This is a genomic window from Actinomadura sp. NPDC048394, from assembly GCF_040651755.1.
In the GTDB taxonomy this organism is placed as follows: Bacteria; Actinomycetota; Actinomycetes; order Streptosporangiales; family Streptosporangiaceae; genus Spirillospora; species Spirillospora montaniterrae.
In genome coordinates this window covers 1-55,062 of sequence record NZ_JBEZJL010000069.1, presented here as the reverse complement: position 1 = coordinate 55,062, position 55,062 = coordinate 1, and the positions used below count along the sequence as shown (strand labels likewise).

General features: G+C 71.3%; 53 protein-coding genes and 1 pseudogene (1 of these 54 only partly in view). 29 read left to right on the top strand and 25 right to left on the bottom strand.

Features of this window, described 5'->3' with window-relative positions:
- From AB0C78_RS37825 to AB0C78_RS37815, 3 genes are all read left to right on the top strand, one after another.
- Positions 1-409, top strand: partial view of a MarR family transcriptional regulator gene (locus AB0C78_RS37825; protein WP_360757789.1) — the 3' portion only. It extends 65 nt beyond the left edge of the window; only the last 409 of its 474 coding nucleotides appear in the window; the start codon falls outside the window, past its left edge; its stop codon occupies positions 407-409.
- A gap of 260 nt (positions 410-669) precedes the next feature.
- Complete coding sequence (locus AB0C78_RS37820; RefSeq protein WP_360757787.1) at positions 670-1,563, top strand: NmrA family NAD(P)-binding protein; 894 nt, start codon at positions 670-672, stop codon at positions 1,561-1,563.
- A 146-nt stretch (positions 1,564-1,709) separates the two neighbouring features.
- Positions 1,710-2,411, top strand: coding sequence for a flavin reductase family protein (locus AB0C78_RS37815; protein WP_360757784.1), 702 nt, complete (start codon positions 1,710-1,712; stop codon positions 2,409-2,411).
- Positions 2,412-2,459: 48 nt separating this feature from the next.
- On the opposite strand, the gene AB0C78_RS37810 is transcribed toward AB0C78_RS37815, so the two are convergent.
- A complete protein-coding gene (locus AB0C78_RS37810) occupies positions 2,460-3,215 on the bottom strand; it encodes an NAD(P)-binding domain-containing protein (RefSeq protein WP_360757782.1) in 756 nt (251 codons plus the stop codon).
- Positions 3,216-3,340: 125 nt separating this feature from the next.
- Here AB0C78_RS37810 and AB0C78_RS37805 point away from each other — a divergent pair, with 125 nt between their 5' ends.
- From AB0C78_RS37805 to AB0C78_RS37795, 3 genes are all read left to right on the top strand, one after another.
- Positions 3,341-4,171 carry a helix-turn-helix transcriptional regulator gene (locus AB0C78_RS37805; RefSeq protein ID WP_360757779.1) on the top strand — a complete coding sequence of 277 codons (831 nt, stop codon included), beginning with the start codon at positions 3,341-3,343 and terminating at the stop codon, positions 4,169-4,171.
- Positions 4,172-4,284: 113 nt separating this feature from the next.
- The gene (locus AB0C78_RS37800) at positions 4,285-5,022 is read left to right on the top strand and encodes an ABC transporter ATP-binding protein (RefSeq protein ID WP_360757777.1); all 738 of its coding nucleotides are present in this window, start codon (positions 4,285-4,287) and stop codon (positions 5,020-5,022) included.
- The gene (locus AB0C78_RS37795) at positions 5,019-7,487 is read left to right on the top strand and encodes an ABC transporter permease (RefSeq protein WP_360757775.1); all 2,469 of its coding nucleotides are present in this window, start codon (positions 5,019-5,021) and stop codon (positions 7,485-7,487) included. The genes AB0C78_RS37800 and AB0C78_RS37795 overlap by 4 nt, the downstream gene beginning before the upstream one ends.
- Before the next feature lie 27 nt (positions 7,488-7,514).
- Here AB0C78_RS37795 and AB0C78_RS37790 read toward each other — a convergent pair whose 3' ends face one another.
- From AB0C78_RS37790 to AB0C78_RS37775, 4 genes are read right to left on the bottom strand one after another with little or no spacing between them, the layout of a single operon-like run.
- Positions 7,515-8,291 (bottom strand): DUF4097 family beta strand repeat-containing protein, encoded by a 777-nt coding sequence (locus AB0C78_RS37790; protein ID WP_360757772.1) that lies wholly within the window; start codon positions 8,289-8,291, stop codon positions 7,515-7,517.
- A gap of 3 nt (positions 8,292-8,294) precedes the next feature.
- Positions 8,295-8,936 carry a response regulator transcription factor gene (locus AB0C78_RS37785; protein WP_360757769.1) on the bottom strand — a complete coding sequence of 214 codons (642 nt, stop codon included), beginning with the start codon at positions 8,934-8,936 and terminating at the stop codon, positions 8,295-8,297.
- Positions 8,924-10,207, bottom strand: a complete 1,284-nt coding sequence (locus tag AB0C78_RS37780; RefSeq protein ID WP_360757804.1) for a histidine kinase — start codon at positions 10,205-10,207, stop codon at positions 8,924-8,926. The genes AB0C78_RS37785 and AB0C78_RS37780 overlap by 13 nt, the downstream gene beginning before the upstream one ends.
- A 19-nt stretch (positions 10,208-10,226) precedes the next feature.
- Positions 10,227-11,123: a helix-turn-helix transcriptional regulator gene (locus AB0C78_RS37775; protein ID WP_360757766.1), complete on the bottom strand. Its 897-nt coding sequence runs from the start codon at positions 11,121-11,123 to the stop codon at positions 10,227-10,229.
- 174 nt (positions 11,124-11,297) lie between these two features.
- Between AB0C78_RS37775 and AB0C78_RS37770 the strand changes: the two genes are divergently transcribed.
- Complete coding sequence (locus tag AB0C78_RS37770) at positions 11,298-12,047, top strand: dienelactone hydrolase family protein (RefSeq protein WP_360757763.1); 750 nt, start codon at positions 11,298-11,300, stop codon at positions 12,045-12,047.
- 78 nt (positions 12,048-12,125) lie between these two features.
- Here AB0C78_RS37770 and AB0C78_RS37765 read toward each other — a convergent pair whose 3' ends face one another.
- On the bottom strand, positions 12,126-13,592 hold the full coding sequence (locus AB0C78_RS37765; RefSeq protein ID WP_360757760.1) for an MFS transporter: 1,467 nt from the start codon (positions 13,590-13,592) through the stop codon (positions 12,126-12,128).
- Positions 13,593-13,739: 147 nt separating this feature from the next.
- Between AB0C78_RS37765 and AB0C78_RS37760 the strand changes: the two genes are divergently transcribed.
- Entirely contained in the window at positions 13,740-14,066 is a 327-nt protein-coding gene (locus tag AB0C78_RS37760; RefSeq protein ID WP_151542093.1) for a helix-turn-helix transcriptional regulator, read from the top strand.
- Between the two features lie 74 nt (positions 14,067-14,140).
- On the opposite strand, the gene AB0C78_RS37755 is transcribed toward AB0C78_RS37760, so the two are convergent.
- Together AB0C78_RS37755 and AB0C78_RS37750 are read right to left on the bottom strand one after the other, a co-directional pair.
- Complete coding sequence (locus tag AB0C78_RS37755; protein WP_360757756.1) at positions 14,141-14,935, bottom strand: endonuclease/exonuclease/phosphatase family protein; 795 nt, start codon at positions 14,933-14,935, stop codon at positions 14,141-14,143.
- Between the two features lie 59 nt (positions 14,936-14,994).
- On the bottom strand, positions 14,995-16,218 hold the full coding sequence (locus AB0C78_RS37750) for an ROK family protein (protein WP_360757753.1): 1,224 nt from the start codon (positions 16,216-16,218) through the stop codon (positions 14,995-14,997).
- Between the two features lie 111 nt (positions 16,219-16,329).
- Here AB0C78_RS37750 and AB0C78_RS37745 point away from each other — a divergent pair, with 111 nt between their 5' ends.
- Positions 16,330-17,490: an epoxide hydrolase family protein gene (locus AB0C78_RS37745; protein ID WP_360757750.1), complete on the top strand. Its 1,161-nt coding sequence runs from the start codon at positions 16,330-16,332 to the stop codon at positions 17,488-17,490.
- Positions 17,491-17,512: 22 nt separating this feature from the next.
- Here AB0C78_RS37745 and AB0C78_RS37740 read toward each other — a convergent pair whose 3' ends face one another.
- A complete protein-coding gene (locus AB0C78_RS37740; protein WP_360757747.1) occupies positions 17,513-18,538 on the bottom strand; it encodes a hypothetical protein in 1,026 nt (341 codons plus the stop codon).
- 159 nt (positions 18,539-18,697) lie between these two features.
- On the opposite strand from AB0C78_RS37740, the gene AB0C78_RS37735 reads away from it, so the two are divergent.
- Positions 18,698-19,243: a hypothetical protein gene (locus AB0C78_RS37735; protein WP_360757745.1), complete on the top strand. Its 546-nt coding sequence runs from the start codon at positions 18,698-18,700 to the stop codon at positions 19,241-19,243.
- A 15-nt stretch (positions 19,244-19,258) separates the two neighbouring features.
- On the opposite strand, the gene AB0C78_RS37730 is transcribed toward AB0C78_RS37735, so the two are convergent.
- A complete protein-coding gene (locus tag AB0C78_RS37730; RefSeq protein WP_360757743.1) occupies positions 19,259-20,035 on the bottom strand; it encodes an NAD(P)-binding domain-containing protein in 777 nt (258 codons plus the stop codon).
- 369 nt (positions 20,036-20,404) lie between these two features.
- Between AB0C78_RS37730 and AB0C78_RS37725 the strand changes: the two genes are divergently transcribed.
- A complete protein-coding gene (locus AB0C78_RS37725) occupies positions 20,405-20,692 on the top strand; it encodes a hypothetical protein (RefSeq protein WP_151542098.1) in 288 nt (95 codons plus the stop codon).
- 264 nt (positions 20,693-20,956) lie between these two features.
- Here AB0C78_RS37725 and AB0C78_RS37720 read toward each other — a convergent pair whose 3' ends face one another.
- Positions 20,957-21,592, bottom strand: coding sequence for a helix-turn-helix domain-containing protein (locus AB0C78_RS37720; protein ID WP_360757741.1), 636 nt, complete (start codon positions 21,590-21,592; stop codon positions 20,957-20,959).
- A 100-nt stretch (positions 21,593-21,692) separates the two neighbouring features.
- Here AB0C78_RS37720 and AB0C78_RS37715 point away from each other — a divergent pair, with 100 nt between their 5' ends.
- The 3 genes from AB0C78_RS37715 to AB0C78_RS37705 all read left to right on the top strand — a co-directional run bounded on the left by AB0C78_RS37715 (position 21,693) and on the right by AB0C78_RS37705 (position 24,689).
- Positions 21,693-22,559 carry an alpha/beta hydrolase gene (locus tag AB0C78_RS37715; RefSeq protein WP_360757738.1) on the top strand — a complete coding sequence of 289 codons (867 nt, stop codon included), beginning with the start codon at positions 21,693-21,695 and terminating at the stop codon, positions 22,557-22,559.
- Positions 22,560-22,752: 193 nt separating this feature from the next.
- A complete protein-coding gene (locus tag AB0C78_RS37710; RefSeq protein WP_360757735.1) occupies positions 22,753-22,893 on the top strand; it encodes a hypothetical protein in 141 nt (46 codons plus the stop codon).
- 5 nt (positions 22,894-22,898) lie between these two features.
- Positions 22,899-24,689, top strand: coding sequence for an FtsX-like permease family protein (locus AB0C78_RS37705; RefSeq protein ID WP_360757733.1), 1,791 nt, complete (start codon positions 22,899-22,901; stop codon positions 24,687-24,689).
- Between the two features lie 125 nt (positions 24,690-24,814).
- On the opposite strand, the gene AB0C78_RS37700 is transcribed toward AB0C78_RS37705, so the two are convergent.
- Positions 24,815-26,056 carry a hypothetical protein gene (locus AB0C78_RS37700; RefSeq protein ID WP_360757731.1) on the bottom strand — a complete coding sequence of 414 codons (1,242 nt, stop codon included), beginning with the start codon at positions 26,054-26,056 and terminating at the stop codon, positions 24,815-24,817.
- Positions 26,057-26,323: 267 nt separating this feature from the next.
- On the opposite strand from AB0C78_RS37700, the gene AB0C78_RS37695 reads away from it, so the two are divergent.
- A complete protein-coding gene (locus AB0C78_RS37695) occupies positions 26,324-26,806 on the top strand; it encodes a protease complex subunit PrcB family protein (protein WP_360757728.1) in 483 nt (160 codons plus the stop codon).
- 58 nt (positions 26,807-26,864) lie between these two features.
- Here AB0C78_RS37695 and AB0C78_RS37690 read toward each other — a convergent pair whose 3' ends face one another.
- Complete coding sequence (locus AB0C78_RS37690) at positions 26,865-27,257, bottom strand: tautomerase family protein (RefSeq protein WP_360757725.1); 393 nt, start codon at positions 27,255-27,257, stop codon at positions 26,865-26,867.
- Between the two features lie 96 nt (positions 27,258-27,353).
- Here AB0C78_RS37690 and AB0C78_RS37685 point away from each other — a divergent pair, with 96 nt between their 5' ends.
- A complete protein-coding gene (locus AB0C78_RS37685) occupies positions 27,354-28,223 on the top strand; it encodes a LysR substrate-binding domain-containing protein (protein ID WP_360757722.1) in 870 nt (289 codons plus the stop codon).
- Positions 28,224-28,264: 41 nt separating this feature from the next.
- Here AB0C78_RS37685 and AB0C78_RS37680 read toward each other — a convergent pair whose 3' ends face one another.
- Together AB0C78_RS37680 and AB0C78_RS37675 are read right to left on the bottom strand one after the other, a co-directional pair.
- On the bottom strand, positions 28,265-28,960 hold the full coding sequence (locus AB0C78_RS37680; RefSeq protein ID WP_360757719.1) for a hypothetical protein: 696 nt from the start codon (positions 28,958-28,960) through the stop codon (positions 28,265-28,267).
- Positions 28,961-29,283: 323 nt separating this feature from the next.
- Positions 29,284-29,883, bottom strand: a complete 600-nt coding sequence (locus AB0C78_RS37675) for a TetR/AcrR family transcriptional regulator (RefSeq protein ID WP_360757717.1) — start codon at positions 29,881-29,883, stop codon at positions 29,284-29,286.
- 129 nt (positions 29,884-30,012) lie between these two features.
- Between AB0C78_RS37675 and AB0C78_RS37670 the strand changes: the two genes are divergently transcribed.
- Positions 30,013-30,762, top strand: coding sequence for an SDR family oxidoreductase (locus AB0C78_RS37670; protein ID WP_360757715.1), 750 nt, complete (start codon positions 30,013-30,015; stop codon positions 30,760-30,762).
- Positions 30,763-30,845: 83 nt separating this feature from the next.
- The gene (locus AB0C78_RS37665) at positions 30,846-31,595 is read left to right on the top strand and encodes an SDR family oxidoreductase (protein ID WP_360757713.1); all 750 of its coding nucleotides are present in this window, start codon (positions 30,846-30,848) and stop codon (positions 31,593-31,595) included.
- Positions 31,596-31,659: 64 nt separating this feature from the next.
- Here AB0C78_RS37665 and AB0C78_RS37660 read toward each other — a convergent pair whose 3' ends face one another.
- The 4 genes from AB0C78_RS37660 to AB0C78_RS37645 form a co-directional block, all read right to left on the bottom strand.
- Entirely contained in the window at positions 31,660-33,042 is a 1,383-nt protein-coding gene (locus AB0C78_RS37660) for a Fic family protein (protein ID WP_360757710.1), read from the bottom strand.
- A 138-nt stretch (positions 33,043-33,180) separates the two neighbouring features.
- Entirely contained in the window at positions 33,181-34,245 is a 1,065-nt protein-coding gene (locus tag AB0C78_RS37655; protein WP_360757707.1) for a CU044_5270 family protein, read from the bottom strand.
- Positions 34,245-34,718 carry a sigma-70 family RNA polymerase sigma factor gene (locus tag AB0C78_RS37650; RefSeq protein ID WP_360757705.1) on the bottom strand — a complete coding sequence of 158 codons (474 nt, stop codon included), beginning with the start codon at positions 34,716-34,718 and terminating at the stop codon, positions 34,245-34,247. Before AB0C78_RS37650 ends, AB0C78_RS37655 begins: the two co-directional genes overlap by 1 nt.
- 381 nt (positions 34,719-35,099) lie before the next feature.
- Positions 35,100-35,852 carry a DeoR/GlpR family DNA-binding transcription regulator gene (locus tag AB0C78_RS37645; protein WP_360757702.1) on the bottom strand — a complete coding sequence of 251 codons (753 nt, stop codon included), beginning with the start codon at positions 35,850-35,852 and terminating at the stop codon, positions 35,100-35,102.
- Positions 35,853-36,134: 282 nt separating this feature from the next.
- Between AB0C78_RS37645 and AB0C78_RS37640 the strand changes: the two genes are divergently transcribed.
- Together AB0C78_RS37640 and AB0C78_RS37635 are read left to right on the top strand one after the other, a co-directional pair.
- Positions 36,135-37,265: a glycoside hydrolase family 76 protein gene (locus tag AB0C78_RS37640; RefSeq protein ID WP_360757700.1), complete on the top strand. Its 1,131-nt coding sequence runs from the start codon at positions 36,135-36,137 to the stop codon at positions 37,263-37,265.
- A 356-nt stretch (positions 37,266-37,621) separates the two neighbouring features.
- On the top strand, positions 37,622-38,533 hold the full coding sequence (locus tag AB0C78_RS37635; RefSeq protein WP_360757697.1) for an alpha/beta hydrolase: 912 nt from the start codon (positions 37,622-37,624) through the stop codon (positions 38,531-38,533).
- 227 nt (positions 38,534-38,760) lie between these two features.
- On the opposite strand, the gene AB0C78_RS37630 is transcribed toward AB0C78_RS37635, so the two are convergent.
- The gene (locus AB0C78_RS37630; RefSeq protein ID WP_360757694.1) at positions 38,761-39,222 is read right to left on the bottom strand and encodes an SgcJ/EcaC family oxidoreductase; all 462 of its coding nucleotides are present in this window, start codon (positions 39,220-39,222) and stop codon (positions 38,761-38,763) included.
- A 94-nt stretch (positions 39,223-39,316) separates the two neighbouring features.
- On the opposite strand from AB0C78_RS37630, the gene AB0C78_RS37625 reads away from it, so the two are divergent.
- The 7 genes from AB0C78_RS37625 to AB0C78_RS37595 all read left to right on the top strand — a co-directional run bounded on the left by AB0C78_RS37625 (position 39,317) and on the right by AB0C78_RS37595 (position 49,200).
- Positions 39,317-40,048, top strand: coding sequence for a YciI family protein (locus tag AB0C78_RS37625; protein WP_360757691.1), 732 nt, complete (start codon positions 39,317-39,319; stop codon positions 40,046-40,048).
- On the top strand, positions 40,041-41,291 hold the full coding sequence (locus tag AB0C78_RS37620) for an RNA polymerase sigma factor (protein WP_360757688.1): 1,251 nt from the start codon (positions 40,041-40,043) through the stop codon (positions 41,289-41,291). The genes AB0C78_RS37625 and AB0C78_RS37620 overlap by 8 nt, the downstream gene beginning before the upstream one ends.
- 225 nt (positions 41,292-41,516) lie before the next feature.
- Positions 41,517-41,936 (top strand): nuclear transport factor 2 family protein, encoded by a 420-nt coding sequence (locus tag AB0C78_RS37615; protein WP_360757686.1) that lies wholly within the window; start codon positions 41,517-41,519, stop codon positions 41,934-41,936.
- A gap of 514 nt (positions 41,937-42,450) precedes the next feature.
- Positions 42,451-43,974, top strand: a complete 1,524-nt coding sequence (locus AB0C78_RS37610; protein ID WP_360757682.1) for a DUF3375 domain-containing protein — start codon at positions 42,451-42,453, stop codon at positions 43,972-43,974.
- Positions 43,971-44,642 carry a DUF4194 domain-containing protein gene (locus AB0C78_RS37605; protein WP_111830460.1) on the top strand — a complete coding sequence of 224 codons (672 nt, stop codon included), beginning with the start codon at positions 43,971-43,973 and terminating at the stop codon, positions 44,640-44,642. Before AB0C78_RS37610 ends, AB0C78_RS37605 begins: the two co-directional genes overlap by 4 nt.
- The gene (locus AB0C78_RS37600; RefSeq protein WP_360757680.1) at positions 44,639-47,983 is read left to right on the top strand and encodes an SbcC/MukB-like Walker B domain-containing protein; all 3,345 of its coding nucleotides are present in this window, start codon (positions 44,639-44,641) and stop codon (positions 47,981-47,983) included. Before AB0C78_RS37605 ends, AB0C78_RS37600 begins: the two co-directional genes overlap by 4 nt.
- On the top strand, positions 47,947-49,200 hold the full coding sequence (locus tag AB0C78_RS37595; protein ID WP_360757677.1) for a Wadjet anti-phage system protein JetD domain-containing protein: 1,254 nt from the start codon (positions 47,947-47,949) through the stop codon (positions 49,198-49,200). The genes AB0C78_RS37600 and AB0C78_RS37595 overlap by 37 nt, the downstream gene beginning before the upstream one ends.
- 794 nt (positions 49,201-49,994) lie before the next feature.
- On the opposite strand, the gene AB0C78_RS37590 is transcribed toward AB0C78_RS37595, so the two are convergent.
- The 4 genes from AB0C78_RS37590 to AB0C78_RS37575 form a co-directional block, all read right to left on the bottom strand.
- Positions 49,995-50,327 carry a MazG nucleotide pyrophosphohydrolase domain-containing protein gene (locus AB0C78_RS37590; protein WP_360757674.1) on the bottom strand — a complete coding sequence of 111 codons (333 nt, stop codon included), beginning with the start codon at positions 50,325-50,327 and terminating at the stop codon, positions 49,995-49,997.
- Positions 50,328-50,424: 97 nt separating this feature from the next.
- Positions 50,425-51,462: a radical SAM protein gene (locus AB0C78_RS37585; protein ID WP_360757671.1), complete on the bottom strand. Its 1,038-nt coding sequence runs from the start codon at positions 51,460-51,462 to the stop codon at positions 50,425-50,427.
- 29 nt (positions 51,463-51,491) lie between these two features.
- Positions 51,492-51,986: a hypothetical protein gene (locus tag AB0C78_RS37580; RefSeq protein WP_360757668.1), complete on the bottom strand. Its 495-nt coding sequence runs from the start codon at positions 51,984-51,986 to the stop codon at positions 51,492-51,494.
- On the bottom strand, positions 51,983-52,576 hold the full coding sequence (locus AB0C78_RS37575; RefSeq protein WP_360757666.1) for an AAA family ATPase: 594 nt from the start codon (positions 52,574-52,576) through the stop codon (positions 51,983-51,985). The genes AB0C78_RS37580 and AB0C78_RS37575 overlap by 4 nt, the downstream gene beginning before the upstream one ends.
- Positions 52,577-53,064: 488 nt before the next feature.
- Between AB0C78_RS37575 and AB0C78_RS37570 the strand changes: the two are divergent.
- A pseudogene (locus tag AB0C78_RS37570) lies at positions 53,065-53,280 on the top strand (Arm DNA-binding domain-containing protein); the annotation flags it as partial.
- Complete coding sequence (locus tag AB0C78_RS37565; protein ID WP_360757802.1) at positions 53,281-54,420, top strand: site-specific integrase; 1,140 nt, start codon at positions 53,281-53,283, stop codon at positions 54,418-54,420. It abuts the pseudogene before it with no gap.
- Positions 54,421-54,870: 450 nt separating this feature from the next.
- Here AB0C78_RS37565 and AB0C78_RS37560 read toward each other — a convergent pair.
- Positions 54,871-55,062 (bottom strand): penicillin-binding transpeptidase domain-containing protein (locus AB0C78_RS37560; RefSeq protein ID WP_360757663.1); only part of this gene is annotated, 192 nt, incomplete at its 5' end.

Below are 55,062 nucleotides of genomic sequence, written 5' to 3'. Positions count from 1 at the left end.
CGCGACGGTCGGCAACTGGATGTTCGCCCCGGCCACCCGGCGGCGGATCATGGCGGCCTCGGGGCTCGAGATGTCGCTGGGGGACTACACCCTGCTCGCGCAGGTCTCGCTGCACGGGCCGGTGCGGCTGTCGGTGCTGGCCGGGCTGATGGAGGTGGACAAGTCCACGCTCTCGCCGCCCGCCAAGCGCCTGGAGACGCGCGGGTTCATCGAGCGGCGGCCCGACCCGGCCGACGCCAGGGCGCAGCTGGTGAGCGTCACCCGGGAGGGCAGGCTCGCCATCCGCGAACTCTGGAAAGCGCGCGCGGAGGCCGTCGCCGCGCTCATGTCCGACTGGGAACCGGCCGACATCGAGCACTTGGCCGAAGGGCTCGGTGCGTTCGCGGAAGCCATCAAGAAGAACTCGTAGCGGATCCCTGATCGCGCGCTGACCGCCGTCAGCGCGCCCTGCCTCCCTGCCCTCCTCGCGCCGCGCCCTGCCCTCTCCGCGCCGCGCCCTGTCCTCCTCGCGCCGCGCGCTGCCGGCCTGCGATGACCCGTGCCCGGTCACGGGTGGGTTCCTCCTGCCCGTCCGAGCCCGAACGGTCGTGGGCTCTGGCCCGCATCCCCTGCTCATCCCTTGAACGCCTGGAAACAGGTTTCGATCAATCCCCATCTAGGAGAAACGGCATGTCAGAGAAGATCTTCGTGGCCGGAGCGACCGGGCTGCTGGGCGGACGGATCGTCAGCGCCCTCCTCGACCAGGGCGCGTCCGTCCGGGCCCTGGTGCGGCCAGGCGTGGACGGCGAGAAGAAGGCGGCGATCGATGCGCTCCAGGCCCGCGGCCTGGAGGTGGTCGAGGGCGACATCACCGGCCCGGTGGCGGCGCTGGCCGACGCGGTCGGGGACGCCACGACGGTGGTCTCGGCCGTGCAGGGCGGCCCCGAAGTGATCGTGGACGGCCAGGTCAACCTCGTGCGCGCCGCCGAGAAGGCGGGCGCGGGACGCTTCATTCCGTCCGACTTCGCCGTCGACGTGACCAAGCTGGAGGACGGCGACAACTTCATGATCGACTGGCGCCGCCGGGCCGCCGCCGCGTACGGCGACGCCGGCATCGCCGTGGCCTCCGTGCTCAACGGGGCGTTCTACGAGGTCATGCTCGGTTTCATGGGGATCGTGGACTGGGAGCGCGGCACGCTGTCGCACTGGGGCGACCCCGACCAGCCGCTCGACCTGACGTCGGTGGACGACACGGCCGCCTACACCGCCGCCGTCGCGCTCGATCCCGCCGCCACCGGCACGCTCCGGTTCGCGGGGGAGGTCGTCTCGTTCCGCGGGTTCCGCGAGGCGGTCCAGCGGGGTTCCGGCCGGCGGCTGGAGCTGCGCACCCTCGGCACCGCCGACGAGCTGCGCGCCGAGATCGAGCGGCAGGCCGGGCTCACCGAGAACCCGTTCGACTACGTGGCGCTCCAGTACCAGTGGTGCATGGCGAGCGGGAAGGCCAAGTTCGACACCTTGGACAACGCCAGGTACCCGCAGGTCACGCCCACGCCGGTGGCGGACTTCGTGCGCGCCTCGCGCTGATCCCGTCGCCCGTGCCGGCGGCCGCGTTCCGAGGGGGCGGCCGCCGGCGCGGGCGCGTCCCGGGGCCCGCCGGACCGGGCCCCGCCCGACCGGAACCTGACGTCGCATTCCCGCCAGCGGAGCCCGCCTGGCTCGCGGGAGAGTCGGTGAAGGCTCGCCCTCAGGTCGCGGGCCGCCCCCTCCTCGGCTCTCTGCGAAAGGCGCTGTGCATGCACGTCGTCCCCGGACTCAAGGTGCTGTACTTCGGAACTCCGGTGGTGCTGATCAGCTCGGTGAACGCGGACGGCACGGCGAACCTCGCGCCGATGTCGTCCGCGTGGTGGCTGAACCAGTCGTGCATGCTGGGCCTCGGCAACAGCGCCCGGACCACGGCGAACCTGCTGCGGGACGGCGACTGCGTGCTCAACCTGCCGTCGTCGGCGCTGGTGGACGCCGTCGACCGGCTCGCGCTCACCACCGGGCGGCCGGACGTGCCGGACCACAAGGCCGCGCAGGGCTACCGGTACGAGCCGGACAAGTTCGCGGCCGCCGGGCTGACCGAGCAGGCGTCGGACCTGGTCCGGGCGCCGCGGGTCGCGGAGTGCCCGATCCAGCTGGAGTGCCGGGTCGTCTCGGCGCACCCCGTCGGCCGGCCCTCCCCGCAGGCCACCGCCTTCCAGGTCGAGGTCCTGCGCGCCCACGTCGAGGAGGACCTGGTCATCCCGGGGACGAGCCACGTGGACCCGCTCGGCTGGGACCCGCTGATCATGAAGTTCTGCGAGTTCTTCGGCGGGGGCGGGAACGTCCACCCGTCCCGGCTCGCGGAAGGCTGGAACATGCCGCACGACCTCCGGACGGCGGCCGGCTGAGCCGGGGGACCGCCGCCCGGTGGACTCCGCGCCCGCCGCCTGACCCGGCTAGCCCGCGAGGTCGTCGTTGGGGAGCCTGGCCTCGCCCGCGGGCCGGCGGACCGCGATCTCGACGAGCTTCCGCACGTCCGCCGCGGGGACGGCGACGCCGGGCGTCTCGAACGTCCAGCGCAGGAACTCCTCGACGCTCATGGCGGGCACCTCGCCGAGATAGGGACGGACGTACACCGGCGTGTCCGGTTCGCTGCGCCAGCTGTCGGCGAGCGCGCCGATGTCGACCGCGTCGAAACCGAGGACGTCCAGCAGCCGGGTGGCCTCCGCCTTCGCCCCGGCGTCGTCGCCGGCGACGGGCAGGGCGCTCCGGTCCGCGGCGCCAGCGGGCCGCGCGAGGGAGACGATCTGGTGCGGGGTGATGGTGTTGAACGCCTTGACCACCCGCGCGCCCGCGAGGTGGCGCTGCAGCAGGGCGCTGGACGTCAGCTCGCCCGCGTCGAGTTCGGGCAGGTGGCCGTCCCGTTCGGGGTAGTAGTTCGCGGTGTCCAGGACCGTCTTGCCCGCCAGGGCCTCGGCGGGGAGGCGGTCGTAGGCGCTGAAGGGGACGGCCGCCACCACCAGGTCCGCGGCGCGCGCCGCCTCCGCCGGCGCGGCGGCGCGGGCCCGGCCGCCGAGGTCGGCGACGAGGCCGGCGAGGGTCTCGGGGCCGCGCGAGTTGCTGAGGACGACCTCCAGTCCCGCGGCGACGGCCAGGCGGGCCACGGCCGAGCCGATCATTCCGCTGCCGATGAGTCCGAGCGTTCGGGGCACGGCTGTCTCCATTTCGTCGGGAATCGCTCACCGGCCAGCGTGGAGCGGGCACGGCCGCCCGGCCAGCACCACCGCGTGCCTACGCACGGCGTGATCACCCGCCGCGCCGCGCGTAGAGTGATCGCGTGGACGACCGCGCGGAACTGAGCGGGTTCCTCCGATCGCGCCGGGCCCGGCTGCGTCCCGAGGACGTCGGGCTGCGCGACTACGGGGGCGCGCGCCGGGTCGCGGGCCTGCGGCGCGAGGAGCTGGCCCGGCTCGCCGGGGTGAGCGTCGCCCACTACACCCGGCTCGAACAGGGCAGGGCCGGCAGCGTCTCGGACGAGATCCTCGACGCCGTCGGCGCGGCGCTGCGCCTGGACGCCGACGAGCGGAGCTACCTGCACCGGATCGCCCGGCGCCCGCGGCCGTGCGCCGTGCCCGAGGGCGGGCCGGAGGTGCCCCCGGGCCTGCGCCACCTGCTGCGGTCGTTCGAGATGACGCCCGCCCTGGCGATCGGCCGGCACACCCAGATCGTCGGCTGGAACCGGCTCGCCGCCGCGGTGTTCGGCGACTTCGCCGCGCTGCCGGCGCCCCGCCGCACCCTCACCCACCTGCTGTTCGCCGAGCCCTACCTGCGCGAGCTGCACGAGGCCGACTGGGAGCGGACGGCGCGCGAGCACGTGGCGCACCTGCGCGTCCTGCTCGGGCGGTTCCGCGGGGACCCCGCCCTGACCGCGCACGTCGACGGCATGCGCGAGCTGAGCCCCGACTTCGCCCGGATGTGGGCGGAGCACTCGGTGGCCCAGGTCCGGTCCCGCTCGTACCGGCTGCACCACCCGGTCGTGGGCCGCCTCACCCTGCACGGCGAGCGCGTCGCCCTCCCGGACGAGCCGTCCTGCGTCGGCCTGGACCTGTTCGCCGCGGAGCCGGATTCACCGTCCGAACGGGCCCTGCGCGAGCTCGCGAACCGGTAGGACGGCGCCGCCGTCTGGTGCCCGGACCAGAGGCGGCCTGGTGCTGGATACAGGGTCGAATCGGGTCCGCGCGTCATGGTCCCGGCAGGGTCCCGGAACCTACCGTCGAGATCATGAACACCGACGTCATGGTGCGGATCAGCCAGGTCAGCAAGACCTACGGCCGCCGCGACAACCGGGTGGCCGCGCTCGACGGCGTCTCGGTCGCGTTCCCGGCCGGGCGGTTCACCGCCGTCATGGGCCCTTCGGGGTCGGGGAAGTCCACCCTCCTCCAGTGCGCCGCCGGGATCGACCGTGTCGACGCCGGTGAGGTGGAGCTGGCCGGGACCGCGCTGAACCGGCTCAGCGAAAGCGCGCTGACGAAACTGCGCCGTGACCGCATCGGGTTCGTCTTCCAGGCGTTCAACCTCGTGCCGTCGCTGACGGCCCGGCAGAACGTCGCGCTGCCGCTGATGCTGGCGGGCAGGCGTCCGAAGCGCCGCGACGTGGACGCCGCGCTGGACCGGCTGGGCCTGGCGGAGCGGCGGCGGCACCGGCCCGGTGAGATGTCGGGCGGCCAGCAGCAGCGGGTCGCGATCGCCCGCGCGCTGGTGACGCGCCCCCAGGTGCTGTTCGCCGACGAGCCCACCGGCGCGCTGGACTCCCGCTCCTCGCGGGAGGTGATGACGCTGCTCCGGGAGCTGGTGGACCGCGAAGGGCAGACGATCGTGATGGTCACCCACGACCCCGTCGCGGCGTCGTTCGCCGACGAGGTGCTGTTCCTCGCCGACGGCCGGATCGCCGGGAGCCTGGAGGCCCCGACGCCGGACCTGGTCGCCGCGCGGATCACGAAGCTCGAGGGGGAGCGATGATCCGGATCGCGCTGGCCACGCTGCGCAGCCGCGCGGCGAGCTACGCCGGGGCCTTCCTGGCGCTGACCCTGGGCACCGCCATCATCGCGATGACGGCCCTCACCCTGGCGGCGGTGTCCTCCGCCGGGTTCCACGGACCGCAGCGGTACGCGCAGGCCCCGGCGGTCGTCACCGCGCCGGTCACGCTGACGCTGAAGGACGACGACGGCGACCCGCGCGAGTTCCCGCTGAGCCGGCCGAAGCCGGTGTCCCGGCAGGCCGTCCAGGCCCTGTCCGGCACGGGCCGGACGGTGCCGGACCGGACGTTCTCCGCCCGGCTCGCCGGCGGCCCGGACGACCAGGTCGGCCACCCCTGGAGCACCGCCGCGTTCACCCCGTACCGGCTGGTGAAGGGGCACGCGCCCGCGTCGTCCCGCGAGATCGTCGTCGGCGGCGGGGACCCGGAACTGGTCGGCGGGACGGTCCGGGTCGCGACCGGCACCGGCTTCGGCGAGTACACGGTCGCCGGGGTCACCGCCCCGGTGTGGTTCGAGCACGCCGTGTTCTTCGCCGACGCGGAGGCGGCACGGCTGTCGCCGCAGGTCAACGCGGTCGTCGCATACGGCCCGACGGCGTCGGTGCGCGCCGCCGTCCAGGGGACCGGCGCGCGGGTGCTCACGGGCGAGGACCGGCTGCTGGCCGAACGCGACCAGAACGGCGGCCGCGACCAGCTCCGCGACGCCGAAGGGATGGCCGGTACGTCGATGATGCTGGTCGCGTTCGTCGTGGTCTTCGTCGTCATCGCCACGTTCGCCTTCGTGGTCGAGCAGAGGCGCCGGGAGATGGCGCTGCTGCGGACCGTGGGCGCGACGCCGGGGCAGGTGCGCCGCATGGTGCTCGCCGAGGCGTTCCTGCTGGCCGTCCTCGCCTCGGCCCTCGGGTGCGCGGCCGGCGTCCGGCTGACCGGGGTGCTGCGCGGCTGGATGGTGGACCACGGGGTCGCGCCGTCCTGGCTCCAGGTGGACGCCCGTCCCGTCCCGCTGGTGATCTCGTTCTTCCTGGGGCTGCTGGCGGCGGTGATCGGCACGGCGGTGGTGTCGTGGCGGGCCGGACGCGTCCGTCCGGCGGAGGCGCTGCGCGAGGCCGCCGGACGGCGCCGGGCGGCCACGCCGGTGCGGCTGGTCCTCGGCGGCGTGCTGCTCGCGCTCGGCGTCCAGAAGAGCGCCGCCGTCGCCGGCGGCGACCAGGTCTCGGCGCTCAGCATGCAGAACTACCTGTTCGTCCCGGTCCTGCTGGTGGGCGGCTGCGCGCTGCTGACCCCGCTGCTGGTCCGTCCCGTCCTGGCCGCGCTGGCCTGGCCGCTGCGCCGGCTCGGCGCGGGCGCGATGGTCGTCCGCGAGGGCGCGCTGTTCGCCGGGCGGCGCACCGCCGCGGTCGCCACCCCGGTCGTGCTGGCCGTCGGCCTCGGCGCGGCGCTGTTCACGGCGCAGGACGCGGCGAACGCGGCCAACGTCGCCGGGCTGCGCGCCGGAAGCAGCGCCGACTACATCCTGTCCGCCCAGGGCGGCGGCGAGATCGGCCCGGCCGTCGTCGACCGGGTGCGCGCCGTCAAGGGCGCCACGGTCGCCGTCTACACGCCCGCCGAAGTACGGCTGAGCGGCGACGGCGACCGCTACCTGGGCACGCTGTCGGCCTTCGCCGTCGATCCGGGGGCGCTGACCGCGACGCGGCGTCCCACGGTCGCGGACGGGTCCATGGCACGGCTCGGCGGCGACTTCCTGGTCCTGGACCGCGACAGCGCGCGGGCGTTCGGCGTCCGCACCGGCGACCGGGTCCGGGCCGGGCTGCCGGACGGCACGTCCGTGCCGCTGCGCGTCGCCGCCCAGACCCGCACCACGGTCACCGGTGAGATCGGCTACCTCCCCGCCGCCTTCACGGGCGGGGCCCGCCCGACGCAGATCGAGGTGAAGGTGGCGGCGGGCGGCGACGCTTCCGCGGTGGCCGCGGCGCTGCGTTCGGCGGTCCGCGATCAGCCGGTGCGGCTGTCCACGCGGGCGTCGCTGCTCGACGCGGAGCAGGCCGAGCAGCAGCGCAAGACCAGGCTCGCCACCGGGAACGTGTTCGGGATCGCGCTCGCCTTCGCCCTGCTCGCGATCGCGAACACCCTGGTGATGGCGGCCCCGGACCGCCGCCGCGAGCTGTCGGCCCTCACCCTGGCGGGTGCCACCCGGCGCACGACGCTGACGTTCGTGGCCGCCGAGACCGTCGTCGCGACGGTCGCCGGGGTCGTCCTCGCCGGCGCGGCGGCGGCCGCCGTCGTGGCGGGCCAGCGGGCGGCGCTGACCAGCCTGGTGGGCGGCTTCCCGATGACCGTCCCGTGGACGTCGGTCCTCGCGGTCACGGCCCTGTGCGCGGTGACCGCCGTGGGCACCTCCGTCGTCGCGACCCGCCTCCTCGTCGGCGGGCCCGCCCCGCGCGGCGAATGAACCGTGCGGCGAATGAACCGCGAGGTGTCAGCCGGCCCGCAGCCGCACGTCACCGCTGTTGCTGCGGGCCTCCAGGGCGGACGGGGAGGCGGCGTCCGCCGGGATGGTGACGTCCCGCCGGCCGGAGACGGTGTCGGCGCCGATCCGGTACCGGCCCTGGGGAACCGTCACCACGATGTCGCCCGTGTTGGTCGTGACGGCCGCCCGGCCCGGCGCGGCAGCGAACCCCAGCCGGACGTCTCCGGTGTCGGTCCGCGCGTCGACGGCGGGCGAACGCAGCGCCATGGCCGTCACCTCGCCCGAGACGGTCGTCGCGCGGACGCGCCCGCCGACGTCCCGCAGGTCGAGATCGCCGCTGCCGGACGTCCACGACACCGCGCCGGTGAGCCCGGCCACCGTCACGTCGCCGGTGTCGGCGCGCACCTCGACTCCGGCCGCCGCCGGAACGCGCAGGACGACCTCGGCCCCGCACCGCGTGACCCGCTCGCCGTCCCCGTCGCGGCAGCCGCCGGCGAGCCGGAGCCGGTCCCCGTCCCAGGTCTCCCTCAGGTCGAGGGTCCGCCCGTCCCGGGTCCGCCGCTCGACGTCGACGCGCCCGTTCGCGCCCGCGCCGACCAGCACGTGACCGCTGTCGAACTCCACGACCACCTCGGTCACCGCGTGGACGCGCGAGTACCGGACGGTTTGCGGCGCGGGCTCGTCCGGACCGCTCAGCCACATCCGCCCGCCGGCGGTCCCGGCGCCCAGCAGCGCGACGGTGACGGCTCCGCCGAACGCGATCCAGGCCGCGCGCAGGGCCTTCACCGCTCACGCACCGCTGAGGAACTTCAGCACGGCCAGGACGCGGCGGTGGTCCTGCGCCGTGCCGGGCAGCTCGAACTTGGCGAAGATGTTCGCGACGTGCTTGGCGACGGCGCTCTCGCTCACCACCAGCTCCTCGGCGATCCCGCCGTTGGACCGGCCCTCCGCCATCAGCCGCAGCACGTCGTGCTCGCGGGGCGTCAGCCGGTCGAGCGGGCCGTCGCTGCGGCTGAGCAGCTGCGACACCACCTCCGGGTCGATCACCGTCCCGCCCCCGGCGACGCGGCGCACCGCGGCCAGGAACTCCTCCATGTCCGCGACCCGGTCCTTCAGCAGGTATCCGAAGCCGCTGGTGTCGCCCCTGAGCAGTTGCGCGGCGTGCCGTTCCTCGACGTACTGCGACAGCACCAGCACGCTCGGCCGGGGCCCCTGCCCCCGCAGTTTCAGCGCGGCGCGCAGGCCCTCGTCGGTGTGGGTGGGCGGCATCCGCACGTCCACGACGACCAGGTCGGGGTCGTGCTCCCCGACGGCCGCGAGCAGCGCGTCGGCGTCCTCCACCGCCGCGGCGACGGTCAGGCCGCCGAGCTCCAGCAGCCGGACCAGGCCCTCGCGCAGCAGGAACGAGTCTTCGGCGATCACAATGCGCATGGCAGTTCCACGGTCAGGCGGGTCGGGCCGCCGGTCGGACTGGACAGGGTCAGGGTGCCGTCGACCGACGCGACCCGCCGGGACAGCCCGGCCAGGCCGCTGCCGCCGGCGGTGCCGCTGCCGCCGGCGGTGCCGGCGCCGCCGTGGCCGTCGTCGGCGACCGTCAGCACGATCCGGTCGCCGCGGCGCGCGAGGACGACCTCGGCACCGGACGCGCCGGAATGCTTGACCACGTTGGTGAGCGCCTCGGAGACGACGAAGTAGGCGACCGACTCCAGCGCCGGGGGGAGCCGTTCGGGCAGGTCGACCCGGACGTCCACGGGGATCGGCGTGCGGCCCGCGAGCCCGGACAGCGCCGCGTCGAGCCCCAGCTCGTCGAGCACGGCGGGATGCAGGCCGCGGATGAAGTCGCGCAGCTCGGTCAGCGCGAGCTTGGCCTCCTCGTGGGAGCCGGCGATGACGTCGCGGGCGGGTTCGGGCAGGTCCTTGAGCATCGCGCGGGCGATGCCGAGGTTCATCGCCAGCGACACCAGCCGCTGCTGGGCGCCGTCGTGCAGGTCCCGCTCGATCCGGCGGCGTTCGGCGTCGGCGGCCTCGACCGCCGCGGCCCGGCTCGCGGCGAGCCCGGACATCCGGCGGGCCGCCGCGGCGCGCTCCTGCCGCCGGGTCGGCCCGAGGAACGCGCGCGCCACCGCCAGGTCGGCGCGCGCGAGGGCGGTGGCCAGCGCGGGACCGAGCAGGAGGAGGAGCAGTCCGGCGACGGTCATCGCGGCGACGGCGAGGGGCGCGCCCGGATCCCAGCCGAGCGGGCCGTCCGGCGGCAGCGTCCAGGCGTGCAGGGGCGCGGTCGCGAGCAGCAGCCCGCCGCTCCAGGCCGCGCCGGCCAGCGCCGCCATGGCGACCGCGACCGGCCCGGCCACGAAGTGGTAGGCGACCTGGCGCCAGGCCGTGGCGGTGACGGGCCAGCGCCGCCAGGACGGGCCCGGCCGGTCCCCGGCGGGATCGGCGCCGGTGAAGACGGTGATGCGGGAGCGCTGCAGCACGGTGCAGACGCGCACGACCGCCAGGATGACGGCGAGCACCAGCACCGGGGCGACGACCGATCGCGCGAGCTCGATGCCGACCGCGACCGGGAACGCGACGGCGGCGAGGCCCGCCAGCGCCACCGCGCCGCCCGCCGCGAGCTGCGCCGTGGCCAGCCACGGAGCGGCCCGGAACGGCGATCCGCACCACGCCCGGAGCCCCCCGCGCGCCGGGAACCGGCGCGGCATCAAGATCACAGGCGTCACGCTATCCGACGCTCGACGGTGCTCGCGGCGCCCGCGGGGCGGGGGCGGCCGGCTGCGCGTTCGCCCAGGTCGACAGCAGCTGGACGGCGGCCTCGGTGGCGCTGCCGGCCACCGGTACGAGCACGACCAGCCGCTGCCGCGCGTCGTCGACGGGGACGAAGTGCTCGAACGCGAACGTGACGGTGCCGAGGGCCGGGTGCCGCAGGTTCTTCGCCCCGTGGGCGCGGATGTCGACGTCCCCGGCGCTCCACAGCGCGCGGAACGTCTCGCTGCCGTCGCCGAGTTCGCGGATCAGTTCGGTCAGGGCGGTGTCGGTGGGGTACCGCGCGCGCGTCACCCGCAACTGCCCGGCGGTCACGGCGGCGGCCTGGTCGTAGTCGACGTAGAAGTCGCGGCTGCCCGGGTTCAGGAACAGGTGCCTGGCGAGGTTCGCCCGCGCGGGCGAGACGACGGCGCCGGGCGCGATGTCGAGCGTGAACAGGCGGACGGCCACCGCGTTGGCCACCAGGACGTCGAACCGGTCGTTCAGCACCATCGCCGGTGTGCTGACGAGGTTCAGCATCGCCACCAGTTCCGGCCGTACGGTCTCGGTGCGCGGGGCCGGGGTGCGGGAGCGTTCCCGTCCCGGCTGGGCGAGGGTGCGCAGGTGGTCGCGTTCCACCTCGTCGAGGCGGAGCGCGCGGGCGAGGGCGTCGAGCACCTCGGGGGAGGGACGCCCGGCCCGCCCCTGCTCCAGCCGCTGGTAGTACTCGACGCTGATCCCGGCCAGCCGGGCGACCTCGTCCCGGCGGAGCCCCGCCACCCGGCGCCGCGTCCCGCCGGGGATCCCCGCGCTCTCCGGGGTGATCCGGGCCCTGCGGGACCGCAGGAACCCGGCGAGCTCGCTCCGATCTTGCACGGTTCCCAGTATGTCCGCCTCGTCCGGGACGGTCGACGGTGGAGGGTGGCCCTCCCGGTACCGGTAACGGCCGGGGCTGGGACCCCGGCTCCGCGCTCGGCAGGCTTGCGGCTCACCGGACCTATCACCGGACATCTCACCGGACCTCTCGCCGAGTGCAAGGAGACGATCAGCATGTGCCACGACGTCGACAGCCGGCCCCCCGCGGCGCCCGTCGTCACCGGACGGGTGGCCGAGCACGGGCCGCTGGAGATCGGCGCAGCCGACGGCAACCGCTTCCGCGCCTACCGGGCGGCCCCGGACGCGCCCAACGGCCTCAACGTGCTGTTGCTGCCGGACGTGCGCGGGATCCACCCGTTCTATGCCAGCCTTGCGCAGCGGTTCGCCGAGGCCGGTTTCCACACCCTGGTGATGGACTACTACGGGCGCAGCGCCGGCACCGCGCCCCGGGACGACGCGTTCGACGGCTACGCCCACATGGGCCTGCTGGAACCGCACCATGTCGAGACCGACGCCGACGCTGCCGCCGAGGCGCTCCGCGCCTGGCATCCCGGCCCGCTGTTCAGCGTCGGGTTCTGCCTGGGCGGCGGCTACTCGTGGCGGCTGGGCGCCGCCGGGCTCGGCCTGTCCGGCGCCGCCGGGTTCTACGGGCCGCCGCGCTTCGTCGGCGACCGCGCGGACCAGCCGTCCGCGCCGCTGCTCATGCTCCTGGCGGGCGACGACGTGGCCACGACGCCGCAGGAGTTCGCCGAGCTGACCGCCACGTTCGACCGCGCGGGCAAGCAGTACGAGGCCCACACCTACGAGGGCGCCCCGCACTCGTTCTTCGACGACTCCTACGACCAGTGGCAGGACGCGTGCACCGACGCATGGCATCGCATCCTCGCCTTCACCGCGCGCCACGGCGGGGACCCCGTCGCCTGAACGAGCCGCGCCCCCGTCCGTTTCGCCGGACGGGGGCCGGACGGGGGACGAGCAGGGGCCGGACGGGGACGGGCGCGGTCAGCGTGCGGTGGCGTGCGCGGGGTCGGGGGTCTCCGGGGTTTCGGCGGCAGCCCGCGGCGGTGTCGCGGCGCGCGGCAGGACGAGGCTGACCAGCAGCCCGACGACCATCCCGGCCGCGGTCAGCAGCACCACGACGAGTTCGCCGTGGGCGGTGGCGGAGCGCAGGGCCTCGCCGGTCCTGCCCTCGGTGCCGATGTCGGCGAGCGCGGTGAACACCGCGAGGCCGATGGCGTTGCCGATGTTGAGGGCCGTGGACGCGATGCCGTTCGCGACGCCCTGCTCGTGGGCGGCGGTGCCGGTCGCGGCGGCGATCCACATCGCCGTCCAGACGATGCCCTGGCCGACGCCGGAGACGACCAGGCCGGGCACCAGCAGGCCGTAACCGGCGCCGGCGTCGAAGCCGAGCACCATGACCGCGGTGCCGGCGGCGCCGACCGCGAAGCCGATCAGCAGGGTCGTGCGCAGGCCGATCCGGGTCGTCAGCCGCTCGCCGAGCTGCGTGCCGGTGGCGATCGCCAGCGAGGGGACGAGGAACGCCATCCCCGTCTGCAAGGCGCTGTAGCCGTGCACGCTCTGCATGAGCACGGTCAGGAAGTAGGGCAGCACGCCGAAGGTCGCCATGTAGATGAACGTGACGCTCATGCCGATGGTCAGGCTGCGGTTGCGGAACAGCCGGAACGGCATGAGCGGGTCGGCGCTGCGCCGCTCGATGGCCGCGAACGCCGCCAGCAGCACCGCGGCGAGCACGAACGCGCCGATCACCAGCGGGCTGCCCCAGCCCTCCTCCGGGCCTTCCACCAGCGCGAACACCAGCAGCGTCGCGCCCGCGGTGACGGTCAGGGAGCCGGGCAGGTCGAAGCGCCGCCGCGGCCCGCGGGACGGGTCGGGCGGGATCACCGCGAGCGCGGCCACGGCCACGAGGGCGGCCAGCGGGACGTTGACGTAGAAGACGGCCGGCCAGCCGAAGTTCTCCGTGAGCACGCCGCCGAGCAGCGCGCCGATGGTCAGGCCGCTGGCGCCCGCGCCGCCCCAGACGGCGAGGGCCCGGTTGCGCTGCGGACCCTCGGCGAACAGCGTGTTGATCAGCGACAGCGTGGACGGCAACAGCAGCGCGCCGCCGATCCCCTGCACCGCCCGCGCCACGATGATGGCGGCGGGCGACGGCGCGAGGCCGCCGGCCAGCGACGACACCGCGTAGAGGGCGAGCGCGAACACGAAGACGCGGCGGCGGCCCAGCAGGTCGGCGGCGCGCCCGCCGAACAGCAGGAACCCGCCGGCGAACACGACGTAGGCGCTCACCACGAGCTGCTGGGTCTGGCCGGGGAAGCCGAGCTCCGCGCCGATCTCGGGGAGCGCGACGAACACGATGTTGAGGTCCAGCGCGTAGATCAGCTGCGCGATCGCCAGCAGGGCGAGGGTCCAGCCCAGCCGCCGTCCGGCGGGCCTTCGTGCGAGAGCGGACATGCCAGAGGACACCCTTCGGGGTTCGGACGGGTCCGGGCGGGCCGGCTGGGCCGCCCGGGATACGACTGTACGAATACTTACGTACGATCGAACTATCCGGCAAGGGGGATTCCCGCGATTGTTCGACTATCGCGGTACAGTCGGACCATGAGGTACCGTCACCCGGACCGCGACCAGATCCGCGTCGACGGGGTGCTGTCGGCGCTCGGCCACCCGGTGCGGCTGGCCGCCGTCCGCGTCCTGGACGCCGGCGGGGAGCACAACTGCAGCAGCGTGCTGGTCGAACTGGGCATCGCCGCCAAGTCGACGATGACCCACCACTGGCGCGTCCTCCGCGAGAGCGGCGTCATCTTCCAGGAGCCGTCCGGCCGGGAGAACCTGCTGACCCTGCGCCGCGACGACCTGGACGCCCGCTACCCCGGCCTCCTGGACGCCGTCCTCGCCGGCGCCCGCACCGACGAAGCCGGCTCCTGACCCGGCCGCCCGCCTCGTCCGCGAGCCTCGTCCGCGAGCCGATGGCGCGAGGTGCACGCGCCCGGGGGAGCGCGTTACAGGTCGAGCAGCAGAGCGCGGTGGTCGGAGACCTCGGGCGCGGCCACGACCTCGAACCGCTTCACCCCGGCGGGGTCCGAGACCAGCAGGTAGCTGGCGTGCCGGAGCGGCTTGGGGTAGCGGGACGTCCTCGTGTCGGCGTCGCCGACCAGGTCGGTCAGCCCGAGGTCACCGAGGATCTGGAACGTCTTGCTGTCCGGGAGCAGGTTGAAGTCGCCGCACACCACGGTCATGTCGCCGTCCCGGCGCGCGTCCTCGACGAGGGCTGCGAGCCGCTCGGCCTGCGCGAGGCGGGCCGGGGTGTCGGCCTTGCCGCGCGGGTCGCGCAGGCCGTGCAGGTTGACGACGGTGACGAACCGCCGCGCCCGGCGGTCGTGCACGCGCACGCCCAGCGCGGCGCGGGGCCGGCCGTCGGTCGGCCACTGATCGCGGTGCTCGGTGTAGTCGCCGTGCACGAACGCCGACCGCATCCCGACCACGGGGAGGGATTCGGCGACGAAGGTGGCCACGCCGAAGTCCTGCCGGTGGTCCCTCTGGCCGTCGTGGACCGGCCCGGTGTCGCTCGCGGTGAAGAGCGCGTGGTGGCGCGGGAGCAGGCCGCGGACGTCGGCGAGGAGGTTCGCCCGCTGGGGCAGCGACCGGTCGGCGTCGTCGAAGCGCGTCCAGCCGCCGAGGGCCGGGGTGTGGGTGACCTCCTGCAGGCACAGGACGTCGGCGCCGCACGCGTCGAGCCAGGGGGCGAGGTCGTCGAACATCGCCCCGCCCCAGGCGTTGAGGGAGATGATCCGCACGGGCACCCAATGTAGGTCCGCCTCGTCGCGCAGGCCAGTCGCGGGGGCGCGCCCGCCTGTCAGCGCGCGGGGGAGCGGAGCGCCGCCCAAGCGGCGAGGCCCTCTTCGGTGAGGAAGCGGTCGAGCGCGGTCACCACGGCCCCGTGGAGCGCCCCGTCGCGGCCGAGTGCGGCGGCGACGACGGGCGGCGGGTCCGCGCGGCGGAAGCGCATGAGGCCCTCGGCGAGCGCGGCGTCGAACTCCGGCTCGGCGGCGGCCCGGAGCGGTTCCGCGAGGCCGCCCAACGTGACGACAGCGGGGTCCAGGGCGTTGATCAGCCCGGCGAGACCGCGGGCCAGCCCGGTCGCCGCACGGCCGACCGCCGTCCGGACGGCCGGGTCGGCCGGGGCGCGGGCGAGGGCGTGCTCCGCGTACGTGCGGGGGTCGCGGGGCGGCGGGTCGCCGAGGTGGCGGGCTATGGCGCGGCCGTCGACCATCAGTTCCCAGCAGCCCCGGGCACCGCACGGGCAGCGCAGGCCGGGGTCGCCGAACGGAAGGTGGCCGAACTCCCCGCCGGCGCCCGTCGCGCCGTCCACCGGCCGCCCGCCGGCGACCAGGGTGCCGCCGACGCCCACCTCCACGGTGACGTGCAGGACCGTCCCCGCTTCGGCGGCGACGCCGTGCCGGGCCTCGGCGAGACCGGCGAACGTCGCGTCGTTCCCGAGCAGCAGCGGCACGTCCGGACCCACGGCCAGCGCCGCCAGGTCCACCGCGTCCCAGCCGAGCACGGACGACTGGACGACCCGGCCGCGCTGGACGGTCGCCGCGACCGCGACGGACACCGCGCGGACGCGTTCTCCAAGGCGCCGGTGGACGCGCCGCACCGCGCCGGCGACCGCGCCGACCACGTGCTCGGGGTCGCGGCTGCGATGGACGCCGGTCGCGACGATCTCGGGCTTCCCGTCGAGTGCGGCGACCGCGCACCGCCAGTCCTCCTGCCGGAGGTCCACCGCGATCACGACGGGCCCGTCCGGGTGCGGGGCGAGCACGGTCGTCGGACGGCCCCGGCCCGCCGCGGCGGCGGGCTCCTCGGCGAGGAGGGCGAGGTCGCGCAGCCGCGCGGTGATCTCGGTGGCCGAGCCGGTGCCGAGACCGAGGCGGCGGGCGACGGCCGCCCGGGTCGCGCCCGGCTCGCGGCGCATCTCCTCGAGCACGGCGAGCGCACCGCGCCAGCGCGCGGGCTGCCGGCGGGCCTCGCCGCCGCGGGTGTCAGCGGGCCGCGGCCGGTTCCGGGCGCCTGCCATGCCGTCCTCCCCTCGATTATGCTCGTTGGACGAGTTTATTCGACGGGAACGCCGCGCGGCGCGCGCCCTCCGGCGGCTGCGTCCCCGCGGCGCTCCACCGAGGAGGGCGGCATGACCGGCGAAGTGACCCCGTTCCGGCTCGACGTCCCGGAGTCCGCGCTGACCGACCTGCGCGAACGCCTGAGGCGCACCCGCTGGCCGGAGGAGGCGACGGTCGGCGACTGGTCGCAGGGCGTCCCGCTCGGCTACCTGCGCGAGCTGTGCCGGTACTGGGCCGAGGAGTACGACTGGCGGGCCACCGAGCGGCGCCTGAACGCGCTGCCGCAGTTCCGCACGTCGATCGACGGGCTCGGGATCCACTTCCTCCACGTCCGCTCGCCGCACGACGGCGCGCTGCCGATCGTCCTCACGCACGGCTGGCCCGGCTCGATCGTCGAGTTCCTCAAGGTGATCGGGCCCCTCACCGACCCGGAGGCGCACGGCGGCGACGCCCGCGACGCGTTCCACGTCGTGTGCCCGTCGCTGCCCGGCTACGGGTTCAGCGACAAGCCCGCCCGCGGCGGCTGGGGCGTCGAGCGGATCGCCGGCGCGTGGATCCGGCTGATGGCGCGCCTCGGCTACGAGCGGTACGGGGCGCAGGGCTCCGACTGGGGCACCACCATCACCGCGCTGATCGGCCAGAACGATCCGGAGCACGTGGCCGGCATCCACCTCGTCCCGCCCCTCGCGGCGCCGGACCCGGCGACGTTCGGCGACCTCACCGCCGCCGAACGCGCCGCGCTGTCCGCACTCGAAAGCGCGCGGGAGCAGGAGGACGGGTACTCGCTGGAACAGTCCACCCGGCCGCAGACCATCGGGTACGGGCTCGTCGACTCCCCGTCGCTGCTGTGCGCCTGGATCATCGAGAAGTTCCGCGCCTGGACCGACTGCGACGGCCACCCCGAGAACGCGCTCACCCGCGACGAGCTCCTCGACAACCTCATGCTCTACTGGCTGCCCGGGACCGGCGCGTCCGCCGCCCGGCTCTACTGGGAGAGCTTCAAGCAGGTCCAGCGGCTCTTCACCGCCGGGACGGCCGACCTGGTGACCGTCCCGGCCGGATGCTCGGTGTTCCCCCGGGAGAACCCCCGTCCCTCCCGGCGATGGGCCGAGAAGCGCTTCACCGACATCCGGCACTGGAACGAGCCCGGCAAGGGCGGCCATTTCGCGGCGTTCGAGCAGCCCGACCTGTTCGTCGACGAGCTCCGCTCGTTCTTCCGCCTCGTCCGCTGACCGCCCTCCGGGTCCTGCGGTGCTACTCCTGGACGGTGAACTCCGTGCTGACCGGCGCGGGGCCGAGCACCCACGACGCGGTGAGCTTCACCTTGGTGCCGGCCGGGACCGAGTCGGCGACGTGGATCTGGAACTGGGCGCCCGCCTGGCTCGCCGGGATGCTGCCGTCGGCCGGCACGTTGAGCTGCGCGATCACGCCGGGCGTGTCACTGGTCAGGTTGATCCTGGCGCCGAACGGGTGCCAGATGTCGCCGAGGCCGACCACCCCGAAGTTCTCCACGTTCCCGGGGTAGTGCCGCACCGGCCCGAGGACGCCGATGGAGAACTTCTTTGGCACGCCGATGACGCCGTTGAACTGCGTGGCGGTGCTCAGCGCGGCCATGACGGTCGCGAAACGCGGCCGGTCGTAGGCCGTCGACTCGATGGCGAAGGTCGCGCTGGTCGACCCGGCGGGCACGACCACGTAGTAGGGGAACGAGACGGCCGCGCTCTCGTAGGGGGTCTTGCGCAGGTCGACGGCCAGCCCGCCGACCGGCGCCGGGGACTTGATCCGCACCGTGCCGGTGATCTTGCCGCCCTCCGGCGCGATGCGCTTGTCCACGGTGAAGTCGGTGACGTCCTGCACGCGCGCGTCGATCGGGTCGACGGTGACGGACGTCTCCGCGACGGAGCCGCCGACGCCGGCCTTCAGCCGGGTCACCGTCCCGGAACTGGTCGCGGACTGCACCCGGATCGGGAAGCTGACGCGGCGCTGCCCGGCGGGCACCGTGACGCGGTGCTTGGTCGACTGCCAGTAGGTGAGGTCCTCGTACTCGTTGCCGTCCAGAAGGTCGACGGTGACACCGCCGGCGGGGGCCGGCTCGGCCAGGGTGACCGTCTGGACGGCCTCCTCCCCGGAGGAGATCCTGGACGGCGACACGCTCGTGGACTCGACCGTGACCTCGGCCGCCGACGCCCGCAGCGGCGCGAACACCACGGCGGCCAGCGCGAGGGGCAGCACGGCGCCGGCGGCCCGGCGGGCGGAGGAGGCGGAAACGGATGCGTTCATGGGCCCCAGTCAATGATCTTCGACGCGGCCCGCACCAGATCGCGGCCCCACACGTTCGATCTTCGTAAGGATTGCGGCCGCCGCCGCGCTGAGAGCACCTCCGATCATCAGGAAGGATGTCGGCTGAAGCGCTCCGGCGCGACGACGAGGAGGAACGCGATGGGGGACCGGCTCGTCCGGCTCGTCCGGCCGGCCGCGGTGGCGCTGGCCGCGGCGGCCGCGCTGGCCGTCGTTGCGACGGCGGGCTGCGGCGTGCGGCCCACCGGGGTCGTCAGCGCGGGCGGCCCGGTGGAGGCCGCCGGCAACAGCGGCACCATCACGGTGTACCTGGCGCGGGGCAAGCACCTCAAGGCGGTGGCGCGCCCCGAGCTTCCGGGACACCCCTACCTGGCATTGAGCCAGCTCAGCGTCCCGGTCACCGCCGCCGAGAAGCTTCAGGGGCTGCACACGGAGGTCCGCCGGCCGCTCGTGGCCCGGCTGGTGCGCGTCGCCTCGCTGCCGAAGGACGACGCGGTGCTGGTCGTCGACCTGCCGGACACGGCCCCGCGCCGGCCGGTGCACTGGTCGCGGACGGCCGTGGCCCAGATCGCGTGCACCGCGGAGGCCGTCCCGGGCATCAGCAGCGTCCGGCTGTGGAGCGCCCCGAACGCGGACGAGGACGGATGGGGCCGCATCCGGTGCGGCGACTACCGCGACGCGCGCTGACCGGCCCCGCGCCGATCATCCCTCAAGGGCGGCGAGAAGGTCGTCGAGGGCCTTGCCGAGGGCCGCGGAGTTCGCCGGGGTGAACCAGGTGGTGCGGATCCGCTCGTTGCTCCCGTTCGGGGTCTCGTGGTCGGCCGCGAGCTGCCGCAGGGAGCGGGTCCGGTCGTTCAGGGCACGCCCGACGCCTTGGAACAGGCCGCGGACGTACCCGTCCGCGTCGTCGGCGGCGATGCCGTGGCCGGCGGCCCACGAGGTGAGCGCGGCGAGGTAGGAGTAGTGCGCGGTCAGCGTCCCCGTCAGCGCGGAGAAGACGTTGAAGGCCGCCTCGTCCTCGGCCGGGAGCACCCCGCCCAGGCGCTCGAACAGGGAGTTCACCGTCGGGTGCGACGGATACGTCACCGTGACGCCGCGGCGTTCGCGTACGGCGGGGAGAGGAATCGCCCGTACCAACGGTGCGTCGGTGCCCAGGGTGCGGCGCAGGTCGTCGATGCCGACACCGGCCATCACGTTGACGACGATCTTGTCTCCGCCGACCGTCAGGCCGGCGAGCGCCTCGTGCCTGTCCTGGCCGCGGACGGCGATGACCACCACGTCGGAACGATCCACCACCTCCTGATTGCCGGCGCACACGCGCACGGACCCGAAGCGCTCGGACAGTTCCGCGACCGTGCCCGCGCCGCGAGGGGACAGGAACACCTCGGGGGACTCGCCGGCCCCGTCGCACAGGCCTGTCACGATCGCACGGCCGATCTCGCCCACTCCGATGATGCCGATCCGCTCCACAGTGGCCATCCTCCTCCCATAAGCACGGCGAAACGGCTGAAACGCCGGTCCGTGGGTGCCCGGCACGCCGCCGGGCACCCACAAGGGACGGACAAGTGGATCGGATTCCCACCGCCAGACCGAGGATAGTGGCCGCCGGCCGTCCGGGCCGCGATGACCGCGCGGGACAAAACCGCATCCTTCACGGTGAAACCCTATGCGATCGATAATGCGCCCGGCCGCCGGACAATTCCGTTGGAATCGCCGCCGGGCGCGTGGCTGGCGACCGTTGGTCACCTCTGCTATACGTAGAGTCACTCCACCTTGTTCGGGGTGGGGAGGGGGCATCCGGTGTTCCCAATGGGGATCCGGGCGTGAAAAGGAAGAAAAGGGAACCACATGAAGTCCTTCAGCTACACCGAGCTGGACAAGCTGGCCGGCGAGGTTCTGCCGGAGCGCGCCGTGCTGTCCACCCTTCTCGTCGGCGGCGACAGCGACAACGACAACCAGAACTTCAACCTCGGCAACGGCGGCGGCCACGACGGCGGCACCACCGCGGTCGTCCCGAACTGCCAGAGCAACATCAACCACTCGCAGGGCGGCCTCGTCGGCGCGCTGGGGCTCAGCTCCGAGAACCCCAACCAGTCCTTCACCTGCGCGGGCAGCTCGGTCATCTCGGGTCGCTGATCCGAAACGACGTGCTATGCGGGCCCAGGCCCGCCCAGGAAGGGCCGGCGCCCACGCGCCGGCCCTTCCCCCTTTTTCATTCCCCTTACCGCGCACGCTCCAATTCGCAGGACGGAGCAGCGGCTTTTTCGAGCGGCTCGGAGCCGGCGGCACAGACCCGGCGAATAAAGGCGATCTGGTCCGCGCAGGCGGTCTCGTCCGCCACAGAAAAGAACAGATCGCATACCCATTTCGATCACACCCGGCCGGAGATGCCGTCGACGGTCACGCCGGCGCGGGCGGTGACGGCCGGACCTCGCGCGGTTCGGCCGGCTGCAAGAGGCGGTTGAGAAACTCCTCGACGGCGATCTCCGCGGTGTTCTGAGCGGCCGCTATGTCGTCGGCCAAGGCGATGACCAGCGCCATCTCGTTCCCGGCGGCCAGCAGGATGTGCGCGAACGGTTCGACGAGCTGCGCCGGGACGCGTCCGGCGTCGGCGGCCTCCTGCAGGACGGCCTTGAGCATCCCCAGCCCGTACTGCTCCTCGATGGCGCGCCAGCGGCGCCAGCCCAGCACGGTCGGCGCGTCGATCAGCAGGATCCGGCGCACGACCGCGTCGCCCGCGAGCCGGATCCAGGCCAGCTCCGCCGCCTTGAGCAGGCCGTGCGCCTCGGTCGCCCCGCTCGCCGTGGCGGCGGCGAGGGTGGCTTCCCCCACCTTCGCGTGGACCGCCTCCACCACCGCCTCGAACAGGCGGTCCTTCCCCCGGAAGTGGTGGTACAGCGATCCGCGGCTCACCCCGGCGCGCTCGAGGACGGCCTCGATCGACGTGCCCTCGTAGCCGCGGTCGGCGAACAGCTCGGTGGCCACCTCGATCAGGCGCTGCCGGGTCGCCTGCCCGCGGTCAAGGCGTCGGTCCATGCGTTACCTCCGTTGACAAACCGACAGTCGGTTTATAACTTCTAGACCGACAGTCGGTTTCCTGCATTGTCGCTGTTCACCTTACGATTACGGAGGCAGCATGTACCTGGCCGGATACGACGATCATCGGCACACCGTGCGCACCCCGTCCGGAACGCTGAGCTATGTGGAGATCGGCACCGGGCCGGCGGCGCTCTTCGTCCACGGAGTGGCCACCAACGCCTACATCTGGCACGACCTGATCCCGCTGCTCGCCGACACACGGCGCTGCATCGCCATCGACCTTCCGCTGCACGGCCAGAGCCCGGCGGCACCCGAACACCCGCTCACCGTCGGCGCGTTCGCCGACACCCTCGCGCACGTCTGCGCGCACCTGTCCCTCGACCAAGTGGACCTCGTCGGCCATGACACCGGTGGCGCGATCGCCCAGGTGTTCGCCGCCCGCCACCCCGAACTGATCCGCACGCTGACGCTGACCAACTGCGAGACACAGGACAACATCCCGCCGGCCGCCATGGCGGCCACCGTAGAGGCGGCCCGCGCCGGTCAGCTCGCCGCCGCGGCCCCGGACCTCGTCGCCGACCCCGCCGCCGCCCGCGCGATCTTCAGTACCGGCTACCAGGACCAGCGGTACCTGACGCCGGAGCTGGTCGACGCGTTCCTCCAGCCGGTCATGGGAACCCCGGCGGCCGCCGCGCGTTTCGAGGAACTGATCGCCCGGCTCGGACCGGACGACCTGCTCGCCGCCGAACCGGCCCTGCGGGCACTGCGCGCCCCCACCCTGATCGCCTGGGCGACCGACGACGAGTTCTTCGACATGAAGTGGGCGCGCTGGCTGCACGACGCCATCCCCGGTGCGCGCGACGTCGTCGAGATCACCGGCGGGAAGCTCTTCTTCCCGCACGAACGCGCAGCCGAACTGGCCCCCCACATCCGCCGCCACTGGACCACCACCGACCCCGCATGACCACCCACGGCGGCGGCGCCAGAAAGAAGCCTGGCGCGCGCCGCCCATTCCCCATCAGGATTCGCCTGGGCCGCCCCGGCCGCCGGACGGGTTCGACGATCTTGCTTGACGCCCGCGACGGCTAACCGCTATCCATTAGCTAGCCGTTAGAGGTGCGGCCTTGATCGGCCGCAGAGGACGAAGCCGGGGATCGATGGACGCGTACGGCGATGTGCTGCAGGTCCGCGGACTGTCCAAGCCGCAGGGGCAGGCGGAGGGCTTGATCCCCACGTCGCATGAGGTCGCCCCGGTCGCCACCGGACGGCCGGACGCGCCGATCGGGCTGGAGGACTGACGCCGATGGGACGCGTCCTGCTCGTCCTCCGCCTGGTCCTGGCCGACCTGCGCCGCCACCCCGCCCAGGCCGTCATCCTCCTGGTCGCGATGACCGCCGCCACCGCCACGCTCGCCCTCGGCCTGTCCATGCACGGGGCCACCGAGAAGCTGTACTGGCAGACCCGGCAGGCCACGGCCGGGCCGGACGTGGTGATGTACTCACCCGGCACGGACCGCACCACGATCACCGCCCTGGAGTCGCTGGAGCACGCGCCTGGGGTCGTCGCCTACAGCGGGCCGGACCGGCAGTACTACACGCAGCTCGCGGTGCACGGCTCATCGGGCGCCGCGGTGGTGCAGGTCACCGATCCGGCGCCGCGCCCGGTCGACCGTCCGCTGGTGACCTCGGGTACGTGGGTCCGCCCCGGAGGCGCCGTACTCGAACGGGGCTTCGCCTCGGTCCTGGGCGCCGAGGTCGGCGACCGCGTCACTGTCGCGGGCCGCTCGCTTCCCGTCGTCGGGATCGCCGTGACCGCTGCCCGGTCGGTCTACCCGTGGGCGCCGGGGATCGGCCCCGGCGGCGGGCCGAGCCACGGCGGCGGCCTGGTCTGGCTGGCCGAACAGGACACCCGGGCACTGAAGTCGGCCGACGTCCCGGTGACCTCCTTCATCGCCCTGAAACTGCGTGATCCCGCCGCCGCTCTCACGCTGAACAGGCATGACCCGGCCATCGCCGCGGCGTTCGCGAACACCTGGGTGCACACCAAACCCTGGCAGCACATCGCCCAGCAGGACTTCGTCATCCTGCGGGTCAGCCAGCCGATCCTGGCCGTCGGCAGCTGGCTGCTCGGCTTCCTGGCCGTCGGCGGCATGGCGACCCTGGCGGCCGGACGCGCCGCCAAGCAGACCCGGCGGGTCGGGCTGCTCAAGGCCGTCGGCGCCTCACCCGGTCTCATCACCGCCGTGCTGCTCGCCGAATACGCCACCCTGGCGCTGCTCGCCGACACGCTGGGCCTCACCTTGTCGCGGCTCCTCGCACCCGTCATCGTCAACCCCACCGCGAGCCTTCTCACCAGCGCCGCCGGCCCGTCCGGCGACACCATCGCCGTCACGACCGTCGCCGCCCTCGCGGCTGCGGCCCTCACCACCTTCGGCCCGGCGCTGCGGGCGCTGCGCACCGGGACCGTCTCCACTCTCGCCGACCCCGTCCACCGCCCCAGGCGGCGGGCCCTGCTGAACCGGATCTCGGCGCTGCTGCCGACTCCGCTGCTGCTCGGGCTGCGCCTGATCGCCCGCCGGCCCGGCCGCACCGTCCTGCACGCCTGCAACCTCATGACCAGCCTGACCATCGTCACCGGCCTGCTGATCGGCTACGTCCAGCCGGTGAAGGGCAATCCGGGCTCTCCGATGGCGGACGACGCCCGCGTCGCGCACGACCGCCACCTGCTGCTGGCCGTCACCGCCGCGGTGATCGTCCTGGCCCTGGTGAACACCATCACGATCACCTGGACCACCGCCCAGGAGGCCCGGCCCGCGATGGCCATCGCCCGCACCCTCGGCGCCACCCCCGCGCAGGTCACGGCCGGGCTGTCCACCGCGCAGCTCCTGCCGGCCCTGCCCGGCGCGCTCGCGGGCATCCCGCTGGGAACGTCCGTCTACCTGTTCTTCAGCAACGGGGAAGTGAACATGCCTCCCACCTGGTCGTTGCTCACCGCCGCGCTCACCGCGATCCTGGCGACGGCGGCGCTCACCGCCGTGCCCGCCCGCATCGCGGCCCGCCGATCCATAACACGAACCCTCACCAGCGACCTCTAAGACCTGGTCGGTCGTGGCCAATGAGCACCGCGGCGATGCCGATGACGGCGTGGCCCGCGGTGTGAGCGGATCGGCGGGACGTCCCGTCCCAGCGCACCCAAGATGAGCGACCAGCCCACTCCGTGTCAGTACGCGGCGGCGGTCATGCATCCGGACACTCCGATCAGGCCGATCGGGCCCACGAAGGCGCCCCGGATGACCCTGCCGAAAGCGTCGATTCCCGTTGCGCAGGCGTAGCGGGGTGGGCCGCCGGACGAGAAGGCGCGCATCACCCCGGGTTCGGGCGGAAAGACCTTGGTGATGCGCATCGGCTGCCCTTCGCCGAACTTGAAGAGCTTGGTGGTCGCGGGGTGTCCTTCTTCGAGGACGCCGTCGCCCGTCCGTCCGTCGAGGTTCATGGTCACGCTGGTGAGCACCTGCGACCCGCCGGGCGCCCGGAACAGGATGCGGCCCGAGCGCAGGTCGGTGCCCACGGCGGTGGTGTCGAGGGCGTGGACGGCCAGGCCGCCGACCGGTGGGCCGTTAACGTCTGGGCCGGGGCTTGCCGGAGTGGTCGCGGTTGGAGCGGCGACGTCGCCGAGGGTGTAGCCGATAGTGCGGTTGTCTCCCGCCCAGATGATCTCGCCGACGACCGAGGATCCGCTGGCCGACCATGTGCGGCGGTTCCCCGTCGCGGCATCGAGCATTGTGAGCGTGGCATGCGGAGGGCTGGCCGGTATGGCCGGCGATGATCCCTGCTGTCCCGCCCCTGCCCGCTTGGCCGACTGCGGGTCGCAGGGCTCGGTGGCGTAGGCGATGTGGCGGCCGTCCGGGCTGATGGCCAGGCCCGCCACCAGAGCCGGCGTGACGCCACCCCTGATCGGAGTGATCCTGGCGGGTCGTCCGCGTGGGGTGAGACCGACGCGGTAGAGCCGCGACTCGCACGGCGTGGCCCGGGACGAGGCGATCACGAAGGTCCCGTCGGGAGCGGCGACGATCTGATGGGCGCGCCCTGTCGCCGGTGACGGCGCGGGAACGGAGGCGATCACCCGGCTCCGGCCCGAGCTCGGAGCCGACCGCACCTGAAACCACGGGGAGGGCCTACCTCGTCTCGTCCCGCGCTTCGCCGTTGCCGGATCGGCGACCGTACTGATCATGAGCCAGAAACGCGGCTTCCGCTGCGGCGTGGCCGTCGAAGTGCCGCCGTCGGCGGGTGTCGTGGCAGTGGTGGACGCGGATGCCGGAGCGTGCCGCTCGCCGCCGAATGCCAGCCGGGCTCCGGTGGCGCCGCCTGCGACCACCACGGCCAGCGCCACCGGTATCGCCCACCGCCGCACATGGCGCCGCCGCCCTGATTCGGTCCGCGGAGCATCCGGTTCCTCGATCATGCGTTGATCATTTCGTCCTGAGAGTCGTCGAGCAGGGCGATGACCACTTCGGGACAGGCGTCCAAGCGCACTGAGTCTGCGAGTGGCCGCCTGGACTGATCTGTTGTCCCGGAACGGACTGCAGAGGTCGACCGGTACGTCGCGCCGACCGCAGCATTTAGGGCGCACGCTCCTGGACGCCCTGCGCCGCATGAATTACTGATGGCACTTTGGCGCCCGGCGAAAAATCGTTGGTTCGAAAGGTGAAGTGTGCGATGAGGTGGCGCCATGGATGACGCGTTGCAGGTGCACGAAGTCCCGTTCGAGACTCTCGTCCAGGAAGCGTCGTCGGGGCTGGAAGGGCCCTGCCACCTGGTCATACGTGATCAGAAGACGTGGGACGAGCTCTGGCCTCGTGTGACGACCCAGAGGATGCCCGACCCGGCGGTGCCTAGGCAATGGCCGGTCACCGCCAATACGAAGTGGGTGGCCCCGCCTTCGCCGGAGGTCGACTGGTCGGCCGGCATGGTGGTCCTCGTCGCGCTGGGATTTCGTCCGACGATGGGTTACCACCTGGAGATCGACCGGATCGGCGTGCGAGGATCGGTGCTCATGGTCCATGCCGTGGAGACCGAGCCGGGGGACGTGACCTTCGAGATGGCCAGCCATCCCGTCCACGCGGTCACGACGCCCCCGTTCGACGGCGACGTCGAGGTGACGATCGACGTCCGGCAACGGGAGATCGGCGACTGCGGCCTGCCGGACGACTGAGGACTCAGGGCCCTCGCGGGGTGATCGGTAAAGAAGGCGCGGAGCGAACCGTTCCCCCTCAGCCCTGCTGCACCGCGTACTGCGCGAGGCCATTGCCGAGCGACCAGTTCTCCGGCAGGACTTCCACGAGATTGATGAACACGTCTTCGGGGCGCACGCCGGGATTGGCCTGCAAGAGTTCGACGATGCGCAGGTAGAGCGCCTGTTTCTGGGCGAGGTCGCGCGTGTTGTTGGCGGTGATCCGGATGATGACCACCTCGTCGCTCCGTTCGACGCCGCAGTAGGTGGGGCTGACGCTGAAGGTGCTGCCGTCGTGCTCGGTGATCGTCATGAAGCGGTCGTCTTCCGGCACGTCGAAGGTCTCACGCATGGCGCGGTAGACGCCTTCGAAGAGGGCTTGGTGGTACTCGGCGGACTTGCCTCGCCGCAACGACACCTGGACCAAGGGCATGGTCTGACTCCGTTTCCTCGGGACGGTTCGCAGCGTAGCCATCACTTGATCATTGGAAAAAGTCATCTTAGAATATTTCAGCCATTAAATTCTCCAATGATCGGGGTGGCGATGAAGATGCTCGCCCTGGACGCTGTGCAGGCCTTCGTGCTGACCGCCGAGATGAAGAGCTTCACGCGCGCGGCGGAGGCGATGGACTCCACGCAGTCCGCCGTCAGCCTGAAGATCAAGCGGCTGGAGGACGCCTTGGGCCGCCGCTTGCTGGACCGCACGCCCCGCCTGGTCCGCTTGTCGCAAGACGGCGCCGCATTTCTCGGGCCCGCACGCGAGCTGCTGGCCGCCCACGCGGGCGCGCTGGGCTCGTTCGGCGTCCAGCGGCAACGCCTGTCGATCGGCCTGAGCCACCACGTCGTCGGCGCCGAACTGCCCCATCTCCTGCGCCAGATAGGGCGAGCAGAGCCGGACCTGACGCTGGAGGTGAGCATCGCCAGCTCATGGGAGCTCCTTGACCTGTTCGACAGCGGTGCGCTGGACGCGGCCATCGTGCTGCGGCATGAGGGCCGCCGCACCGACGGTGAAGTCCTGATGGAGGAGTCCTTCGGCTGGATGGCCTCGACCGACTTCGAACACCGCTCCGGCGAGCCCCTGCGCCTCGCACTGCAGTCCGAGTCATGCCATGTGCACCAGATGGCGGTGACCGCGCTGAACGAAGCGGGCATCGCCTGGCAAGAGGTGTTCGTGGGCGGCGGCATCGCGACCATCGGTGCGGCTGCGGCAGCGGGCTTGGCCGTGGCGGCGCTCAGCCCGCGCGCGGCTCCACCCGGCACCATGGACATGGGCGCATCACTCGGCCTCCCCCCGCTGCCCACCCGCAGCGTCGTCCTGCTGTCACGGCCGTCCGAGCCGGCCGCTCGCAGGGCCCTGCGCACCTTCGTCTCCGCCCTGCGCGCCACAGCGGGACACTGACCGCCACCGCCGCGAGGTTGCAGGAATCAGCGGTGAGCGGGCTAGTGTCCTTTGGCGATCTTCGCGTTGATCGTCTTCGCCAGTTCCGGTTCGATGACGGTGCCCTGGAAGCGGCTGAGGGCGCTTCTGTCGTCGTCGAGATCGAAGGCGGTGGACTTGCCGCCGTGCTTCACGTGCAGCTTGCGGTCGTGCAGCGCGGTCGTGGAGGAGGCCTGCAGGAGGTCAAAACCCACGTCATAGGCCAGTTGGCCTTTTCGGCAGGTCATGGGAAGGGCCGTGATCCCCGCTGCGCAACTCTCGGCATCGAGCGCACCGGGCACGTCATGGCGGTTGGAGAGAAGGTTCGACCAGTTCATCTCCACGACCGCGGGACGCGCGTCGATCTCCTCCGATACCTCGATGACGACCCCGTGCAGCCCCGGCAGATCGAACGTGTACGTGCAGCTACCGCGTGGCGCCGTCAGCGGGCCGCCGGTGGCGTCGAACGCGTTCATCGTTCTCAGCTTGACCTCGCCGCCCGTGCGCCGAACGCGGGTCGCCTGCGGCAGGACGGCTCGGATCTCCGCGTCACTGAGGAACGCGCACGCGTCCGGCCAGCCCGATCCGTCGACGAAGCCGTCCGGCCGGCCGACCGTTCCCGGGTCGATGCGTGCGGCGTCCGGCTTGGCGGCTCCGACCAGCAGTGGTGGCGCATGCTCCGGCCGGTCCGGAGCGCACGACCTCCAAGCGAGGAACACGACCGCTCCGATCAGCGCCAGTACCGCTAGCTGACAGCCTTTGCCTCCACTCCTCGACTGGGATGGGCCTGGCGTTCGAGCCGTATTCATCCGCGCTGCTGCGTCCGTGGCGTCATGGTGACGATGATGCTCATCGGTGATTACAACGCGCTTACGAATCGTTCCGCACCGCCGGGGCCGCTCCATGCCTCGTCGGGATGACGTGCCGTTAGTCCTTTCGGCAGCCCACAGTGAGGGCCCTGCAAACCACTCCGCCGTCACTGCACCAGCGGCAACCCGGCCGGCCTGCCGTCACGTCCGTCGGGTTTCTTCTCGCGGGTCGATCAGGCGCGGAGGGCGCCGATCAGGGCATCGACGGCGGCGAGCGCGGCGGTCGTGTCGAGTCCGGTGCGGGAGACCAGGGAGAGGCCCTGGACGGTGAACAGCAGTAGCTGCGCCTGGGCCTCGGGGGTGGCGTCCTTGACGACTTCGCCGTCGGCCTGCCCGCGCCGCAGGGCGTCGGCGACGATCTGGGTGAACCGGGCGTGCGAGCGGGTCACGATCTCGGCGGCCTCGGCGTCCTGCGGGACCAGTTCGGCGGTGGTGTTGCCGATCATGCACCCCTGCGGGACCCCGACGTCGGAGGCGTGCTCCTGCGCCCGGGCCGGGTTGGCGAGCACCTCGCGCAGCGCCGGCAGCACCGGCCCGTCCTCCAGCGCGGCGACCAGCGCGCGCTCGTAGGTGTCCCAGTACAGCTGGACGGCCGTCAGGTAGAAACGCCGCTTGTCGCCGAAGGCGCCGTACAGGCTGCCTCGCTCTAGCTCCAGCGCCTCGACCAGGTCCTGGACGGAGGTCGCTCCGTAGCCCCGAGCCCAGAACAGCAGGAGCGCGCGCTCCAGGGCCTGGTCCTTGTCGAATGCGCGGGGGCGCCCCGTCCGTGCCATGTCCCCAGGTTACGACTTTTTGACCGCGTGCACAAAAATCCGTAGGGTGATGGCCGGACGACTTTTTGAACGGCTGCACAGAAGTCGGCGGCGCGCGAGCGCACCGGCGGACACGAGAGGGCCGACCACATGGACTTCGAAGGCAGGACGGCACTGATCACCGGATCGGGTGCCATCGGCGGGCTCGGGCACGCGACGGCGCGGGTCCTCGCCGCCGGCGGGGCGAACTTGATCATCACCGGCACCGACCCGGACCGCGGCGCCCAGGTCGTGGACGACGTCCGGCGCAGCGCGGACGGTTCCGCCGCAACGGTGCGCTTCATCCCGGCCGACCTGGCCGACCCGCAGGCCGTGCGGCGGCTGGCCGAGGACGCCGGCGCGGTGGACGTCCTCGTCAACAACGCGGGCGTGGTCCCGTTCAGCGCGACCGCCGACCAGGACATCGCCGACTACGACGCCGCCTTCGCGGTCAATGTGCGAGCGCCGTTCATCCTGGTCGCCCGGCTCGCGCCGAAGATGACCGCCGGCGGGGGCGGCAGCATCGTCAACGTCAGCTCCACCGCGGCCGGCCTGGGCATGCCGCCGATGGCGGTCTACGGCGCGACCAAGGCGGCGCTGGAATCCCTGACCCGCACCTGGGCGGCCGAGTACGCCGCGTCCAACGTGCGCGTCAACGCCGTGGCCCCCGGCCCGATGACCACCTCCAAGGTGGTGGCGGCCATGGGGCCCGACCTCGGCGGCATGGGCCTGACCACCGCGCTGAAGCGCACCGCCGACCCGTCCGAGGTCGCCCAGGTGATCGCCTTCATCGCCGGCGACCGGGCCGGCTATGTGACCGGCGCCATCGTGGCCGCGGACGGCGGTCGAACCGCCATCTGACCCCGACCGCCGCCCGCCGGCACGGCGGATGCGGTTGCGACCAGAACCATGCGCCTTGGGCGCGAGTGAGGAGAACGAGTTCCATGGGTCGTCTTGAAGGCAAGCACGCACTGATCACGGGCGGGACGGGCGGCATCGGGTTCGCGACCGCCCGCGAATTCCTCGCCGAGGGAGCGACCGTCGCCATCACCGGGCGCTCGCAGGAACGCCTGGACGAGGCCGCCCGGCAACTGGACGGCCCGCTGCTGCCCGTCCTCAGCGACGCCGGCGACGTGCCCGGGCAGGCGACGCTCGCGGCCCGGCTGCAGCAGGAGTGGCCGCGGCTCGACATCGTGATGAGCAACGCCGCCGACGTCACCCACCTCCCGATCGAAGAATGGACCGAGGAGGCGTTCGACCGGCTCCTCGCCACCAACCTCAAGGCGCCGTTCTTCCTGATCAAGGCCCTGCTGCCGCTGTTGTCACGGCAGGCCTCGGTCATCCTCGTCGGCTCGGTCTCCGCTTATATCGGACACGACAACGCCGCGGTCTACGGCGCCTCCAAGGCCGGCCTGCTCTCCCTGTCCCGCGGACTCACCCATGAACTGAAGGAGCGACGCGTCCGGGTCAACGGGCTGAGCCCGGGCCCGACCGTCACCGACACCTTCAAGCCGCTCGGCCCCGAACGCCAGGCCGCCATCTACGACGAACTCCGGCGCACCGTGCCCCTCCACCGCCTCGGCACCCCCACCGAACTGGCGAAGGCAGCCGTCTACCTGGCCTCGGACGAGTCCGCCTACACCGCCGGCACCGTCCTGCGCGTCGACGGCGGCATCGGCGAACTCGCGTACTGACCGCTGACCGGGGTGCTCCACGTAACTGTCCGCACTGTCCGCGCGGATTCGGCCGCGACGGGGCCTATTCCTGAGACTCCTGGGAGGAAAGTTCGCGCCGGGTCTGCGACAGGTGGATGTTGATGTACCGGGTGAGGATCAGCGGGTCCTGGGGGTTGTCGGCCTGGAAGCTTATGCGTCGAAGCAAGCTGACGTCGTTAAGCGCGACGCCCTCGCGGGCGAGGATGAAGATGAGGGCGAGGAACGCGGCGCGGGCGTTGCCGTCGTCGAAGGGGTGAAAGAAGCAGATGTCGAGATAGGCCCGTGCCGCGCGGGCGGTCAAGGGGAGTGGACGCTCGCTGTCGTGCGCGCTTTCCGCGAGGCAGAGGTCGAGGCGGGCGCGTGTGTCAGGACCGATGCCATAGCGTTCGCGGCCCTGTTTGGCGAAGGCGGGCGAGTTGCGGAACGGGGGCGGCTGGGGTGTGTTGAGGACGTGCTGCTGCCAGCTCTGGAGCCGCTCGAAGGTGAGGGAGGCACCACGCGTCGCGTCCGTCCGGACCAGTTCCAGGGCTTTGAGGAGGCCTTCGGCTCGGACGGGGTCTATGGCGCCGTCGAAGGCGCGGATGTCCGCTGCCGCGCCGTCACGGCACGGGGCCACCGGTTCGTCCCCATTGCCGTCCGAGGCGTCTTGCCACGACACGGAACCACGTACGGCCAGCCAGCGCTCCAGGTGGTCCGGGGCGGGCTCGCTGGAGTCGGGCTCGCGGGTGTCGTCTGGTGATAGGGACAGGGCGAGCCGTTCGGCGATGTCGTCCACCAGCACCGTTTCCGGGCTGATCCAGCTGTCGAACCGCCCACCGATCGCTTCGGTGACCAGAGCCTGTGCGACGTCGGTCGCCACGTGCCGGCGTTGGAGGAACCAGGTGAGCACCTGCTCGCAGTGGCCGTACCAGCCGCTGCCGTGGCCCGTGCGGTCGACGACCTGCCAGATCAGGTTCCGGGCGGCCTGCTCCCACAGGATCCGCTGGTCGGCGACGGCGCTCGACTGCAGCGGGTAGGCCTCGAACCAGCCGGCGAGACTTTCCAGCCACGCTCGCCACTCGCACAGTCCCGCGACGACGCGGGCGAGCGTCTCCTGCGGTGTGGTGATCGAGTGCTGCGGGCAGCACCAGCTACCGACCGGGCCGCCGTCGAAGTCACCCTCGTCGTGGGCCCAGCGCCAGCCCAGGCTCCAACGACCGAAGCGTTCAGCGAGAGCGTGCGACATGGCATCGGCCCAACGCGTGCCCTCGCCGTGGTTCCAGGAACTCATCGCCCGGTCGCCGAAGGAGACCTTGGGACGGCGAGGCACACACCGAGCCGGCCCGAGCGAGTCCACCGCCCGCGCCACCGACGAGCGGTCGAACGGATGACGAGAGGGGTCCACCTCGTCCCAGCTCAGGAAGCGAGGATCCAGATCGACGATCACCACGTGAGCCTGCCACGCCCACCCGGCACCCGGGCAAGTGGATTCCCCGGATCCCGGTACGAAGCCGACCGTCGGCCTTTGTGCAGGTGAGGTGAGCAGGAAATGGGCGCCCACCGTATGAGTGATGTTCGGATCAGTTCACTTCGGCGGCTCAAGGCTTTGGGTGAAGGAAGACTTGAGGAACACCGTGTAACTGATTACCGAGGGAACTTTCACATTCCATCCCTTAACGGCCCGAGTGAGTACCTGCTCGCTGTCGAGCAGGCGACCGGTATGCGGGTCGAAAACCAGCGTGTACCGTTGTGGGATGTCCGAGCCGTTCCACTGTACGCTGACGGCGAGGCCGGTACGGGCCGCTCGATCGGTCGTCATACCGTCATAGTGCAGCCCGGGGATGTCGGCGACGACACGGAGCGCGGCTGCGGCGACCGCGGGCCGGACAGGGCGTTCGCTGTAAAGATCCTCGATGTCGACGAGCCGTTCCACTTGCCCGTCTTCTGAGTTCGGATTCGCCGCGTACAGTTGCTTCTTCAGGATCTCCGGGTCGGTGGAAAGCGCCTTCCAGGCCAACCTGAACGGTATGCCGCCCGGGCCGAACCGCTGGTCGTCCTTGCCCGGTGCGACGATTCCACCGCCGTCCTTTTCTGTTTTCTCCCACACCTTGCGGTCACGTGCGGTCGGGAAGTACGGCGCGCCGTATTCGGAACGCTGGCGGCCCGAGCCGTCGGCGGCCAGCCACTGTTGGAAAGTCGTCGCGATGACCGCACTGCTCGTCTCGCCCTTCGCGTTTCCCTGGTCGCTCAGCTCCCAGTTCCGGGTCTGTACGTAGGCGTAGCGGCCTGTCCCGGTGGTGTCGGGCAGACGCTCGGTCCGCTCGGCCAGACCGAGGAGCACGTCACGGGCGCTTGTGGGCCCGCCGCCGCGATAGGTGAGCAGGGGCGGCGTCGCCGCGCGTGCCTTCGCCGCCGGCTCGCCATGCCCGGGCAGGGTGACGACTCCCGCGATACCGACGATCGCCGCCGCGGCCACGCCCGCCCCTGCGAACATCGCGGTGCGCCGCCCGCGGGCCCGCCGGACCGAGCGGGGGCCAGAAGCATCGCCGAACATCGTCGTCAGCGACATCTCCGGCACTGTGGGGTCGACGTCGACGGCCGGATCGTGGGGGCTCAGCAGCGTGCGGATGGTTTCGATGTCGGAGTCCATCAGTGGGTCCCCTCTCCCTGGTGGTCGTCGAACAGTTTTTCGAGTCGTTTACGCAGGCGGTGCAGGCGAATATGGACCGCGGCGTGGCTGCACCCCAGCACGATGCTGATCTCCCGGCTGTCGAGGCATTCCCATGCGGCGAGCCGTGCCAGCTCGCGGTCTTTATCGCTCAGGCCGCGCAGCACGCTGATCGCTATCTGTCGGCTCGTCACGGTCTCCGCGTGGTCGGATTCGGGTTCCACGCTCAGGGCGTCATTGAGTTCTCGGTCGCGTTGTTCGCGTCGCGCGCTGTTCGCGATGACGTTTCGGGCGACGGAGTACAGCCAGGGCAGCTCATGGTCGGATGGAATGTCGGCGATCCGCCGCCAGGCGATGGTGAACGTCTCGCTGGCGATGTCCTCCGCTTGGTCCGGACCCACCCGCCGCCATGCGTAGCGCACGATGCTGCCGTAGCAGCGCTCGTACAACGTCATGAACCGCGTCCGCCCCGCGTCCGGGTCGGGCGGCACCGCCTCGATCGTTGTGTCTTTTCGGTGCACATCACGCTTGTGTTGGGAAGAGCGCGATTCTTTCACGGTTCTCCGAGACGACCTCTGGAGCCGCCAGAGAAAAGGCGTCACAAGCAGGGAGAACGTGCTGGAGGTCGAGTAACGACTGCCGACGGTCGAGCCCTCGGCGCCACAGGCACACGGAGAAGCCCGCTGTTCGGTGCGGAACCACGGCTTGGTCCCTCGGTGCGCCTCTGGGGTGCGGATGTTCGGTATCGCTTGGCCTCCGCCGAGGATGACCGCCCGGTCCGGCTTCTAGAAAGCGACGTCTGAGCAGCCGCAGAGGTTCAGCGGGCGCCGAGCACCTCACACCTCCAGCATCTGCACTCCGGCATCCTCGAGGGCCGCTCCCGTGTCCGGATCGACCGGAGCGTTCGTGATGACCACGTCCAGGTCGGTGGCATCGCAGACCTTCGCCATGCCGGTGCCCGGGAACTTGCCGGCGTCGGCGACGAGGACCACCTGCCCGCTGGCCGCGATCATGGCTCGTTTGACCGGTACCTCGACCACCGTCGTGTCCATGACGGTTCCGGTCGGCCGTATCCCGCTGGTGCCGAGGACGAGCCGGTCCGCGTGGATCTGCCGCAGGTTGTCCTCCGTCAGGTAGCCCACCAGCGACCGGTAGTCGCGCCGCAGCATGCCGCCGAGGACGACGAGCTGGACGTGCTGGTCGTCGGCCAGCGTCTCGACCACCGGGAGGCTGCTGGTGACGACCGTCAGCGCCCGGCCCCGCAGGTGCCGCGCCACCATGTGCGCGGTCGTGCCGATGTCGAGCAGCACGGTCTCGCCGTCCTGGATCAGCTCGGCGCAGCGCAGCGCGACGGCGTCCTTCTCGGCGGGCCGGACCTCGGCGACGTCCGTGAAGGGGTCGTCATGGCCTTCGACCGGCATCGCACCACCGTGCACGCGTTTGAGCAGGCCCTCCTCGTCGAGCTTTTGCAGATCGCGGCGTATGGTGGCGAGGCTCGCCGCCAAGCGCTCGGCCAGCGTCTCCACCGTCACCGGCCCTTCGGAGCGCAGGACGCGGAGGATCAGCTCATGGCGTCGGTCCCGGAGCATGCGTCGACCGTACTCGCGCAAGACCGATCACCACCAGACATTCTCCGTCACGCTCCTGCGCGTCGGCTCTCGTGATCGCACGAGCCGACGCGCGTTCCCCACCTGCCCGCCGTCGCGGAGAACCAACCGATGCCTCCGACAATTTCAAGCAAGAGCGCTCACAAATGTGAACGATCCTGCCGACTCTTGCGCGTATCGTCCCGTCCGGGGCACAATTCAGCGCACTGCCCGCCCGGGCGGAGGCCATGGGCTGGGGCGCCTCGTTGCCATGGAGGGTGCGCGATGACCGGACTGAAGCGGCGTACGGGAAAGGGTCTGGTCTCCCTCGTGGCGGGCGCCGTGCTGGCGCTCGCCGTGGGCACGTCCGCCGCAAGCGCAAGCGCGGACGCGGGCGAGGACAGGACCGCGCGGGCCCGTGCCACATCGGCCGTCGACGCGATGATGGGGTTCTACGACCAGGCGAGCGGACGCTGGCAGCCCGAGAGCCCCTGGTGGCAGTCGGGCAACGCGCTCCAGGCGCTGCTCGACTACATGGCACGGACCCGCTCGACCCGCTACCTGCCCCAGGTGAAGAACACCATCGAGCTCCAGCGCAAGCCGCTGCCGTGGTGGCCGCAGGGCGGCGGCGAGTTCCGCGCGGACTCCACCGACGACACCGGCTGGTGGGCGCTGGCGATGGTCCGCATGTACGACCTCACCCGCGACACCAGGTACCTGAAGATCGCCGAGACCGACGAGGCGTACATGCGCCAGTACTGGGACGACACCTGCGGCGGCGGCATCTGGTGGGACCTGCCCGGCAAGACCTACAAGAACGCCATCAGCAACGAGCTCTACCTCAAGCTGGCCGCCTCCCTGCACAACCGGATCCCGGGCGACACCGAGTACCTCGCCCACGCGCGCCAGGCCTGGCGCTGGTTCGCCCGCAGCGGGATGATCAACGGATCCCACCTGGTCAACGACGGCCTGGCGACGCAGAGCGGAAACTGCGGCAACAACGGGGGCACCACCTGGACGTACAACCAGGGCGTGATCCTGGGCGGCCTGACGGAGCTGCACCGCGCCACCGGCGACCCGTCCCTGCTCGCCACCGCCCGCCGGATCGCGGACGCCGTGACCACCGACCCGGGCCTGTCACCGCGCGGAATCCTCACCGAACCCTGCGAGGCCGCCGCCACGTGCAACTCCGACCAGGCGGCGTTCAAGGGCATCTTCGCGCGGAACCTCGCCGAACTCGACCGCGCGCTCCCCGGCCACCCGTACCGGAACTACCTGACGACCCAGGCCCGCTCCGCCTTCGCCTACGACCGGAACAACGCCGACCAGTACGGCCTGCGCTGGACGGGCCCGTTCGACCAGGCCGACATCGCCCGCCAGGATTCCGCCGTAAGCCTGCTCACCGCCGTCCTGTAACCACTGAGCGAACAGACTCGCCCGCCGACGACGACGTCGCCAATGTGCTTCCAGACGGCCGCCGGTCCCCAGCCCACCGAGGCCTGGCTGAGAGCCATGCGCCAGGGCGGCCCCGCACCAAGCAGCGGAACCCGAGCACGCCGGCTACCTCGAGAAGGTTGCCGACGAGCGAGTTGTCGATCGGTCTTCGAACCGGCCCGGTGCGTCCGCGGTCGCCGCGAGACCGGCGCCGGTCCAGGGCTATTCGGCCGATCACCTGTCCAAACCGCCACGTTGGCTGCGTCGAGTGGATGAGGCTCACCGCGAAGACGACGGTGACCACCGAACACGACCAGTCCACGTAGGAGTCAGACATCATGGCGAGCAAGCGGTCGGAGATCGTCAGGGACCACTGGCGCAGCATGACGGAAGCGGCCATCGCGAATCCGAACCAAACCCCCGAGGAGGTGCGCGAGAGGGTCGAGCGGTACTGGCCCGGCCTGACGGCCGAGCCTGGCGGAGTGGACTACCTCGAGGCCGAGGTGGGGGGTCTGCCCGCCCTGTGGGCGGTGCCGAAGGGCGCCGCCGAGGGCCGCGTGATCTTCAGCGTGCACGGCGGCGGCGGTGTCAGCGGCTCGATCTACACGCATCGGAAGCTGTTCGGCCACCTCGCCAAGGCGGTGGGGGCCCGCGCGCTGCTCGTCGAGTACCGCCTTGTCCCGCCGGAGAGCCACCCTGTCCCGCTCGACGACACGACCGCCGCCTACCGGTGGCTGCTCGACCAGGGAGTCGACGCCGGGCACATCGCGCTCGTCGGTGACTCGGTGGGAGGCGGGCTGGCCGTCTCGACGATGTTGCGTGCCCGGGAGGAGGGCCGGCCCACCGCGGCCGCGCTGATGCTGATGTCACCCTGGGTGGACCTGACGGTCAGTAACGAGACCTTCGAGACGAACCGCGAGAACGAGGCCTTCTTCTACAAGGAAGTGGTGTCGTACCTGGCCATGGCGTACCTGGGGGGTGCCGACCCGAAGGAGCCGCTGGCCAGCCCGCTGTACGCGGACCTGAGCGGCCTGCCGCCGACCTACATCCAGGTCGGCGGGCATGAGACGTTGCTCGGTGAGAGCCTCCAGTTCGAACAGAACGCCCGCAAGGCCGGCGTGGACGTCAAGCTCGATGTCTTCCCCGAGCAGTTGCACACCTTCCAGATGGCCGCCGGAAAGTCCGCCGTGTCCGACGACGCGATCCGGAAGCTGGCCGAGTGGGTCCGGCCCAAGCTCGGTCTCGGCTGACCTGCTTGATGTCAGCCTCCTCGATCGCGGCGCGACAGACCGGTAGCGCGGCGTCCGCTCGGTCTGATCCCTGGCTACCGCCAGCGTGAAGGCGGACGGCGAGCCGTTCGTGGCATCGCGATTCGCCACGCGTGCTGTCGGCCGCGGTCGAGGCGGCCGACAGCCCTGGAGCCCTTCAGCGGGCCGACGAACGCTGCCTCATGTCGGCTTGAAGGGCGGCCCTACCGTCAGGTGTTTCGGGGATCGGCTCCGGCTGAGCAGCTGTGGTAGGCCTCGATGAGCCAACCTCCCTCCCCTCGGGACAGCGCCCATGTCGCCAATTCCCACCGGTCGGCCGGAGGTTCTGCTTCGCCGGGGAACACGGTCATGCTCCGGGTGACCACGATCGCAGTGTCCTCGCCGAGGAACCGCACGTTTTGCGCCGCATGGATGCGCTTCGATCCCCTCAGCGGAAGGGCGAAGGCTTCGGCCATGCCGGCTCGTATAGCGGCTTTACCCTGCAGATACGTTCCGGGCAGGATCACGGTCGCGTCTTCTGCGTACCACCTGACGAAAGCGTCCACGTCGCCGTTCGCCCATGCGATGGAAGTCGCGTCGAACACCGCGAGCACGGCACGCTCCTCACCCTGAATCGGTGAACGGTTGCCACCCGCGACAGCATCAATGTTCTCGTTGAGATCCGAGCTCATCTCATTCCCCCTTGACAGACTCCCGGGCTCTCCGGCGTCCCTTACCGAACCGACGCAGCCCGTGCGGCGATTTGGACGCCTCCACGACGCCGACATGCATCGAGCACTGTCGACGTCCTGCCCCGTCCGCGAGATCGTTGTCTGTGATGTTCCCGTCGCGCTGCCCACCGACCGTGCGGACCGGCGCGCCGGCTTCAGTGGCGAACGCCTGCGCCGTCGCCTTGCCCTCGGGCATTCGGGATGGATCGCCGACGGGGACGGTAACTACGCTGCTGCCTGCATCGCAGCAACCGGTGTCCATGATCAGGGCGGAAGCCCGGTGGCCGTTCGGGTGACGAAGATGTCCAAATTCCGTGCCGTGCTGCGTCGTGTTGGCGAAGGCCGCATACGGCGGCGAAATCGAGGAGGCGTGATGCCGGAGTACATGTTGTTGCTCTATGCCCCGAAGACCGAGGAGGAGGAAAGGTGGGCGGATATGTCGGCGTGGCTGGAGGTGACGGAGAGTCTGCGGAAGGCCGGGCTGCTCGTCGCGAACGCTCCCCTGCATCCGGTGGCGAGCGCGACCACCGTTCGAGTGCGTGGTGGCGAGACGGAGCTCACCGATGGGCCCTTCGCGGTGACCAAGGAGTTCCTCGCCGGTTACTACGTGTTGAATTGCGCTGACCTCGACGAGGCGCTGCGCCACGCGGCGCGGATGCCGACGGCCCGCCATGGCTCGGTCGAAGTCCGGCCGATCATGAGCGCGAGTCAGATCCCGGCCCCCGGACCAGACGCCGGTCAGGTGAACATGGAGGGCCGGAAGCCGGCGGCAACCCAGGATGGTTGACCTGGCGGCCACAACGGCCGCACGCGTGTTCCGCGATGAGCGGGCGGCCGTCCTGGCGACCCTGATCAGGTACGTCGGTGACTTCCAGGTCGCCGAGGACGCCGTGCAGGAGGCGTTCGAGGCCGCGCTCGCGACCTGGCGGCGAGACGGGATCCCGGACAATCCAGGAGCGTGGATCACCGTCACCGCCCGGCGGCGCGCAATTGATCTGCTGCGCCGGGCCCAGTCGATTTCCGATCGTGCCGAGCGGCTGGCCGCGCTGCTCCGTCTGGATCGACAGGAGCATCCTCCCATGACCGAGGCGAGCGCCATCACCGATGACCGGCTGAGGCTGATCTTCACCTGTTGCCATCCGGCGCTGGACCTGCCGGCTCAGGTCGCGCTGACACTGCGCACGCTCGGTGGTCTGACGACCGGTGAGATCGCACGGGCGTTCCTGGTCGCCGAGCCCACGATGGGCAAGCGGATCGTTCGCGCCAAGCGCAAGATCGCCGATGCTCACATCCCGTACCGAGTGCCGTCCGGCGAGGAGCTCCCCCGCCGTGTCCGCGGTGTGCTTCGCGTCGTGTACCTGATCTTCAATGAGGGCTATTCCGCCAGCGACGGCGACCGTCTCGTGCGGGCCGAGCTCTGCGACGAGGCCATCCGCCTCGGACGCCTCGTGTGCGAGTTGATGCCCGACGACACCGACGCGTGGGGGCTCCTCGCGTTGATGCTGCTGCACGACGCGCGTCGCGCTGCCCGGGTCGACGGGCACGGGCGCTACGTCGCGCTGCAGGACCAGGACCGGACCTTGTGGGATCGAGACCGGATTCGCGAAGGGCTCGGCGCACTCGGGCGCGCCGTACGGTCCGCACTTCCCGGCCGGTACCAGCTCGAAGCGGCGATCACCGCACTCCACATCCAGGCCTCCGACGCCGACGCGACGGACTGGGCACAGATAGCGCAGCTGTACGAGGCACTCGGCCGGCTCAACCCGTCCCCGGTGGTCGAACTCAATCGCGCCACCGCCGCCGGGTTCGCCTACGGCGCGAGAACCGGTCTGGAATTCCTCGAACCGTTGCTGAACGACCCGGCGCTCGAACGCTACCAACCCCTGCATGCCGCGCACGCCGAGCTGCTCAGGCGCGCCGGTGACCTGACGAGCGCGGTACGCGCCTACGAGCGAGCGATCGCCCTTTCCACGAACGGGGTGGAGCGCGCCGAACTCGAGCGACGGCTGGAGACGCTGAACGCCGACTGAGACTCCACGACCAGTAGCCCAGCTCGTTTCACCGGATGAGGAACGCGGTTGGACGTACGGCCTGGTCATGCCGGCGAGGCGGCCCGGTACGCCCCACACGCCACCCCTGCCCGACCCGTCCCGACGCAAGGCCATCGACCACCCAGCGGTCGGCCCGATCGCCCAGGGCTACGCCACGGGTGAAACGCCGTGGCGATGCCGTCGGCGGCCGACGATAGTGAGGGGATGTCGAACCATGATCACACCGAGAGCCTCCGCGACGCCGAACGGCGTCTTCAGGCCGCCCAGCTGGCCTCCGATGTCGATGCGCTGACCGAGCTGATCGATGACCAGGCGTGGTTCACCGGCCCCGACGGGGGTCTGTACTCCAAGCAGGACGACCTGAGCGCGCACCAGACCGGCCATCAGGTGCTGAGCCGCGTCAAGGAGGAAGACCTGCGGGTGCTCGCCACCGAGCACGTCGGCGTCACCTGGTTCCTGGGCACCCTGGAAGGCGCCGTCGGCGGCCGGCCGATGTCCGCCCGGATGCGCTACACCCGCACCTGGACCCGTTCCGACCGGACGGGCTGGAAGATCATCGCAGCGCACGCCATGTTCCTGGCCGACGAGCCCTCAAGCGCCGGCGACGACACCAACGGCCACTGAGCAGACCGCCCCGGCACTCATCCGGACGACGCCGCAACGCCACGATCGGTCAACACCCCGTGCAGGCCGCCGCCAGGGCCGCGGTGTCGCCCGTGCACCAACCCGTTCCAACATCGAGCCGACAGGGGAGCGAAGCGGGGCATCCCCGGGCAGGGGGCAAAGCAGGGCGTGCTTGCGTTTGCCCTGGTCAGGGGTGGTGGGTCGCGTGGGACTCGAACCCACAACCTACGGATTAAAAGTCCGAAACTGCCGTATCGGAGCGGCCTGCTCAGTGTCGGCCTGTGTCGATCCGTCTACATCGAGCCCGATTCACGTGCCGCGCGGTGCCGCCGCGTGCCGATGCGGTTCGGAACCGCCGAGCCGACAACGAGCCGACACGAACCGTTAACGATCTTGTGGCTTGCTCGTCGGTGACCCTGCCTGACCAGCATGGATGGAGTGTTCGGCAAGGGCAGGGTCCTGGTCTCCGTTTCCGGATACGTGCGTCGAGTCATAGGCCGTACTCTGGTCGGCGATGGGAACACGAGGTGTGGAAGGCGCATATCAAGGTGCGGTTCGGGCGTTCCAGAACCCGATGCTCGATCTGCTCCACCGGACCTATGCGCCATTCGTGGTGACGGTGCTGGCGATGATGTTCACGCCGGAGCGGCCGGTGGTCGCGGTGCCGGATGCGCATGCGGAGATCGCCGACGCCCTCGACCAGTTGCGGGCCGCGGGCTACGGCGAGGAGGGCGACCAGCCCTTGCCGGCGGGGAACGCCCGTGACCTGTGCAGGCAGTGGGTGCACGCGGGCTGGCTGGTGCGGCAGGTCTCCGACGACGTCGAGGTGTACCGGCTGTCCGCACACGGCGTCGGCGCGCTGGAGGTGGCCGGCCGGGTCGGCGGGGCGCGGACCCGGGTGTCGGAGTCCCGGGTCCGGACGCTGCTCGAGGCGGTCGAGCGGCTCGCGCAGGACGCCGACCCGGACGTGATGGCCCGGATGGCGCGCCTCCAGACGGAGATCGACCAGCGCCGGCGGGAACTCGACCGGCTCGAGCGGGGCGGCGCCATCGACACCGTCGACGACGACCAGTTGCTGGAGGCGGCCGAGAACGTGCTGCACCTGGCGCGGGAGCTGCCCGCCGACTTCGCCCGCGTCGCGGAGTCGATCAAGGCCATGCAACGGGATGTCGTCGCCGACCTGCGGCAGGACGTGCGGCCAACCGGGGAGGTCCTGCGCGAGTACCTGGAGCGCGGTCGGCAGATCATGGACACGACGCCGGAGGGCCGCGCCTTCGCCGGGGCGTTGCGGCTGATCGGGAACCCGGCGCAGATCGACGACCTGTGGAACCTGCTGCGCACCGTGCTGCGGCACCGATTCACCGACCTGATGCCGGAGCCGCAGCGGAGGGAGCTCGCCGAGATCGCCCGGCGGATCGAGCAGGGCGTCAAGGAGGTGCTGGCCGCGCAGCGGCAGGCGTCGCACGTCATCACCACCCAAGTGCGCAACCACGACCCGATGCGCGACCGCCAGGTAGACGAGCTGCTGCGGGAGGTGATGTCGGGGTTCCACACCTGGATGCCTAAGTCCCGCCGCGGCACGCCCGTCGCGCCGCTGCGCCGCCTGCCGGTGGCCGAGGTCAGGCAGCTGCGTCAGACATTGGGCGATCTGCGTCCGCCCGCACCGCCCACAGCGCTGCGGGAATGGGACGAGCCGGGGGATGTGCCGGACGCGGACACCCGGGCATGGGGCGGCCCCCAGTACGCCGAACTGCACGCGCACCTGGCGGCGTTCGCCGGGGACGCGGACAGCGTCGACGTCGCCGCCGCGTTCCGCGCGGCGGCCCGGCAGATCCGGCGACCGGTGGACCTGCTCGGCCTGCTGGAGATCGCCCATGGCCTCGGCATGACCGACACGGCCGAGGTGGCGGTGGTCGACGCCGTCCGGCCGGACCTGACCCGGCGGCGGCTCGCGTTCGGCGGAGTGCTCGCGGCGAACCCGGCGACGTCCCGTCCCGCGGACGGCGCCGCCGGCGAGAAGCCGGGGGACCGACGATGAGTGAACCGGACGGCGCGGACGACGACTGGCAGACCGGCGCGGAGGCCGGCTTCATCGACCCGGTGGCGATGGAGGACGACCCGTCCGAACTGTTCGCCGGCGACACCGGCACGCTGGACGTGGACGTGCGGAAGGTGCTGGTGCGGCTCCTGCAGCGCAGGTTCGTCCTGGCAGACAAGGACCCGGCGCAGTGGCGCACGCTGCTGGAGAACCAGCAGATCATCGAGTCGCGGCTGCACGACCTGTTCGTCCGGCTCGTGGTCGACCATGACCGGGGCATCGCCTATAAGCAGCAGGTGCGCTCGGCGGAGTCGGACGTCCCGATCCTGCTGAAGGACGATCCCTACAGCCGGGCCGAGACCCTGGTACTGGTCCACTTGCGGACCGTCTTCCAGCGGGAGCGCGGGACCGGCGAGACGTCCGCTCGGGTCGACATCGAAGAGCTGGAGCAGACCGTGCTCACCTACTTCGACCCGGACGACCACAACCTCGCCCGCGGCCAGCGCGAGATCCGCAGCGCAGTGGAGCGGCTGGCCAAGGAGGGGCTGCTCGCGGAGGAGTCCGCGGGCAGGTACCGCATCACGCCGCTGGTCGAGGTCGTGCTGAGCACCGAGAAGCTCACCGAACTGAGCCGGTGGCTGCGCGAGCAGAACGAGGCCGCGTCATGAACATGATCGACACGCTGTTCGGGCTGATCCCGGCGGCGTCGCGGGGGCAGCAGTGGGTGGCGAGGGACCTGCAGCTGGTCAACTGGGGCGGCTACGACGGGTACCACCGCATCCGGTTCGCCCCGGGCGCGACTCTGTTCAGCGGAGGTTCCGGGTCGGGCAAGTCGACGCTGATGGATTCCTACATCGCGTTGCTGATGCCGCACACCACGCCGTTCAACGGGGCGTCCAACGGCGGGGTGGTCGGCCGGCCCCGGGGCAAGGACCAGCGCAACATCCTCTCCTACGCGCGCGGGAAGCTCGACGAGTCGCGGGCGGACGGTGAGACGAAGGTGCGGGTGCTGCGCGGGGACGGCCGCGACACCTGGTCGGCGATCGCGATGACCTGGGCGGACCGCAGCGGTGCGGTGTTCACCGCGCTCCGCGCCTGGTACGTGCCGTCGTCCGCGCGCACCCTCGAGGACGTCGTGGCGGTCCGCGCCGTCCGCGACGACGCCTACGACCTGCGCGAGCTGGAAGGCCCGGCGGGCAGCCGGTTCGCCCGCGAGGCCGTCGCCGCGACGGGCCTGACGTGCTTCGGCACCGACCGGGACTTCACCGCCCGGCTGCACACCGCGCTCGGGATCGGCGCGGCCGGGGACGGGCACAAGGCGGTCGGGCTGCTCGGCAGGATCCAGGCCGGCCAGCAGATCACCACCGTCGACGCGCTGTACAAGACGATGGTCCTGGAGGAGCCGTCCACCCTGGCCACGGCGGACGAGGTGGTGCAGCAGTTCGACGAGCTGTCCGGCACCCGGGACCGAATGATCACCGCCCGCCGGCAGGTGCGGGCGCTGACTCCGATCCGCGACCACCGGAGGGCCATCGACGACGCGGTGGCTCGGCTGCGGGTGATCGACGACGTCGGATCGTTCACCGACCCGGCGTCCCCCGCGGCGCTGTGGCGGCACGAGCGCCGGCTCGACCTGCTGCGGGCGGCCGAGAAGGACCTGACCGAACGGCGCCGCCGGGCCGAACAGGAGGTCCAGGAGACGGCCGCGCTGATCGGCGTGACGGAGTCCCGGCGGGAGGCGCTGCTGGACACCCTGCGCGCGTCCGGTGGCGACCGGCTGGAGACCGCGCTCCGGGAGATCCGCAACGTGGAGCGGCGGCTGGCCGACGTCGAACGCGGACGGGAGCGGCTGGACCGGGCCCTCGGCGCCATCGGCGCCACCGTGGCGACCGGTGAGGACTTCGCGGCACTGGTCGAGGCGGCACGCCGGGCGCTGGCCGACTCCCAGGCAAGAAAGACCGCCCAGAACGAGTTCGCGAAGGCGGCGGGGGAGGCCGCGGCTGCCGAAAGGGAACTGGCCGGGCTGCGCGAGGAGCGCGCGGCGGTCGAGGCCCGCCGCGGCAATATCCCCACCGACCTGCACACGGCCCGCGACCGGCTGGCCGACGCCGCCGGGCTTACCCCAGACGACCTGCCGTTCGTCGGCGAGCTGATCGAGGTGCGCACGGAGTTCGAACCGTGGCGGGAGGCGTTCAACCTGGCGCTCGGCGGGTTCGCCACCCGCATGCTGATCGACATCGGCCGGCTGAACGCGTTCCGCGAGGCGATCAATGCGGTGAAGCTTACCCGGCGCGTCCAGTTCGAGGGCGTCCGCACCGGCATGCGCGACGATCTCGGACTGGACGACAGGACGCTGCCCGGCCGGCTCGACTACCGGCCGTCGCCGTTCACCGCCTGGCTCAAGAGCGAACTTGTCCGTGCCTTCGACTTCGTGTGCGTCGACACGCCCAAACTGCTGATGCAGCATTCGAAGGCGCTCACGATCACCGGCCAGACGTCGCAGGGCGGGCGCGGCGCGCACGGCGGCCACGGCCGGGCCAACCTGCTGGGGTTCACGAACAGCCGGTTGCTCGCCGACCTCGACGCCCGGATCGAGCGCGCCCGGGAGCGCCGCGACGACGCCGCCGCGCGGGAGGCAGAGGCGGAACGGACCCTCAACTCGTTCGAGGAGCGGCGTACCGCCTACCAGGCCGTGACCGAACTGTCCTGGGAGCAGGTCGACGTCGAGTCGGTCACCGCCGAACGGGACCACTGGACGCAGGTCATCACCGAGGTCCGCGAGGGCAACCCCGAGGTCGACCGGCTGCAGAGTGAGGCGGACGACCTCAAGCGGAAGGTGAAGGACCTGACCGAGCGCGTCGGCGGGCACAAGCAGAAGCTGGACGGGCTCGAGAAGGACTGGGAATCCATCGTCGACGAGGTCGACGGCGCCCAGCGGGCGCTCGACACCGCGGTGGCGACCGGCACCGAGGTGAACGCGGAGCACCGGGACTACCTCACGGGACTCTTCGACGACGCCCCCGACGGCGCCGACCCGGCGGCCGCGCTGAAGGAGTTCGACGCCGCGCACCGGCGCGGCGTCGAACGGATGCGCAACGACCGCATGTCGGCGGCGGAGGCGATCGGCCGAGCGCGCCAGTCACTGCACGAAACGTTCTCGACGTTCGTCGAACGCTGGCCGAACCCGAACCTCGGCACCGACCCGGAGGACTCCTACAACGACTTCGACCGCCTGCTCACCGATCTGGAGACCAGCGGCCTGCACGAACTGGAGACCGAGTGGCGCGACAGCCTGCTCAAACTCTCCGGCAACGACCTGACCAGCCTGGACAGCGAGCTCGCCGCCGCGGTCCGGGAGATCCGCGACCGGATCGACCCGGTCAACCGGATCCTCGCCGGACTGCCGTTCGCCGACGACGGCCACCGGTTGCGCATCGACCCGCAGGAAAGCCACTCCGCGGTGCGCGCCCGGTTCCGCAAGGAACTGCGGGACGTGCGCGCCGTCATCGACAAGGCGGCCACCGACGCCGACCGGGAGCGCGCCTACCACCGCATGGCCAAGGTGATCGACCGCATCCGCCGCACCGCGCCCGACTTCGCCGAGCTGATCGACGTGCGCAACCACGTGCGGATCAGCGCGGAGAAATGCGACCTCGCGGGTGAGCACGTCGCGGTCTACGACCACATCGGGGAGAAGTCCGGTGGCGAGTCCCAGGAGCTGGTCGCCTTCATCGTCGGCGCCGCGCTGCGCTACCAACTGGGCGACGCGGGCGCCGAACGCCCCCGCTACGCCCCCGTCTTCCTCGACGAAGCGCTGATCAAGGCGGACGCGCACTTCACCGGCCGGGCCATCGGCGCCTGGCGCGGGCTCGGCTTCCAGCTCGTCATCAGCGCCCCCAACGACAAGCACAGCGCGATCGAACCCCACGTGGACGCCGAATACCTGACCCTCAAGAACGCCGAGGGGCGGTCATGGGCGAAACCCATCGTGGCGGTGCCCGACGCATGACCCCCCGACTGATCACCCCGGCCGCCGCGCTCGACTCGCTCCGCCGCAAGGTCCACCAGAAGTGGGCGGCAGCCGTGTGCGCCGAACTCGGTGCCGGAGAACCCATCACGTTCTCCGTCCCGCTCCGTCCCGGCGTTTCGACCGGTAGCGCGGTGGCCCGGCTCGGGTACCGCGACTGGCACGAGTGGCACATGCGCTGGCGCGAGTTCGCCGACCGCACGGGCGTACTGATCGTCCGCAAGCCGGTGTCCGTGCAAGGCGTGACGGACGAGTACCCCGCCATGCTCGTCGCGGGCCTGGACGCCGCCGTCGCCCTGGTCTCCGGAACCGAACCCCCGACCGTGGACATCGACCGGGCCCGCGCGCTCGCGTCGTCGCTGCGGTCCGCCGGCGCGGTCCTCACCCCGGCCACGCTCCGAGCCGTCAATGCGCTCGGAGCCGATGACGTCGAGGTACTGCTCAGCGCGGTGACCTGGTTGCGCGAGAACCCCGACGCGAGCGCATGGACCGCACGCCAACTCCCCATCCCCGGCATGCACACCAAATGGCTCGACACCCATGGCGCGTTGCTGCGTGACGCCGCCGGACGCGACGTCCGCGCGGAGGTCCGATCCCGGCCGGCCGTGCTGCACCTGACCTACGTCGACCCCGGTCACGCCGCGTCGGGCAGCCGCAGACACGACGCGTGGACCACTGGCGACACGCACGACATCGCCTACCGGCCGCGGATCGTGCTCATCGTCGAGAACCGCGACTCCAGACTCTGGTTCCCGCCTGTGCCGGGCACCATCGTGGTCGAGGGCGGCGGCAAGGCGGCCGCGGCCCTCCTCGCGAACGTCCCCTGGATCCGCGCTGCGGACCACATCGTCTACTGGGGAGACATCGACGCGGACGGATACGCGATCCTCGACCGGTTACGCGCCGCGCTGGCTGAGCCCGCCCCGGACGGCGCCCCACCGAAACCTGTTACCTCGATACTGATGGGCGCCGCCGACCTGCACCAGTACGCCCCGCACGGTGTGAACCATGACAGGTCCGGTCGCCTCATCAAGCCGTCCCCGGCGATTCTGCGCCACCTTACCGAAGCCGAGGCGATCGCCTACGACACCATCGCAACCGCCGGCCCCACCCCGTTCCGGCGGATCGAGCAAGAAGCCATTCCCCTCGCCCACGCGGCAACCCGGTTGCTGGACGTCTCGGCGAGCTCTCATCCGTAACTGATGTTCCCCCGGCAGGTCTGCTTGAATGGACCTGTCGTTCGCGTCGCCAACGGTCGCACGCGGTGGCATCGTGAGCGGGTGGCGCAGAAGGAACGAGGCGTGACGGGTTCGTGGCTGCGCGACGGCGAGAGGGTCTTCCACATCGGCCGCGTCCAGGTCGTGACTCCAGCCCTTCTCATGACCTGACGATGACAAGCGCGCCGCGACCCGCCGCGAGCGCGGGCAGTCGATCCGTACGATCGTCGCCGGGTGAAGGATCACCTGCCACCTGTGCACGCGGGCTTCACCAGGCCGCGTCGCGGTACTTGTGCAGGTCGGTGTGCCAGACCAGGCGAGTGCCGTCGAAGGTTGTGCTTGCCGAAAACTATGTCCGTGCAGGTGAGAGACGTAGTGCCTGGCAGGCGGTCGCGCCGAGATTGGACGGTTCCGGGGCGGGTCACGACGCCGCTGTGTCGCGGGATGGTAGGTGGCTGTGCTGTTGCGATTGGCCTACTTGACCGTGGCGGACATCTTCGCGGCCCTCCGCCTGCTTCCGATGACCGATCGAGAGAAGGACACCGAGACCTTGGTGTTGCGACATCAGGCCGCCGTGTTGGAGCGTCAGCTGGCCGGGACGCGGGTACGGTTCACCGCTTCGGACCGGGCACTGCTTGCGGCGCTGCTGCACCGGTTGCCTCACGGTGTACTGCGCCCTTCGGAAGAGGGCCAGACCTGGGAAGGGCCTTGGCCTGACTGGCGGCATGGCGACCCCGATGGACTTCGGGAACACATCAACTGGCCGATCGACTCTGTTAGAGATGGCTGGGGCGACGCCATACACGGGTGTTGTTGCGGTCTTCCTTGCGACGGAAGGCGTCCTCGAGGTCGATGTCGTACCGGTTGACGACCGCGACCAGCATGAGCAGCGAGTCGACGGCTTCCTCGCCCAGGTCGTTGACCCGTCCTTGCGGGTCCTCGGGCTGCCCTTCGAGCTTTCCCACCGCTCGGCATACTTCGCCGATCTCCTCGACGAGCTTGAGGCACTGCGCCGTGGCTGGTCGCCCCTCGAAACCTCTCTCGGCTTCCAGTTTGGCGACGTAGTCCTGGATGTCGCGTAGCGAGGCGTGATCGCGGAGGGGATCCATGCCGTGTCCACCCCATGGGGTTGATGAGACTGGGGTGACGACGCTAGCAGCCGATCAGGGTCGACGACTGGATTTCATCTTCGTAGGTGCCCGCGGATCATTCCACGACCATCAGGGTGCGTTCCAAGTACTTGTTCAGGTGGTGCTCTTTGTACGGGTATGCCTCCCATAGCTGTGCTGCTGTCTGTTCGTGAAGGTTCCCGAACGGCAGGATGCACTCGGGTTCCTGCCATACCGGGGAGGCGACGGCGCGACCATCGGGCTCAATGAGAATCGCATGCCCGGCGCCGATCTTCATCCAGTCGGCGATGGTGATGCGCGGCAGCCAGCCACAGGCCTCGCGCTCGGCCGTCAGGAACTTCTCCAGTTCGTCCAGTTCCTCGCCAGTGGTGAAGTCCTCGAACAGGTTCCGGCTGTAGCCTTTGGGAATCGTGGTGAGGATCTTGACTTTCTTTGCGCTGAAGACATCACCGGTCTGGCAGATGTAGTGAATCTTCCGTTTGTTGCGTCCCAGATACACGCAGATCACCGACAAAGGGATGTCCTCTTCGGCGACACGCCGCAACCCACGGATCACCATGTCATAGTTGCCGCGGATGCGGTCATGTTGGCGGCGCGGGCCGTCGACAGTGATGTCCACATAGTCGACGAGCGTCCGCAGCCTCGCCGCCCCCTCCCGGGTGATCATGGACGCGTTGGTGGACAGCACGACCTGCCCGAATCTGCCTTGGCAGTATTCCAGAACCTCCCAGAAGTGGCGGTAGCGCATCGGCTCGCCGCCGGACAGGATGATCCGCCGCATCCCCGACAGCTTGTCGAGCATCGCTAACACCTCTTCGTGAGAGCGCGTGCCGATGCCGGGAGGCTCACTGCAGTACGTGCAACTGAAATTGCAGTCGCGGGTCAACTGGAACGTCAGCGACAAGGGCCGGTCCATCTGCTCGACCAGCTTGCCGGTCTTCTCGCCGCCAGGAGCCTTATAGCACTGCGCCTCGTTGTCGAATACCAGCTGGGGCAAGGCACCTGCCGGAGGCGAGTAGGTGCTGTATCGGTGGCTCTTGGCCCGGGCCAGTTGCCGGGTCTTCGGAACGCCGCCCGTCGGGTGGACGGCGGGGCTGGTGGACGGCTGTGTCATGACGTGCCCTTTCTGGGGATGACGCGGATCTAGGTCACGAGGATCTCGCTAAGCCTTGGACATGACGCCAGCGCATCCGCTGACGCGGCCGCCGCCCCAGCGATCGGGATTCCGTACTCTCGGATGAGCAGGGTGAGGGCGACGCCGGCTTTGTGGCGGCCGATGCCGGGAAAGGCAGTCAGCCGATGTAGCAGGGTGCCCGCCGGCGGGTGGTCGGACCACACCTTCGCTGCGCGGGCACCGTAGTGGTCGACCAGACGCGCGCAGATCCCAACGACGCGTGCCGACATCGCCACGGCGAACGGGTGGATCGTCGGGCGCTCGCGCATCACAGCGACGAGGGAGGCCGGATCGGCGACGGCGAGGGCCTCCACATCCAGGCCACCGAGCCGATCTGAGAGCCGCGCTGGCGCCTTCCATGCGGTCTCGGCGCGGACCTGCTGGTTGAACAGCACTCCGAGCAGGAAATGTAGATCACCGTCGGATGCGTCAAGGTCGGGAAAATCCGGCAATCCGGAGGTCATCGGGCACCCCCAACACAGAGGGCGCACAGCCAGTCCAGCAGAGTCTGGTGATCAGTCATCGTCGAATTATCGACCACACGGCTCGGTACACCCTGACGTTTCATGTATTCGGCGTACCGCATGTAGGCCGCCGCTTCTGTCCCAGCGTCGTCGCTTTGAAGCCGGGTCGTGGTGGCTCGTTGGATGTGTCGGCGACGCAGTTCGCCGGCCGACACCCGTAGTACCAGGTTCAGCGCGGGGCGGGGGAAGTCGCTGTTCAACTCCTCAATGACCGTCTCGGGCACGCCGTCGGCCGTGTGGAAGACGTAGGAAGACAGGATGTAGCGGTCACAGATGACGGTGCGCCCGTCAACCAAGGCCGGCCCGATCATGTCTTTGACGTGCTGGCGGCGGTCCTCGGCTATGGAGGCGGCCAGTTCGACGCCGCGCATACACTGCTCGCGGGTCAGGTCGAACGCCGGCGTCGGCTCCTTGGTCAAAACGACGTCGGCCATCGGTGCGGCTGCCAGCCGGGTGGACAGAGCAGTGATCAGCGTTGTCTTTCCGGCCAACTTGGGACCCTCAAGGGCGATAAGTTGGCCGCTGACCATCGTCCCGTTCCACCTTCTGATCTTTTGTGCTTGAATGCCCTATTGGTTTGTAAGTCTTCCCCGAAGCGATGGCTCCACCTCTATGTGGCCGCACCCGGTCGTGCTCCAAAGCCCCTCACGGTTCAGGAACCGCCCCGCCCTGCAGGCCGACTCGGAGATCACCGCTCACCTCGGCGTGCGCAGCTGTCCCAGCCAGCGGGCGTGCGGTCTCATCGAGACTGGCGATGCGGAGATGTGATCGCGGTATTCGGTAGCAAGATGCCTGCACGTCGACTGGCATCCTGGTGGGCCAGCGGTTCGACCGGTAGCCGCCGAACGGCACTGGGAGCCCGCCGTTAACGGCACCGGCCACATCGCTCAGCGACCGTGAGGACGCCGGCGTTTCAACGGTTGGACAAGCTGCCTGGGTGTCGAGGACTGGTTGGCCTTGGCGGTACTTGCGTGTCTTGGCCATTCCCTGGTCCGCCGCGGAGGCGGACTCTGACGCTATGACACGTTCGAGGAGCGCCGGTGGGGTGTACCGGCGGTGCGGTTGTGAGGATCCGCGGACCGGTCGGGCGGTGGGCCGGGAGTGCCCGCGGGTTCGGGCGGAGCGGGGGCACGGGAGTTGGTATCTGCGGCTGGAACTCGGTGCCGGGCCGGACGGGCGGCGTCGGCGGGTCCGGCGGGGCGGTTTCCGGACCCGGAAGGCGGCTGAGGAGGCGTTGGCGCGGTTGCGTGGCCCGACCGGCACGGCGGTGACCGTGGAGACGTGGCTGGCGCGGTGGCTGCGCGATCACTCGGGCGCCGCTTCGACCGTGGCCGGGTACGCCGGCCACGTCCGCCTCTACCTGAACCCGCATCTAGGCGGGCTGCTACTGGGCGAACTGACCGTGGGGCACCTGCGGGAGATGTTCGCTGCGATCGCCCACGACCACCGGGCTATGGGGCGGCCGATCCGGCAGGCGACGGTGAACCGGATCCGCTCGACGCTGCGCAGCGCCCTGAACACCGCGCTCCGGGAGGGGCTGATCACCGAGAACCCGGCAGCGCTGCTGGCATTGCCAATGGCGCGACGGCCGCGGGCAGTGGTGTGGACCACCGCCCGCGTGGAGCATTGGGAAAAGACCGGGGAGCGTCCGGCGGTGGCGGTGTGGACGGCCGAGCAGACCGCCGCGTTCCTGCACGCCATCCGCGGACACCGTCTCTACGCCGCCTACCACCTGATCGCGCTGCGCGGGCTGCGGCGTGGCGAGGCGGCCGGGCTGCGCTGGGTGGACGTGGACCTGGAACACGGCACCGCGACCATTTCCCAGCAGCTCCAGCGAAGGCACGGTCGACTGCAGGCGTGCCCGCCCAAGACCGCGCACAGCGCGCGCGTGATCGCGCTGGACCGCACCACCATCGCCGCGCTGCGGGCGCACCGTGACCGGCAGCAGGCTGAGGCCGCCGCGTACGGGAACCGGTACCGCGACAGCGGCCATGTGTTCACCAACCTCAACGGCGACCCGGCCTCCGCGGGCTGGCTCACGCACATCTTCCAGAAGATGCTGGCCGAGCATCGGCTGCCGCCGGTCCGGCTGCATGACCTGAGGCACGGTGCGGCCACCCTCGCCCTGGCGGCGGGAGTGGAGTTGAAGGTGGTGCAGGACATGCTCGGGCATTCCAGCATCGTGCTGACCGCCGACACCTACACCAGCGTGCTCCCCAAGGTCGCGCACACCGCCGCCGAAAAGACCGCCACGCATGTGCTGCGGGCCGGATGGCGAGTGCCCGGCACCCGGCGCCGCCGACGACCAGTGGCGCTCAAGCGGTCCGCCGCCGCGCGCACCGGCGGCCGGTCCACCGCAAGACTTGCTGCGTGATGGAGAACGTCCACTCTGTGTCCCGTGCCGCCTCCCAGGGAAAGGGCTAACCGAACATCAGACTGTGTCCGTGCGCCGATCCGGCGCACGGACGCCGGATCGCCGTTGCCCGGCTGGCGCCGCGAAGGTGATCTCGATGGGAGTCGGCGTGGCGTGCCCGCAACATGGTGCTCGTGGCCTCAGGTCAGCCCCAGGCGGGCCTCAGACATGATCCGCGGCGTGCACGGCAGCGGCTGTTTGCCCTGGTCAGGGGTGGTGGGCCGCGTGGGACTCGAACCCGCAACCTACGGATTAAAAGCCGCCGAGCCGACAACGAGCACGGACTGTTGGCGGTCTTATGGCGTGCTTGTCGGCGACCCTTCCTGACCAGCATGGATGGAGTTTTCGGCAAGCGCACGATGGCCAGCCGCTCCAGCAGCCGGTACCGGTCTTTCAGGACGAGGCCCGCGCTCACTTCTTCAACACCTGGCGCATGATCGCCGCGGCGATCGGGCCCGCGCCGGTCGCGCCGAAGCCGTCGCCCTCGGTCATCACCGCGAACCCGTAGCGCGGGTTGTCGGCCGGGGCGAACCCGACGAACCAGCGGGCGTTCGGGATGCCGGGGCCCTGCTCCGCCGTACCGGTCTTACCGGCGACGTTCAT

What these genes read in the sequence shown, in the direction of transcription:
- AB0C78_RS37820 (WP_360757787.1), top strand. Translation starts at nt 670, where the DNA reads ATGTCAGAGAAGATCTTCGTGGCCGGAGCGACCGGGCTGCTGGGCGGA.
- AB0C78_RS37800 (WP_360757777.1), top strand. Translation starts at nt 4,285, where the DNA reads ATGAACACCGACGTCATGGTGCGGATCAGCCAGGTCAGCAAGACCTAC.
- AB0C78_RS37795 (WP_360757775.1), top strand. Translation starts at nt 5,019, where the DNA reads ATGATCCGGATCGCGCTGGCCACGCTGCGCAGCCGCGCGGCGAGCTAC.
- AB0C78_RS37785 (WP_360757769.1), bottom strand. Translation starts at nt 8,936, where the DNA reads ATGCGCATTGTGATCGCCGAAGACTCGTTCCTGCTGCGCGAGGGCCTG.
- AB0C78_RS37780 (WP_360757804.1), bottom strand. Translation starts at nt 10,207, where the DNA reads ATGCCGCGCCGGTTCCCGGCGCGCGGGGGGCTCCGGGCGTGGTGCGGA.
- AB0C78_RS37770 (WP_360757763.1), top strand. Translation starts at nt 11,298, where the DNA reads ATGTGCCACGACGTCGACAGCCGGCCCCCCGCGGCGCCCGTCGTCACC.
- AB0C78_RS37765 (WP_360757760.1), bottom strand. Translation starts at nt 13,592, where the DNA reads ATGTCCGCTCTCGCACGAAGGCCCGCCGGACGGCGGCTGGGCTGGACC.
- AB0C78_RS37760 (WP_151542093.1), top strand. Translation starts at nt 13,740, where the DNA reads ATGAGGTACCGTCACCCGGACCGCGACCAGATCCGCGTCGACGGGGTG.
- AB0C78_RS37750 (WP_360757753.1), bottom strand. Translation starts at nt 16,218, where the DNA reads ATGGCAGGCGCCCGGAACCGGCCGCGGCCCGCTGACACCCGCGGCGGC.
- AB0C78_RS37745 (WP_360757750.1), top strand. Translation starts at nt 16,330, where the DNA reads ATGACCGGCGAAGTGACCCCGTTCCGGCTCGACGTCCCGGAGTCCGCG.
- AB0C78_RS37740 (WP_360757747.1), bottom strand. Translation starts at nt 18,538, where the DNA reads ATGAACGCATCCGTTTCCGCCTCCTCCGCCCGCCGGGCCGCCGGCGCC.
- AB0C78_RS37735 (WP_360757745.1), top strand. Translation starts at nt 18,698, where the DNA reads ATGGGGGACCGGCTCGTCCGGCTCGTCCGGCCGGCCGCGGTGGCGCTG.
- AB0C78_RS37730 (WP_360757743.1), bottom strand. Translation starts at nt 20,035, where the DNA reads ATGGCCACTGTGGAGCGGATCGGCATCATCGGAGTGGGCGAGATCGGC.
- AB0C78_RS37725 (WP_151542098.1), top strand. Translation starts at nt 20,405, where the DNA reads ATGAAGTCCTTCAGCTACACCGAGCTGGACAAGCTGGCCGGCGAGGTT.
- AB0C78_RS37720 (WP_360757741.1), bottom strand. Translation starts at nt 21,592, where the DNA reads ATGGACCGACGCCTTGACCGCGGGCAGGCGACCCGGCAGCGCCTGATC.
- AB0C78_RS37715 (WP_360757738.1), top strand. Translation starts at nt 21,693, where the DNA reads ATGTACCTGGCCGGATACGACGATCATCGGCACACCGTGCGCACCCCG.
- AB0C78_RS37710 (WP_360757735.1), top strand. Translation starts at nt 22,753, where the DNA reads ATGGACGCGTACGGCGATGTGCTGCAGGTCCGCGGACTGTCCAAGCCG.
- AB0C78_RS37705 (WP_360757733.1), top strand. Translation starts at nt 22,899, where the DNA reads ATGGGACGCGTCCTGCTCGTCCTCCGCCTGGTCCTGGCCGACCTGCGC.
- AB0C78_RS37700 (WP_360757731.1), bottom strand. Translation starts at nt 26,056, where the DNA reads ATGATCGAGGAACCGGATGCTCCGCGGACCGAATCAGGGCGGCGGCGC.
- AB0C78_RS37695 (WP_360757728.1), top strand. Translation starts at nt 26,324, where the DNA reads ATGGATGACGCGTTGCAGGTGCACGAAGTCCCGTTCGAGACTCTCGTC.
- AB0C78_RS37690 (WP_360757725.1), bottom strand. Translation starts at nt 27,257, where the DNA reads ATGCCCTTGGTCCAGGTGTCGTTGCGGCGAGGCAAGTCCGCCGAGTAC.
- AB0C78_RS37685 (WP_360757722.1), top strand. Translation starts at nt 27,354, where the DNA reads ATGATCGGGGTGGCGATGAAGATGCTCGCCCTGGACGCTGTGCAGGCC.
- AB0C78_RS37675 (WP_360757717.1), bottom strand. Translation starts at nt 29,883, where the DNA reads ATGGCACGGACGGGGCGCCCCCGCGCATTCGACAAGGACCAGGCCCTG.
- AB0C78_RS37670 (WP_360757715.1), top strand. Translation starts at nt 30,013, where the DNA reads ATGGACTTCGAAGGCAGGACGGCACTGATCACCGGATCGGGTGCCATC.
- AB0C78_RS37665 (WP_360757713.1), top strand. Translation starts at nt 30,846, where the DNA reads ATGGGTCGTCTTGAAGGCAAGCACGCACTGATCACGGGCGGGACGGGC.
- AB0C78_RS37655 (WP_360757707.1), bottom strand. Translation starts at nt 34,245, where the DNA reads ATGGACTCCGACATCGAAACCATCCGCACGCTGCTGAGCCCCCACGAT.
- AB0C78_RS37650 (WP_360757705.1), bottom strand. Translation starts at nt 34,718, where the DNA reads ATGACGTTGTACGAGCGCTGCTACGGCAGCATCGTGCGCTACGCATGG.
- AB0C78_RS37645 (WP_360757702.1), bottom strand. Translation starts at nt 35,852, where the DNA reads ATGCTCCGGGACCGACGCCATGAGCTGATCCTCCGCGTCCTGCGCTCC.
- AB0C78_RS37640 (WP_360757700.1), top strand. Translation starts at nt 36,135, where the DNA reads ATGACCGGACTGAAGCGGCGTACGGGAAAGGGTCTGGTCTCCCTCGTG.
- AB0C78_RS37635 (WP_360757697.1), top strand. Translation starts at nt 37,622, where the DNA reads ATGGCGAGCAAGCGGTCGGAGATCGTCAGGGACCACTGGCGCAGCATG.
- AB0C78_RS37630 (WP_360757694.1), bottom strand. Translation starts at nt 39,222, where the DNA reads ATGAGCTCGGATCTCAACGAGAACATTGATGCTGTCGCGGGTGGCAAC.
- AB0C78_RS37625 (WP_360757691.1), top strand. Translation starts at nt 39,317, where the DNA reads ATGCATCGAGCACTGTCGACGTCCTGCCCCGTCCGCGAGATCGTTGTC.
- AB0C78_RS37620 (WP_360757688.1), top strand. Translation starts at nt 40,041, where the DNA reads ATGGTTGACCTGGCGGCCACAACGGCCGCACGCGTGTTCCGCGATGAG.
- AB0C78_RS37615 (WP_360757686.1), top strand. Translation starts at nt 41,517, where the DNA reads ATGTCGAACCATGATCACACCGAGAGCCTCCGCGACGCCGAACGGCGT.
- AB0C78_RS37610 (WP_360757682.1), top strand. Translation starts at nt 42,451, where the DNA reads ATGGGAACACGAGGTGTGGAAGGCGCATATCAAGGTGCGGTTCGGGCG.
- AB0C78_RS37605 (WP_111830460.1), top strand. Translation starts at nt 43,971, where the DNA reads ATGAGTGAACCGGACGGCGCGGACGACGACTGGCAGACCGGCGCGGAG.
- AB0C78_RS37600 (WP_360757680.1), top strand. Translation starts at nt 44,639, where the DNA reads ATGAACATGATCGACACGCTGTTCGGGCTGATCCCGGCGGCGTCGCGG.
- AB0C78_RS37595 (WP_360757677.1), top strand. Translation starts at nt 47,947, where the DNA reads ATGGGCGAAACCCATCGTGGCGGTGCCCGACGCATGACCCCCCGACTG.
- AB0C78_RS37590 (WP_360757674.1), bottom strand. Translation starts at nt 50,327, where the DNA reads ATGGATCCCCTCCGCGATCACGCCTCGCTACGCGACATCCAGGACTAC.
- AB0C78_RS37585 (WP_360757671.1), bottom strand. Translation starts at nt 51,462, where the DNA reads ATGACACAGCCGTCCACCAGCCCCGCCGTCCACCCGACGGGCGGCGTT.
- AB0C78_RS37580 (WP_360757668.1), bottom strand. Translation starts at nt 51,986, where the DNA reads ATGACCTCCGGATTGCCGGATTTTCCCGACCTTGACGCATCCGACGGT.
- AB0C78_RS37575 (WP_360757666.1), bottom strand. Translation starts at nt 52,576, where the DNA reads ATGGTCAGCGGCCAACTTATCGCCCTTGAGGGTCCCAAGTTGGCCGGA.